Below are 57,671 nucleotides of genomic sequence, written 5' to 3' on the forward strand. Positions count from 1 at the left end.
CGCTGATTTCATCAGCTTTTACAGCCCTACTCAACTGTGCGGAGGTGGGACGACGAAATCGAATTCTAACGAATTACTGATTTCTGTCCCACTCTCTTTTTTATACCAAATAATCGGTCTCTTCACGGTAACTATAATAGTTTTCTTCAGATACAATCAAGTGATCCAATAGGGTTAAACCCATCACTTCACAGGCCTCTAAAACTCGTTGCGTTACTTCATCATCATTTTTACTGGGAAATACGGCACCAGATGGATGATTGTGAGCCAAGATGATAGAGGTTGCCATGTGCTTCAGTGCATAATGCAGGATTTCACGTGGCTCCGCAATACTTCGATTCACGGTTCCAATAAAAATGGTCTGTTGATGAATAATTTCATTCTGTGTATTCAAATAGAGGGCAACCAGGTGCTCCTGTTTCTTATGGCCGATTTCCTGTTGAATTTTATGGGCCAATTTCTGGCTGCTCATGATTTGTTCAGAACTCATCAATTCGTCTTTATGAATCCTTCGTCCAAACTCAATCACAGCCTGAAGTTCGATGGCCTTCACCCGGCCAATCCCAGAGATTTCCTGCAGCTCCTCTAGGGTTAATTGACTTAACTCCTTTAAACTATTAACGGAGCTCAAAAGCCCTTGTGCAATCTCATAAACGCTTTTTTGCTTATTGCCTGTCCTTAAGAGAATGGATAACAATTCTTGATGACTCAGCTTATCCACCCCTTCAGAAACCAAACGTTCTCTAGGAAGCAAAGATGGTTCAATAAATGATATGTCGTACATAATTTCCTCCTCACTTATTAATTCGTAATAAATGGAGAAAACGACAACCTTTCATTATTTACAGGCAATTTCTTGTTTCAAATCATCTAACACTAAGACTTCATCTTTATTAAAGCGGATCTGATAACCTGTTTGAACTTGTTCAAGCTCCTTTAAAAACTGTTGAATTTCACAGCGGATCAAGTACTCCTGACTCTGAGGAATGGCCTCTAAAGCTTGGTAGACTTGCTCTACTTCGTAGATTCCTTTCGTAATTAAACCATTTCGTGGAAAATCGTTTACTAAGAGATTATAGAAATGATGCAAGAGATGATAAATTCGCTCTTTTGTCACTATTCTACCTCCTTATCATACTCTTTCCCCTTTATTATATACTGATTTTCCCTCAATATTATGACAAGTTCCTTACATTATATTACCAATCTCTTACAATTTTACAAGAATTTCTCCTAGCTTCGCTTCCTACATAGAAAAAACCCTGGCATCTCTGCCATGGGCTTTATTTTCTTATAGTTGCATTTGATTATAAGACTTGCTGAATGAATCCAGGATGTCTTTTGGAGCCTTGTCATAGTCAACAGAGGTTTCCAAATTTCCTTTTACAATCGTACGGTAAGTCGCTGCAGCATCCTCACAGGTCACCAAGGTGATCTCATTAACGCCTTCACGATCTTGAATAACATCTACACGGTCCGGAGTCACTGTCTCAACAGACGAGATGACATAAGTATAGATTTTTTCTTTATCCGTGATGTAGATCTTCATACCCGCCTTGGCTTTCTCTAATGGTGAGAATAACATGGCATTTGCTCCAGTTAGGCCAAATACGTGGTGACTAGCAAGAGAATAATTGCCTTGTCCCATGACTTGGTTTTCCTTCATGGTCCCTGCTCCGTAGTAGAGGGCTACATTTTCAAGCCCCTTAAAGATCGGAAGGTTCATGTTTAATTCAGGAATCGAAATTCCCCCAATTACTGGTAGTTTTTGAGCTTGCCATTGGGCATTGATGACAGCTTCCGTCGAAAGTGACTGGACATGTTGGAAATCAAAGCTCGTCTTCACTTCTTTATTCTTATCAATGGTTTTTTTATCGACCTTGCTAACCTGATATTGGTTGGTATGCCAAACCATAATCATGTTTCGGATCGGAGCATTGAAAATCAAGAGAAGCGAGAGAATAATCAAAAGTGTTGCAACGATGTTGATAAGAGTATTGCGTAAACTCTTTTTCTTTTTTCTTTTGCGTGACATGCTGTCCCCTTATCTATTCGTTTTCTTCCACTACTTCTTCATCTTTTTCATCAGGCTGGACAGTTGTAAAGGTCACAATTTTCGCATCCTGATCCAGTCTCATGACTTTCACACCCTGAGTCGAACGACCCGTTTGAGAAATGTCAGCCACACCTGTCCGGATCATAACTCCGGTATCGGTAATGATCATCAGATCTTCATCCCCTTTAACGGTTAAAAGACCAGCTAACGGACCATTTTTCTCTGTAATATTGGCTGTTTTGATTCCTTTACCACCACGGCCCTTGGTTGGGTATTCGCCAGCTATCGTCCGCTTACCATACCCTTTTTCAGTAATGACCAATACTTCGTCCTGGTCGGTAATAACACTTGCCCCAACAACCTTGTCTCCATCACGGAGATTCACACCACGTACACCTGTAGCAGAACGTCCCATATTCCGAACTACTGCCTCATTAAAGCGGACTGAATATCCATATTTGGTACCGATAATGACGTCAGTATTGCCATCTGTAAGGAAGACATTGATCAATTCATCCTCGTCCCGTAGGTTCAGAGCTTTCAGACCGTTCTGACGGATATTTGAAAATTCTGCTACGTTAGTGCGCTTGACTACACCTTGTCGCGTCGTAAAGAAGAGATAAGACTCATCACTGCGATCTTGCTCCACATTGATAATGGTTTGAATCGATTCACCTTCGTCCAATTTTAAGAGGTTGACGATTGGTAATCCTTTAGCTGTCCGGCCATATTCTGGAATCTCATAACCTTTCAGACGATAGACACGCCCCTTATTGGTAAAGAAGAGCAAATGATCATGGGTGCTCGTAGAAACCAATTCACGAACAAAGTCATCATCTTTGACACCAGTTCCTTGGACCCCACGTCCACCACGTTTTTGTGCAGTAAATTCAGCTTGGTCCAAACGTTTGATGTATCCTTTATTAGAAAGGGTAATTAAGACATCTGTTTCTTCAATCAAGTCCTCATCTTCAAGAGAAAGAACTTCCCCTACCATCAACTCAGTTCGACGAGCATCGCCAAACTTGCGTTTGACTTCTTCTAATTCTTCCTTGATGATAGTCGCCACACGCTCTGGTTTAGCCAAAATATCAGCCAAATCAGCAATCAGGGCAACCAAGTCGTCATATTCACTCTGGATCTTGTCTCGTTCCAAACCGGTCAAACGACGAAGACGCATGTCCAAAATGGCTTGGCTTTGACGTTCAGAAAGCTTGAATTTAGCCATCAATTCAGCTTGTGCTTCAGCGTCTGTCTGGCTATTGCGGATAATCCGGATCACTTCATCGATATGATCCAAGGCAATGAGCAAACCTTCTAAGATATGGGCACGTGCTTCCGCTTTTTCTTTATCAAAGATGGTCCGGCGAGTTACCACTTCTTTCTGGTGCTCAATATAAGCACCTAAAATTTGACGAAGAGAAAGGATCTTTGGAACGCCATTTTGGATCGCCAACATATTGAAACCAAAATTGGTTTGCATTTGTGTCATCTTAAAGAGGTTGTTCAAAATAACGTTAGCCGAAGCATCTCGGCGAACCTCAATCACAAAACGAACCCCTTCACGGTTTGATTCATCACGTACAGCTGTAATCCCTTCGATCCGTTTTTCTTGCACCAAGCGAACGATGTGCTCGTGAACCTTGGTTTTATTGACCATATAAGGGAACTCAGTAACAACAATCCGTTCACGGCCACTCTTAGTTACTTCAATTTCTGTACGAGAACGAAGAACGATTGAGCCTTTTCCTGTTTCATAGGCTTTGTGGATACCTGATTTCCCCATGACCAAAGCACCTGTCGGAAAATCTGGACCAGGAAGAACTTCCATAAGTTCACGGGTCGTTACCTCAGGATTATCCATCATCAGCTTCACTGCGTCAATGGTTTCTCCCAGATTATGTGGAGGAATATTAGTAGCCATCCCAACGGCAATCCCTGTAGCACCATTGACGAGAAGGTTAGGGAAACGTGCAGGTAAGACCAAAGGTTCGCGTTCGCTGGCATCATAATTATCAGCGAAATCAACTGTATTTTTGTTGATATCCCGCAACATTTCAAGAGCGATCTTACTCATACGGGCTTCGGTATACCGTTGTGCAGCGGCACCATCACCGTCCATAGAACCAAAGTTTCCATGACCGTCCACTAACATGTAGCGATAACTCCACCATTGCGCCATCCGAACCATGGCTTCATAAATAGAGGAATCTCCGTGTGGGTGGTATTTACCCATAACATCCCCTGTAATACGGGCTGACTTCTTATGTGGTTTATCTGGTGTAACACCCAATTCATTCATTCCGTACAAAATACGACGGTGAACAGGTTTCAAACCATCACGAACATCAGGTAAGGCACGAGCAACGATAACACTCATGGCATAATCGATAAAACTCGTCTTCATTTCTGATGTTAAATTCACATCAATTAGATTCTTATCCTGCATTCAAAAAATGCCTCTCTTTACTTAATTCACCATACTATTATAACACATTTTAGCCTATTTTTCTTCTTAGGAACACTAAAGTAAAAACGTTTACATCAAGGATTCATACTGTATCAGATGACAAAGACTTTCAAAAGTGGTAGAATGAAGACGTATGAGAATCTATCTCAAAAAAAAATGAAGGAGACGTTTAGACTCATGACTTTGACTAAACAACACAAAAAAGTTATCCTTGTCGGTGACGGTGCTGTAGGTTCATCTTACGCTTTTGCACTTGTTAACCAAGGAATTGCACAAGAGCTTGGAATTATCGAAATTCCTCAATTGCACGAAAAAGCTGTCGGAGATGCGCTTGACCTTAGCCACGCCCTTGCCTTCACTTCACCTAAGAAGATCTATGCGGCTGAGTATGCTGACTGTGCGGACGCTGACCTTGTTGTAATTACTGCAGGTGCTCCTCAAAAACCAGGTGAAACTCGTCTTGATCTTGTTGGTAAAAACCTTGCGATCAATAAATCAATCGTAACACAAGTTGTTGAATCAGGATTTAACGGAATCTTCCTCGTAGCTGCTAACCCAGTTGACGTATTGACATACTCTACATGGAAATTCTCTGGATTCCCTAAAGAACGTGTTATCGGATCAGGTACTTCTCTTGACTCAGCTCGTTTCCGTCAAGCTTTGGCTGAAAAATTGGATGTGGACGCTCGTTCAGTACACGCCTACATCATGGGTGAACACGGTGACTCAGAATTCGCTGTATGGTCACACGCTAACATCGCTGGTGTAAACCTTGAAGAATTCCTTAAAGACACTCAAAACGTTCAAGAATCTGAATTGATTGAATTGTTCGAAGGTGTTCGTGACGCGGCTTACACCATCATCAACAAAAAAGGTGCTACATACTACGGTATCGCTGTTGCCCTTGCTCGTATCACTAAGGCTATTCTTGATGATGAAAATGCGGTTCTTCCACTTTCAGTATTCCAAGAAGGTCAATATGGAATCAATGATGTCTTTATCGGTCAACCAGCTGTTGTTGGAGCACACGGTATTGTACGTCCAGTAAACATTCCATTGAATGATGCAGAACTTCAAAAAATGCACGCTTCTGCTAAAGAATTGAAAGCAATTATTGATGAAGCATGGAAAAACCCTGAATTCCAAGAAGCATCAAAAAACTAATCTGATTGGAAAAGACTCTCAAATTTCGAGAGTCTTTTTTAATTGAACAAAAAATAAAAGGCTGAGAACACTCAACCTTTCCTTCTATCCACCCTGAGGGAATCGAACCCCCATCTCAAGAACCGGAATCTTACGTGATATCCATTACACTAAGGGTGGCAACTGTTATAGTATATCAAATTCTTGAGAATTTTACAAGTAAAAAAGAGAGTGGGACAGAAATCGGTAATTCGTTAGAATTCGATTTCGTCGTCTCACCTCCGCACAGTTGAGTAGGGCTATAAAAGCTGATGAAATCAGCGTAGTAGAGCCCACTCAACCACTGCGTCTTGCTCGACAATCCAAAAATAATTGAGAGGCTAGGACTTTTGTCCCAGCCTCTTTTGAATATTACAATTCGATATCGCCAAACAAGTCAGCCATTGAGAATCCAGTTTGAGTTTCTGGAAGATCAAAGTCGCGTTTTTCTTGTTTTGGACGACGTGGGCGAGATTGACGTTTTTCTTGTTTTTCGCCTTCTTCTTGAGCTGGACGTTCTTCAAGAGCTTTGATTGAAAGTGATACACGTTCATCTGCAGCATTTACTTCAAGAACTTTAACAGTTACTTCTTGTCCAACTTTAAGAACATCTTTTGGATTTTCAACACGTTTGTGTGAAATTTGTGAGATGTGTACAAGTCCGTCGATACCTGGCAATACCTCAACGAATGCACCGAAGTCAGTCAAACGTTTAACAGTTCCTTCGATAACATCACCAGCAGCCAATTTTTGTTCAACGCCATCCCAAGGTCCAGGGGTTGTAGCTTTCAATGAAAGTGATACACGACCTTCTTCTTCGTTCAAGTCAAGAACTTTCACTTGGATTTCTTCACCAACAGTTACAACTGATTTAGGTGATACGTTGCGTTCGTGTGATAATTCTGTCAAGTGAACCAATCCATCAACACCACCAAGGTCAATGAAGGCACCGAAGCTTGTGATACGTGCAACTTTACCAGTTACGACATCACCAACGTTCAATTTACCAAATACTTCTGCGCGTGCTGCAGCTGATTCAGCTTCAACAACTTCACGACGTGAAAGGATAAAGCGGTTTTCTTTTGGATCTACTTCTTTGATTTTAGCATCAAATTCTTGACCTACGAAACGTTCAGTGTTACGTACAAAACGAGTATCAAGCATTGAAGCTGGAATAAATCCACGAAGTCCTTCAAATTCTACTGAAAGTCCGCCCTTAACAGCGCGAGTTCCTTTAACAGTAACAACTTCTTCTTCACGTCCAACCAATTTGTCCCATGCTTTGCGAGCTTCCAAACGTTTTTTAGATACAAGGTAAGTTACTGTATCAGTATCTTTACCAACTACTTGACGAAGAACAAGCAATTCAAGTGTTTCACCTGGTTTTACCAAGTCGTTGATGTCAGCATCACGATCGTTTGTCAATTCGCGAAGAGTCAAGACACCTTCGACACCAGTTCCAGAGATTGCAACGTTAGCTTGGTTCGCGTCAACTGTCAATACTTCAGCAGTAACAACGTCACCTGGTTCAACTTGGCTAACACTGTTTAGCAAATCTTCAAATTCATTCATCTAAAAAATCCTCCAACAATCAAGTTTTCTAAAACTTGACATACTTATAATTATTTTTCCTAAGCAAGCACTCGCAATGAGATCATCTACAATCTTTAACGACTCATCCTATAAAGAAATAAAATACCTGGATAGATATTTTATCACTTATCTGATATTACCTAAGAACTGGGGTAGCTGGATTCGAACCAACGCATGAGGGAGTCAAAGTCCCTTGCCTTACCGCTTGGCTATACCCCATGAATGAAATGGAGAGAGAGGGATTCGAACCCCCGAACCCGAAGGAGCGGATTTACAGTCCGCCGCGTTTAGCCTCTTCGCTATCTCTCCATATAAATCAACAGGATCTATTATACCATTGATTTATTATGATTGCAAGCCCTTATTTATTCAAATTATAATTTTCTATCAAAATTTCAACGGCTTTTTCAAGTTTTTTGTAAAGAGAATCCACATTTCCATTTTTGATAATGGCAAATTGCCCACCCATGTCTGCAATTTCACCAATCGTTTTCTTGCCAATGGACAAAGTGAATCCATCAAAAGTGTCTTTTCCGACGGTTACTTTACTATCAACGATTTGAATCTCAATTTTCTTATCTTTTTTACTCATTTCAACCCTCTTTTCACTTTTTCTATTTTACAAAAATTCTCTTGATGACGCAAGAGAAAAGGGAGTGGGCAGAAAGAATTTAGTTAGAAATTCCTTCTTTCTCCCACCCCCGAAAAGGTCATTCGGCACTCTTTTGAGCCTAAAAGCGAATGAAGAGAAACTTTAGCTACTACGTCCTTCGTTAAGACTCGTTCTCATTGAAGCCTGGACACTTTTATCTCAGATGCTTTCGGTTTAATCGACTTTGACAATCCATCCTTCTGGCGCTTCGACATCGCCAAATTGGATACCGGTCAACTCGTCATAGAGCTTACGTGTGATAGGACCTACTTCTGTTTCAGAATAGAAGACATGGAAGTCATCACCGTGTTGAACACCTCCGATCGGAGAGATGACAGCTGCGGTACCACAAGCTCCTGCTTCTACAAAGCGATCCAGCTCATTAATAAAGACATCCCCTTCAATTGGTGTCATACCAAGACGGTGTTCTGCCAAGTAAAGCAAAGAGTACTTGGTGATCGATGGCAAAATAGACGGACTCAATGGCGTCACAAATTCGTTATTAGCAGTGATACCAAAGAAGTTTGCAGAACCAACTTCTTCAATCTTGGTGTGAGTCGCTGGATCGAGGTAAATCACGTCAGAGAAGTTACGATCATGCGCAATCTTACCTGGCAACATACTAGCTGCGTAGTTCCCACCAACTTTTGCAGCCCCTGTACCATGTGGTGCAGCACGGTCATACTCATCTTGAATCAAGAAGTTCGTTGGGACCAAACCACCTTTAAAATAGTTACCGACAGGCATGGCAAAGATGGTAAAGATATACTCATCTGCTGGATGCACACCAATAATATCACCAACCCCAATCAAAAGTGGACGAAGGTAAAGGGTAGCTCCTGTACCATATGGTGGAACATACTCTTCATTGGCTTTTACCACTGCCTTACAAGCATCTACAAACATGTCAACAGGTACTTGAGGCATCAGCAACCGATCTGCTGTGCGTTGCAAACGTTTAGCGTTTTGATCTGGACGGAACAATTGGACGCTTCCATCTTTTGTACGGTAGGCTTTCAACCCTTCAAAGGCTTGCTGACCGTAATGCAAACTTGGAGAAGATTCGGACAAATGCAAAGTCGCATCTTCTGTCAATTCCCCTTTTTCCCAAGCTCCATTGCGATAATATGCCAAATAGCGATAAGGTAATTTCATATATGAAAAGCCAAGGTTTTCCCAATCAAGTGATACTGTCATGATAATGCTCCTTTTAATTCTTTCTATTCCTAGTCGATCTGATGCAGGTCGATTCAGTTTCTCAATCTATGTACACTATTGTACACCATTTCATGAGAATTTCAAGCGAAATTTTCAATTTTCAGAAAATTTATTTTTAAAGAAAGTCAGTCCTAGAATGGACCGACGCTTTCTTTTATTTGATGGTAGCTGAAAAAACTTCTTGATCCGAAATGGTATCGTTGACAAAGGATCCATTGCTTGTTCTTTCAGAAATGCTTAATTGCGTCAAATCAATTTCTGTCACCTGCCCTGTTGTAGAAGTGATCTGAAGAATTTGATCTTGTTCTGCCACTTCATCTTGGCTCGTAAAGAGATCAAAATCTCCCTGGTCAGTGAAGACTGGACCTGCCTTGAAGACGCGGTGTGGTTTATTTTTCAACTCACGCAAGACCTGTAGTCCCCGTTTAGCCCGACTGGTCACAGGAATATCGTCTTGTAACATCCGTTTGAGACTACCTCGTTGAGTCAGAATGTACATGCTTGGAGTCGTTGACTTAAAGGCGGCAGCAACTTGATCTCCGTCTTTGAGGTTAATGGCTTTGACCCCTGCTGCTTTGGCTCCTACGACGGGGACCTCCTCAATATTGAAGCGCAACCCATAACCATTTTTAGTAATGATCATGATATCTTCCAGTACAACTGGTGCTACTGCTACAATACGGTCGTCTTGGTCTTTTAGCTTAGCATACTTAGTCGATTTAGAACGATAAGTCCGCCATGGGCTCAATTCTTTTCGTTCAAAACGCTTGATTTGTCCTTGTTGAGTTGCCGCAAAGTAGGTTACTCCCTCAAACTGATCCACAATCTCCGCAAAGAGAATTTCTTCCTCTTGCTCAAAATTGGTCAAGGTCTGACTGAGGTGCTCTCCGATATCCTTCCACTTGGTATCTGTCAATTCGTGAATTGGTCGATAAATGGCATTCCCCAAGTTGGTAAAGAGTAAGAGATGCTGAGTGGTCTTAGCAGGCTCTACAAAAATCAACTCGTCATCGTCTCGCTTACCGACTTCTTCCAGTGTTGAGGCATTGAAAGAACGAGGCGAGGTCCGTTTAATATAACCAGCACGGGTTACGCTGACAAAGGTTTCCTCTTCAACAATGAGACTGGCTGTATCAATCTCAATCGTCTTAGCAGTGTCTTGCAATTCACTGCGACGCTGATTCCCAAAGAGCTTCTTGACTTCACGCAACTCCTTCTTCATAAGGTTAAACATAGTCCGTTCATCCCCAATGATGGCTGCCAAGGTCGCGATTTGCTCCTTGAGACTAGCATGCTCTTCTTCCAAGGTGACAATATCCGTATTGGTCAAGCGGTACAATTGCAAGGTAACGATAGCTTCAGCTTGTTCTTCCGTGAAATCGTAGCTGACCTTGAGGTTTTCCTTAGCATCTGCCTTATTATCAGAAGCTCGGATCAAGGCAATGACTTCATCAAGGATAGAAATGACGCGGATCAAGCCCTCTACGATATGGAGGCGTCGTTCTGCCTTTTCCTTATCAAAGCGCGAGCGAGCGACAATGATATCCCGACGGTGTGCAATGTAGCTAGAGAGAATCGGTACAATCCCCACCTGACGTGGTGTGTAGTTGTCAATTGCCACCATATTGAAGTTGTAGTTGACCTGCAAATCCGTATACTTGAACAAGTAGTTCAAGATCAAATCTGCATTGGCATCTTTCTTCAACTCAATCGCAATGCGAAGACCATCTCGGTCAGACTCATCCCGAACTTCTGCGATACCAGCCACCTTGTTGTTAACACGGACATCGTCGATCTTCTTGACCAAAACAGCCTTGTTAATCTCATAAGGGATTTCGGTGACAACGATTTGCTGCTTACCGCCTTTGAGCTGCTCGATCTCTGTTTTAGAGCGGACAACCACCCGGCCCTTACCAGTTTCATAGGCTTTCTTGATCTCATCCCGTCCCTGGATAATGGCACCAGTTGGGAAATCAGGTCCAGGTAAAAACTCCATGAGTTTGTCTACCTTGGCAGATGGATGGTCGATCATGTAGACCACGGCATCAATGACTTCAGCAAGGTTATGTGGTGGAATATCAGTCGCGTAACCAGCCGAAATCCCTGTTGCCCCATTGACCAAGAGATTTGGAAAAGCGGCAGGCAAAACCGTTGGCTCTTTTTCTGTATCGTCAAAGTTCCAGGCAAATGGCACTGTATTCTTTTCGATATCTTGCAAAAGATAACCAGCAATTTCAGATAAACGCGCCTCGGTATAACGCATGGCTGCCGGTGGATCACCGTCCATGGAACCATTGTTTCCGTGCATTTCGACTAGAATCTCACGGTTCTTCCAGTCTTGAGACATACGAACCATGGCATCATAGATAGAACTGTCCCCGTGAGGGTGGAAATTCCCCATGATATTACCGACAGACTTGGCAGACTTGCGGTAGCCCTTGTCATGGGTATTACCATCCTTATTCATCGAATAAAGAATCCGCCGTTGAACTGGTTTCAAGCCATCCCGAATATCAGGAAGAGCCCGTTCTTGAATAATGTATTTGGAGTAGCGACCAAAGCGCTCCCCCATGATGTCCTCCAAGGACATATTTTGAATATTACTCATATAGGGTACAACGCCCGTAAAATACAAAGTGAAAATTAGAAATTTATCTTTTTCACACAGCACTCAGGGCGTGTTCAACTCCTTTCAAAGAATGTTGAGTAGTCTTTTACGAAAAAGGAATTCAGTCACACCAAGTAACCAAACGTTCCTTTCTGATGTTTAAAATAGATTTATTAATGATTAGAAAGTTTCTCTTTAGCATAAGAAGTCATTTTTTCTGCTACTTCCTTATCGTAAGTAAATCCCATCTTTTGGGCCAGAATTTGAGCTTCTCGATCGAATAGCCCCATGGTAGCAAATAAAGACTGAGTGATTTTATCGAAACTTGATAAATCAAGCAAAGCCGAGAACTCCTTCTCTCGCCCGGCTGGTAGATAATGGAAGAGGTACTTGTAGTTCTTTCCGATGTCAACTACTCCCTTATCGCTTGTCACCTGCCAAGCTAAGACCTTGAGCAATTCTTGCTGGCAAATGCCATAGAGGTGGTCGGTCGCATAGATAAGCTGATTTCTTCGAATGGCCTTAACAACATAAGCCGATACCCACCAAAATTCATTGCAGGATGCTGCAAATTCCTCTTCAGTAGGTGGAGCGGTCCAATAGCGCTTCGGACTAGAAATGTAAGAGTCAAACAAACCTTTGTCGTCTTTTATAACTTCAAAATTTGCTTCGCTGTCCACCCACTCTTGGATAGACTCCTTGGGACAGAGGGTCAAATCGATACGGTTGCCGTCTTCAAAGAGCATGAGATACAGACGACGATGTCCCAGGCGATTGTGCTGTTCGATGAGTCGATTTCCGTACTGATCCAACCATGATGAATCAGAAATTAGGTCTTCTAGATTCTCAACAATATAGACCACATCATAATCTTGAAACTCGTCTTTGGGTGCCCGAGGATTGGCTCGCGAACCGGATAAGGCCACTGCTTCCACTTGTAAGGACTCAGCTATCTGCAAAATCAGATTCATCATTTCTGTATCAGTTCTCATGTCGATTCCTTACCATTTCTACATCCCAGCTTATTTACTTTATAGTAGAAAGTGATTAAAATACCGTATTTTCTTCCAAGGTAAACTTAACATTGTCTTCAATCCATTGACGACGTGGTGCAGCCTTATCACCCATAAGGACGGAAACACGGCGTTCTGCACGCGCTAAATCATCAATGGTGACACGGATCAGGGTACGAGTTTCTGGATTCATGGTCGTTTCCCAAAGCTGATCTGCATTCATTTCCCCCAACCCTTTGTAACGTTGGAGGGTTGCTCCACGGCCAAAGGTCCGACGCAACTCTTCTAATTCGCTATCTGTCCAAGCATAGGCTACTTCTTCTTTCTTGCCTTTGCCTTTCGACATCTTATAAAGAGGAGGAAGGGCAATGTAGACATGCCCTGCTTCTACCAAAGGGCGCATATAGCGATAGAAGAAAGTTAGGAGCAAGGTTTGAATGTGGGCACCATCCGTATCCGCATCGGTCATGATAATGATCTTATCGTAGTTAGCATCCTCCACTGAGAAATCTGCCCCAACTCCAGCACCGATGGTGTAGATCATGGTGTTGATTTCCTCGTTTTTGAGGATATCACTCATATTGGCCTTCTCAGTATTGAGCACCTTCCCACGAAGGGGAAGAATCGCTTGGAACTTCCGATCCCGTCCTTGTTTGGCAGAACCGCCGGCTGAGTCTCCTTCGACTAGATAAAGTTCATTTTTCTTAGGATTTTTAGACTGGGCTGGTGTCAATTTACCAGACAAAAGTCCCTTGTCCTTTTTGCTCTTCTTGCCATTTCGGCTTTCATCCCGCGCTTTTCGAGCGGCTTCACGCGCATCCCGGGCCTTTATAGCCTTACGAATGAGATTAGAAGCCAATTCTCCATTTTCCATGAGGAAGAAGGTTAATTTATCAGAAACAATGCTATCGACGACTGGACGAGCCAAGGGACTTCCTAATTTGTCTTTGGTTTGTCCTTCAAACTGCAAATGAGCTTCTGGAACCAAGATCGAAAGAACAGCAGACAAACCTTCACGATAGTCTGATCCCTCTAGGTTCTTGTCTTTTTCTTTGAGGAGTCCTGTCTTTCTTGCATAGTCGTTCATAGCCTTGGTAATGGCTGTCTTCAGACCCGTCTCGTGGGTTCCCCCATCTTTTGTGCGGACATTATTAACGAAGGACAAGATGTTGTCAGAGTAACCATCATTGTATTGCATGGCCACTTCTACCTGAAAACCATCTGATTCGCCACTAAAGTAAAGAACAGGTGTCAAAGTTTCCTTGTCTTCGTTCAAGTACTCTACGAAATCTTGGACACCATTTTCATAATGAAAGGCCACATGGTTATCTTCTTCCTTGCGGAGATCGGTCAGCGTCAGCGTCACGTCCTTCAGCAAGAAGGCAGATTCTTTGATTCGCTCAGCAATGGTATTGAATTTGAAATCCGTCGTTGAAAAGATGGTTGGATCTGGCATGAAGGTGACCTTGGTCCCTGTCTTAGACTTGGGAGCAGAGCCAATCTTCTCGAGTGTTGTAACTGGTTTTCCCCCATCTTCAAAACGTTGCTTGTAGACAGCTCCATCACGCGTAATTTCTACCTCTAGCCAGCTAGAAAGGGCATTGACGACAGAAGATCCCACTCCGTGAAGACCTCCAGATGTCTTATAGCCTCCTTGACCAAACTTCCCTCCAGCATGGAGGACGGTAAAGATGACCTCAACGGTTGGTTTGCCCATAGCATGCATCCCGGTCGGCATTCCACGTCCCTGGTCTTCTACCGATAGAGAACCATCTTTATTAATCGTGACATCGATTTGTGATCCAAAGCCAGACAAGGCTTCATCGACCGCATTATCCACGATCTCCCAGACCATGTGATGCAAGCCATTTCCGTCGGTCGATCCGATATACATCCCTGGACGTTTACGGACCGCATCCAACCCTTCTAGTACCTGAATGGCATCGTCATTATAATTATTAATATTGATTTCCTTTTTTGCCACAAGGAACCTCCTGTTTGTTCATCTTTTCTATATTACAGTTTTTTAGGAAATTTTGCAAAATTTTTTCTCTCTATATGGAGATTTCTACATTCCAGTACAAAATGTTGGCTGGACACTTTCTTCAGATGTCACACTTGAACTCCAGAAATTGCTTTTTCTATCGATGGCTTTTTGATATAATGAGAGTATGATAAAAGAAATAAGTGTTTTAATTTTAGCCTATCTGTTAGGCTCCATTCCTTCGGGATTATGGATTGGGAAAATCTTTTTCCATATTAATTTACGGGAACATGGCTCGGGCAATACTGGAACGACCAATACCTTTCGGATTTTAGGGAAGAAAGCTGGGATCATCGTCTTTGCGATTGATTTCTTGAAAGGAACTTTGGCCGTTCTCCTTCCGACTTTCTTTGGAATTCAGGGGATCTCGCCAATGGTCTTTGGCCTCTTAGCTGTATTGGGGCACACTTTCCCAATTTTTGCTGGATTCAAGGGTGGAAAAGCAGTGGCGACGAGTGCAGGTGTCTTACTTGGTTTCTCGCCTATCCTGCTACTCATTTTAGCTGTTTATTTTGTAGCCAGCCTTTATTTAACCAGTATGATTTCGTTTTCGAGTGTTACCGTTGCGCTACTCGCCATTTTATCGGTCCTCCTTCTTCCTTTGACTGGATGGATCTTGCATAGCTATGATCCGCTTTTTACAGTCATTGTCTTGGCCCTAGCAACCTTGATCATTCTTCGTCACAAGGACAATATCCAACGGATCAAAGAGAAAAAAGAAAATCTCATCCCTTGGGGAAAGAACATCACCCATCAACAACCAAAAAACTAGAGCGCATACTCTAGTTTTTTTATGATTTGAACGGAAGTCATTTTACAATTCTCAAGCTCTGAAATCTGTATAAACTATAAAGCATCGACTAAGTCCATCAATATTTCCATTGGAGTTTTTCTCCTACGACCATTAACAGTTTCGATCATGTGATAAACTTTTAAACGATTGTCATTGCTAAAGACAAACTCAAAGCGAAATTGGCGTCCATTGGGTGCCACTGTATCAAATTTTGTTTTATATTTATCATGAACAGGGCTAACTGGAAATTTATTGAAGAGCAAGCGTCGTTTCTCTCCTGCTTCTTTCAGACAATTTTCTAGTTCCTGACAATAGTTGTAAAACAGCTGATAGAGGTCTTCTTCTGAAATTCTTCTTCTCCGAACCAATGATTTAAAATCCGAAAAATTTCTGCGCGGGATTTCAATGCTAAATGAAAATCCCTCCCGATTCATTCTTTCTAAAAATTCATCTCTTGAAATCATAGAACCACTCTTTCTTTTATCAATCTGTAGTGAACCCTTATTGTTTCTATACATCATCAATCCATAATGTAATCAAGCAGATCCATCAAAGTAAGTTTCTTACGACCATTGACTGTTTCAAATAGATTATAAACTCTTAGTTGTTGATTCTTTTTGAATACAAACTCAAAGCGAAACTCGCGACCATTGCATGCAGCGACATAAAATCCTGTCTGATACTTCCTCTTATTCACTACAGCTTGCATTTGCCGGTCTTCTACCTCTCTACAAAGTAAAAGAAAGATCTGATAGAGTTGCTCCTCAGAGAGCCTTTTTCTTCGAACCAATGACTTGAAGTTATTGTACGTCCACCATGGGATTTGGATGTTGAAGGAAAAACCTACCTGATTTACTTTATCGATAAATGCTCTTCTGGAGATCATACCAATTCCCTTTCTATTGGAACATCGTTTTCTCTATTATACCATCTTTTATCCATTCACAAAAAAGCATCCCAAAGTGGAATGCATTTTTCTGTTTCTTAATAGTATTCCCCTTGGCGGAAGTTCCAAGAGTTGAAATGATCGGATAAGTGCATCATGATCTTATCGATATCCAATCCCTTACGGATCACGACTGGACAAGTATTGACAGAACGGCTACCTGCTCCTTGCTCTGGGATGAGTTTACCTTCTGCATCCACCATAGAAACCATCACACCTTGTTCATAGCGCGTTTCAATTGTTTTGTCTGGTTGGATAGAAGCAACATAATCGTCGGCTTCGATGACCAAGTCCACAGCACCTTCGATGCGCTCACCGATTCCTTCGACCTTCCCGCGGTTCCCTTTACCGGATGGGTTGGCTGAAGAGGCGTAAACCATCTTGCCTTCTTTTTCCCACATTTCTTTGGCGATTTGCTCACCAGCTTTACCAAATTTGATGACAAAACATGAAGTTCCACGAACGTCTGTCATGAGTTCTTCACGTCCATCTCCGAAAGCTTGCAATTTTGCATAGGCATCTTCACGCCAAGGAAGGATACAACCAAGCAAGATATCTTCATCCCAATGTTTTTGGTAGAAGGCTTCGATTTCAGGATTCAATTGTGCAAGGGCACGAAGTTCATCCATACTTCCGCAGAGAACCACACCTGGTTTGTTGCGGTTGCGTTCTTTGGCTTCGAATTTACGTTCCAAGCCAGCCTTGTCACTGGTCATGATGATGTAGCCAACTTTGGTAGGGCAAACGATACAGCCACCCTCTCCTTTAAGAATGTCAAATCCTTCTTGTGAAAGTTGTCCGTCCCATTGAATGTGTTTTGTCATAAGTCTCTTTCCTTTTCTATTCTTTTTAGTATTGTATCAAAAAATAGTCTCAAATTCAATATATTTTCAGAAAATTCGTAATTCAGTATACAATTTTATCATTGCCAGTAAGCTGGCCGGTTCTTCTCATAAGCTGCAATCAAGTCTTCGTACTGAAGCGTAATCCCGATATCATCCAAGCCGTTGAGCAATTTGTGTTTCCAATCTTGATCGATCTCAAAGCGAAACTCTCCAACAGGCGAGATGATCTTCTGCTCTTCCAAATCCACCGTCACTGGATCTGCCGGCTTCAAACTTGCCAATTTTTGACGAACCTCTAGTGGTTGGACAATCGGCAGCATCCCATTATTAAGCTCATTATTGTAATGGATATCTCCGAAAGATCCAGCGATAACGACTTTAAAGCCATAATCAGCTAAAGCCCAGGCTGCGTGCTCCCGAGAGGAACCAGCCCCAAAATTGTCACCAGTGATCAAAATGGTTGCCTTGCGGTATTCTGGCTTGTTAAAGATAAAATCTGGATCCTCAGTATACTGGTCATCCAAATAGCGCCAAGCATACATGAGGTATTTCCCAAAACCTTTTTTATCAATCAACTTTAAGAATTGCTTGGGGAGGATTTGGTCGGTATCAATATTATCGTTCATCAAAGGAACTGTTGTTCCTGTATAAATGGTAAATTTCTCCATGCTTCCTCCTTTTACTCGACTTCCGGCATTTGCCGCACATCGACAAAGCGACCGGCGATTGCTGCTGCAGCGGCCATTGCTGGGCTACAGAGATGGGTTTTAGCCCCAAATCCTTGGCGGTCTTCAAAGTTCCGGTTGCTAGTAGAGGCACAATGGACCCCATCTGGAACCTTGTCTGGGTTCATTCCTAGACACATAGAGCATCCTGGATCACGCCATTCAAAGCCCGCATCCATAAAGATCTTGTCTAAACCTAATTTTTCGGCGGCTTGCTTAACCGGACGAGAGCCAGGTACCACAATAGCAGTTAAGTTGGGCGCAATTTTTTTGCCTTTCACAAACTTGGCTGCCAACTCCAAATCGCTGAGACGCGCATTGGTACAAGAACCGATAAAGATATAGCCTAATTCAATGTCTGCTGGTTTTTGGCCAGGTTCGAGATCCATATAATGATAAGCCCGTTCATCATTCATGTCTCGTATCTCTGGAAACGGAGTCTCAAAGTCCACTCCCATTGAAGGGTTGGTTCCCCAAGTCACCATCGGAGCAAGATCAGATACATCCATACGGATGACCTTATCATAAACGGCATCGTCATCACTAACCAGAGTCTTCCAATCAGCTACTGCGGCCTCAAAATCATCTGGCACACATTCACGTCCTCGGAGGTAGTCAAAGGTCGTCTCATCAGGATTCATGATCCCCATTTTGGATCCGAACTCGATCGACATGTTGCAGATGGTCATGCGTTCTTCCATGGTCAAGCGATCAATTGCTTCTCCCCGATACTCTACGACATAGCCAACTCCACAAGCAACACCGTAGCGCGCTATCAAAGCTAGGATGTAATCCTTTGAATAGATCCCTTTTTGTGGGGTTCCAGTGAATTCAACCAACATTTTCTTTGGTTTGACTTGCCAGATGGTTTGGGTGGCAAAGACATGCTCCACTTCACTGGTTCCAATCCCAAAGGCTATGGCACCAAAGGCTCCGTGGGTGGCGGTGTGGCTGTCTCCACAGACAATAAATTTTCCAGGCTGGGTCCGACCGGTTTCAGGGCCCACCATATGAACGATTCCTTGCTTGGCAGAACCATGGGCAGCATGATCAATCCCAAAGTCCACCACATTCTCAGCTAATTTATCAATCTGGGCTTTTGAAATCACATCTCGAATATCAAAAATATTGACCGTTGGAACATTGTGATCAAAGGTTCCAAAGGTTAAATCAGGTCGTCGGACCTTGCGTCCTGCGTCCCGTAATCCTTGAAAGGCTTGCGGACTCGTCACTTCGTGGATGTAGTGTTGGTCCACATACATGAGTTGGGGTTGCCCTTCCACTCCTGTAATCACGTGGCGGTCCCAAAGTTTATCAAAGATAGATTTTCCACTCATCGTCTTTCTCCATTTATCTTCTTGTTAGGAAATCCATTGAAGGATTAGAAAGAGGGCACCTGCTAAAAGAAGGCTACTGCCCCACCAGGTAGCTTGAAAATACCATTTCCGCACCTTGTGGTGAAAGAGATATCCACCTAGTAGAGCTCCGAATCAACCAAGCAGCCAGCTCTCAAGTAACAGGACCTTTTCAGGAATCCGCCACCTCTTTTGGATAGCTTTTCGTTTATCTAAACCATAGGTCAGAAATACGATACTATTCCAAATAGCAATAACAACTAAACAGCGATCTCTCCATGTCATCTTAGAGATTCTCAATAATGGCTGCAGTCATCTCTGCAGTAGAAGCCTGACCACCTAGATCCCGTGTCAAGATTCCTTGATTCAAGGTTTGATTGACAGCTTCTTCGATCATTTCTGCACCTGCTGTTTCTCCAAAACTGTCTCGGAGCATCATAGCAACGGACAGGATCATGGAAATCGGATTGGCAATGCCTTGACCAGCAATATCAGGTGCTGAACCATGAATTGGTTCGTACATACTTGGTCCTTGGTCAGAATGACTAGCAGATGGCATCACGCCTAGTGTTCCTGGAAGGACGCTCGATTCATCAGATAAGATATCTCCGAATAGATTCTCTGTCACTACAACATCAAAGCGGGCTGGATTGGTAATCATGATCATGGCCGCACTATCGACAAGCTGGTGCTCTAAAGTCACATCTGGAAATTCTTTGTCAACTTCTTCTGCCACTTGGCGCCACAATTTAGACGTTGCCAGAACATTTTGCTTATCGATACTGGTCACTTTCTTGCCACGTCCTTGTGCAATCTTGAAGGCTTGGCGCATAATCCGACGGATTTCTTCTGTACTGTAATCATTGATATCGCGCGCTGTATCTTCTTTCAAGATATGCTCTCCAAAATAAATCCCACCTGTCAATTCACGCACGACCACGAAGTCGACACCCTCGATACGCTCTGGTTTCAAAGGAGACAAGTGTTTCAAGGCGTCAAAAATCCGTACAGGACGAATATTGGCAAAGAGATTTAATTCCTTGCGAATAGCGAGCAGGCCTTGTTCTGGACGAACAGGAGCATTATCATACTCAGGACTTCCGATGGCTGCGAGAAGAATAGCATCCGCTCCTTTAGCTGCTTTTAGAGTATCTTGGGGAAGTGGGTGGCCAGCTGCATCAATCCCAGCACCCCCAAAAGGTTTGTCTTCTAGACTATAATCAAAGCCAATTTTGGTAGCAACGGCTGCGAGGACCTCTAGTCCAGCTGCCATGATCTCAGGGCCAATCCCATCTCCTGCAAGTGTTACAATTTTCTTTGTCATGTTTATTTCCTCTTAGGCTTGTGGAAGATCACGGTAGGAGACAGCTCGTCCCATCTCACCCGCATTCTCTTTTTGAACCAGCGTGTTAGCATTGATATAAGCGATGGCAGAGGCTTTCAATACGTCGAAGTCCAAACCAGAGGCATTGAAAATCGTATCTGTATCAACATTTTCCACGGATACCAAGACACGGGCTTGGGCATCGATCCCATCAGTCACTGCATCGATATTGTATGATGTCAAGCGAACAGTTTGGTTGAAGAATTTATCAATTGCATTAAAGATCGCTTCAACAGACCCTTGACCATTGGCAAGGAATTCAAGTACTTCCCCTTCTTCATTGCGGAGGCTAACCGCTGCTGTAATCGTTTCGTCTGCATTGGTGGTTAAGCGAAGATCGTTAAATTGGAATCCTTCTGGATTTTCCACTGCTGTACCGGCAACAAGGGCGCGGATATCGGCATCTGTGATTTCGTGTTTCTTGTCTGCCAGAGATTTGAACTTAGCAAACAATGGCTTGATGTCCTCTTCTGTGAAATCCAGTCCCAACTCATGCAGTTTTTCGACAAAGGCATGGCGACCAGACAATTTTCCAAGAGGGAGACTATTGCTCTTAACACCCACCAACTCAGGTGTGATGATTTCATAGGTAAGAGGATTTTTAAGGACCCCATCTTGGTGAATCCCAGACTCGTGTGAGAAGGCATTGCCACCAACAACCGCCTTGTTTTTAGGAATTGGAATACCAGAGTAACGAGAGACCAACTCAGAAGTGTTGATGGTTTCATTAAGGACAATCGGACTCTCCACTTGGAAATAGTCTTCGCGAATATTGAGAGCAACTGCTACTTCTTCAAGTGCCGCATTTCCGGCCCGCTCCCCGATGCCATTAATGGTTCCTTCGACACGACGGGCACCATTTTTAACAGCAGCGAGGCTATTCGCCACCGCCATACCTAGGTCATCATGGCAATGAGGTGAATAGATAATCTCGCGATCTGTCTTGACATGGTCAATCAAGTATTTGAAAATGGCACCGTACTCCGCTGGTGTCGTGAAACCGACTGTATCAGGAATGTTGATGTAGCTAGCACCAGCATCAACTGCAGTCTGTACGACTTGCAAGAGGAAATCCAATTCTGTCCGAGTTGCATCTTCGGGAGAGAATTCAACAATTTCAAATTTTGAGCGAGCGTAAGAAACGTGTTCTTTGATCGTTTCAAGGATTTCTTCCTTTGTCTTGTTGAGTTTAAACTCCCGGTGAATCGGACTGGTTGCGATAAAGACGTGAATTTGTGGATACTTAGCATCCTTCAAGGCTTCATAACAAGCATCAATATCTGATTTGACAGAACGGGCCAAACCTGTCACGGCTGTCTTGGTCAAGACCTTGGCAATCTCCTGCACAGCTGTGAAGGAATCAGGACTAGCTGCAGGAAAACCTGCTTCAATAGCAGAAATGCCCCACTTTTCCAATTGTTTAGCAACGGCAATCTTTTCTTTGATAGAAAAATTAACTCCTGGAGTCTGTTCGCCATCCCGAAGGCTGGTATCTAAAAATTCAACTTTACGCATAGGGTCTCCTCATTTCTATGTAGTGGATATAAAGAAAAACATCTCACTCGGTTAACCAAGCGAGATGTTTTTGCCCGCTTGGTAAGCCAAACAGGACTAATGCTTCTGCACTAGCCCTTATACCTCAACAACAAAGCAAATTGAATAAACTTAGCTGTTTTCATGTTTGACTTTCTCCTTTGTTCAATGTCTTGTCTAGTATTTTAGCATAGGGAAGAATCAATGTCAAGAATTTTCTACAATATTCTGAATTTTTTGAATAGAAACAAAATAGAGCTTTCAGTTCTAGTTAGATTGAGGATAAAGTCATCTTAGAAACTTCCCGTCATGAGAAAAGTGCTAGAAACACTATTGTTTCTAGCACTCGGAATTATTGAACCTAAGGAAATTTTTTAAGATGATTGTGAATTCAATTTGAATAGCCTCTTTCGCCCTACTTCTTCTGATACAAATCAAAAACGATCTTGTCATTATAGAGATCGATGGTATTGGCCTTGACATAGATTCCAAAGTCATTGTCAATTTCTGGCAATACAATGGTGATGGTAGACTGCTTGGGTGAGATCTGAACAAATTTTGGGATATTTTTATTTTTACTCAAGAGCTGCAAGACCATCCTTTGTGGAATTTGAAAGGTTCCAACTGAAAAATCCTTCACCGTCAAGAGAATATTCCCATTTTCCAATTTGGATGGTTGAAAGTAAATGTATAAGGGATAATCCTTCCCCAAGAGACTCAACTGCCCTTCTAATAGGATTTGCTGATTGTCTGCATAGACCTTGTAGTCGGACAGCTTATATTTTTTCAGAAGCGATTTGATGGTATCATTGAGTTGATCACGAGTCGTTGTCATAGTTCCAACTTTGACATCTTTGGTGCCAGCTGTTTGATGAAGCTGACTAACATCTTCTCTTGGCATCGCTAAGCGTCCTTGCACAACTATAGCGAAGGCTAAGAGAAGGCTGACCAAACCTAAAAATAACCATTTCCAAATATTGATTTTTTGAAGGAAGGGGACCTTCTCTTTGATGGGATTATTTTTGACTCCAAGTTTTCTTCGTGGCATTGATTTTCTCCAATATTGCTTGTTTCATCTTTTCATAGCCCGTATTGTTAGGGTGGAAACTATCCTCTTCATACAGGGCATCATTGATAACGGTTGTCTTCCCGTCACTGATTTCTGATACGCCCATTTTGCCATCAATTCCTTTATAGAGCAGATCATTGATCGGGACGAAATAGACTTGATCATATTGCGCGATGGTTTCTTCCGTCGTCTCATTCCAACGATCTACAGCCGTCTGGATACTAGTTAATTCAGGAAAATTCAGGTAAAGAGGATTGTAGATCCCCACTACATAAATGGGAAGATGGGGATTGTCCTTTCTGGCCTTTGTAATAATTTCTTTGAGGTTCGCTGTATAATTCTTGAGCGGCTTTTGGATATCTGACAGAGAAAAATCACTCAGATGATCGACAACAACTTTGCGCAGATCATTTCCCCCAACCGTTAAGGTCATGACACGCGCCTTTTTGAGATCCTTCTGAAGATCTGTTTGCTTCTTGAGACGATCTAAGATCTGAGCGCTTGTATTTCCAGCTACTCCATAGTTGACAGGCTGGTACTGGCCGTCATTTTCATTGGATAGGCTTTGGGCAAGGATGGGGACAAAGCCCCCTTGCTTGGTGCTATCCCCTACTCCTTCGGTCAGTGAATCCCCTAGAGCTACATAAGTATAGGTGATTTCTTTCGCAGCTGTTTTGGGCTTGGTCATGCGAGGAGATGCAGTTGGTAGCAAAGCACGAAATAGAAAGACAAAGACAAGAAGGCTGGTTAAAAAGAAAACCAAGCCTTGCATCATTTTTTTAAAATTCATATAAATACGATCGCTTATCCTTGAAAAATCACTTGTCCATCACAGATTGTATAAGCAACTTTCCCTTTTAATGTTTCGCCCACAAATGGTGAATTGCCCGCTTTTGAAGCGAAATGATCCGATACCAGACGATCTGCTTCTGGATCAAAGATAGTTAAATCTGCCGGTCCATCCACTGCAATATAGCCAGCATCAAAATCATAGAGACGTGCTGGATTATAGGACATCTTTTCAAGCAATTGCATCAGGCTTAAATGGCCAGCATGCACCAAGTAGGTCAAACCAAGAGAGAGCGAAGTTTCAAGCCCAGTCATTCCAGATGGTGCTTTGGTAATATCAGGAACATTCTTCTCATCTGCATGGTGAGGCGCGTGGTCAGTCGCAATCACGGAGATGACGCCTGACTTCAAGCCTTCAATCACTGCTAGACGGTCAGATTCTAAGCGAAGAGGTGGATTCATCTTAGCATTGCTTCCTTTAGTCAAGAGCAGACTTTCTGTTTTCGAAAAGTGTTGAGGTGCCACTTCTGCCGTCACATGAGCTCCTAATCCTTGGGCAAATTCCACCACCTTGACACTTTCTTCCTTGGAGAGGTGTTGGATATGGAGGTGAGCGCCTGTCGCATGGGCAATCATGGCATCCCGCGCAGCCATAGAATATTCGGCTACACCCGTCGCCCCACAGACATGGAAGTGTTCCTTGGCAATGTTCTCATTCAAACCAAGAATGCCATTCAACTCAGGGTCTTCTTCATGCAGACTAATAAAGGTTCCTAGACGCTTAGCTTCTTCCAATGCTTCACGGACAACCTTAGTGCTTTGAAGGGGAATCCCATCATCTGAAAATCCTACTGCACCAGCCTTAAGCAATCCTTCAAAATCTGTCAGGTGTTGACCGTCAAAGTTCTTGGTCACTGTCGCAACCGTATGAATGTGAAGATTTTCCTTGGCTGCAGAAGCTAAGACTTCCTCTAAGGTCGCAATATCTGAAATGGTCGGATTAGTATTGGCCATCATGACTACTCGAGTAAAACCACCAGCAGCTGCGGCTAAGGCACCCGTATGAATGTCTTCTTTATGGGTTTGACCGGGTTCACGGAAATGCACGTGCACATCGATCAAACCAGGAGCTACAACCAAACCAGTAGCATCAAGCACCTCTTCTCCATCCGTTGGGAGGTTTTCAGCGATCTCTACAATTTTCTTTCCTTCGATGCGAAGGTCACAGACTTGATCCAAACCGGTCTTAGGATCCATGACACGACCATTTTTAATGACAACCATTGCATTCTCCTTTATTCATAAAAATCAACATGCGACTCTAACAAGCGGTCGCCGTCATAGCGAAACATTGCTGAAAAGAAGGGTTTATCCTCCAACAACCACTCGACAAAGGTGTGGTCCCCTTCCCAGGTTGGTTTTGAGAGAACTTGATCATAAGGTACCCACTCCAAGGTCCCTTCGTTACACTCGATCAGTTCTCCCTCAAAATCTGTTACCTTGAAGACATAGGTGTACCAGTCCAAATCTGGAGTAAACTCCGGAAAGGTAATAATCCCTTTCAAGACTGGCTTAGCTCTAAGGCCGGTCTCCTCAAAAATCTCACGCGCAGCACACTCCTGTGGGGTTTCCCCGCGTTCTAATTTTCCACCAACCCCGATCCATTTGCCTTCATGGACATCATTGGGCTTTTTATTGCGATGCAACATGAGAAATTCTTTCCCATTGTCAATGTAACAAATCGTTGCTAATTGTGGCATTTCTTTCTCCTATCTTAACCAATCAATCGGCTCACGTCCCGCCTCTTTCAAAAATTGATTGGTTTTTGAAAAGGGTTGGGAACCAAAGAATCCTCGGTAGGCCGATAAAGGACTTGGGTGAGCTGATTCAAGGACTAAATGTCGATCGTTGGTAATCAGAGGCTTTTTCTTACGGGCATAAGATCCCCAGAGGATAAAGACAACTGGCTCCTCCAACTCATTGACCACCTTGATCACAGCATCTGTGAAAGGCTCCCAAATTTGACCAGCATGACCATTGGCCTGACCAGCTGGCACTGTCAAACAGGCATTGAGCAAGAGCACTCCTTGCTCTGCCCAAGAGGTCAGATCATGGGAACGCTTCTCTCCGATATCTGAGCGCAATTCTTTGAGAATATTTTGCAAAGAAGGCGGCTCTGGTACATGATCCGGAACAGAAAAACTTAAGCCCTGCGCTTGATCCGGTCCATGGTAGGGATCTTGGCCTAAGATCAAGACCTTGACCTGATCCATCTCTGTCGTCTGCAATGCCTTAAAGACCTTGTCACGCGGTGGATAAACCACTCCTTTGCTATAGACTTCATTCATAAAGTCATTGATCTGGTGAAAATACCCTTCTGGAAGATGGGATTTGATGGCTTCATGCCAGGGTGAATGCTGCATGGAAACTCTCCGCTATCCAATAAATTCTTACCTTCCATTATACCACATTTGGTGCAGATCTACTGGATAAAAAAGAGGCTGGACATTTTTGTCCAACCTTTATTACTGCCTGTCAAACAAGCCAGAGCTTTTATGTATTTTCTTTCTTGGTAAATCCTGCTAGACCGATCGAAGCGACTAGTAAAATTTGCGGTAAGAATTGGATGAGGTAGCGGGTCTTCCCACCTTCAAAGATGGTTAAGAAGAGCAAACCACCAAAGACTGCTAAGGAAAGGAAGTTAAAGTCATCTGTATCTCGACGTTTGAGATAAGCTCCAACCAAACCAGCCGATAGGACGATCCAGATCAGCTGCTTGACAAATTCATAATACTTGTACTGCGGTCGATCAATGCTGAGGAAATAGGTCCGCACCCATTTTGCCAAACCATTATTTTTAGTCAGAGGTGCATAGAGAGGATTGATAAAAGGCGTCTTCTCATACTCTACATCTCGGTACAGCCAGCCCAGGGTCCCTTCTGCTACTGTCAAAGATTGCTTGTAGTAGATATGCCCGATCAAACCGAACGGTCCGTACTCCTTGAGACGGCGTTTGATTTCTTTGATCACATTTTCTTTTTTAAAGAGGCCATTGTTGTAATCCGAGCGCTTATCCTCATCGATATAGGCTAGCAAGCCTTCTTTCATATCTTCTTGGTTGTGCCCCATATCTGTCAAGCCCAGATTGATAAACAAGAGCGGTCCTTTAGCCAACCCTTCTTGTTTCAAGATCGGTACAACTCTTTGATGATTGACCGCTGTATTCAATCCTGCAAAGACAAAGCCCGTCATCATCACGGTCACCGTAGCAATCTTGCCAAAGGCCTTCCAATTTCCTCTGAAGAAGAGCACAGCCCAAAAGGCAATCATGACAATAATCGTCGTTGGACGGATCAACATGTTCACGCCAGATAAGATTCCCAAACCAACAATCTTCTTCCAGGAGACTGCTTGATCTTTCTTCAAGAGATCCAAGGCCCACCATAACTGAAGAGCGATCAAAGGAAGTGGCGGAATGTCCGTATACATGGAATAGAAATACGGCGAGTAACAGATCAAGCTCACATAGAAGAGATAGACTAGATCAGCCGTTTTTTGATTGAAATGCTTCTTACATAGCTTATATAAGAGAACTGCACCCAGATTGACATAGAGGATATTGAGAGCCTGCATGACCCACAGACCGCTAGAGCCAAATAAGACATAGAAAAACTTCTCGTAAAGAAAGAGCGGAATGTTATTGGGATTGCGACTAAGGTAGTTGGTGATAGAGGATTGCTTAAGAAGATCAAAAGCCCCTTTGAAAACAACCGCAGCATCCCGACGGATAAAGAGCTCCGCACAGACCATGACGATCAACTGAAAGACAACCGCTCCAAGCAAGAAGCCTTTTTTGTGTCGGGTCAACCAAGCAAAGGCACTCTTTAGCCCATCGCGTTTCAACCAGGCTAGCAGAAATAGCAATCCAGCACCTAAAATGGCTAGCCATGAAATCTCTCTCAGATAGGTCACACTGATCAAAAACCAGTGGACCATCACTAGCAACATGACAACATGAAGCATCCCAAATAGAATACGTTTACTTTTCGATAACATAGGTCCATTATATCAAAAAAACAGCATTTCTGCTGTTTTGGGGTGGTACGAAATCATTCAGGTTGGGGAATAATCTTAATTATTTAGGGTCTTTCTTAAAATCAAACTCTATTTCCCGAGGCTCTGTGAATTCAAGGCCTCTATAAAAAAGAACAACCAACAAATATAAAATCAATCCCAAAAACAAGCCCATTTGAACAAAATATGCTAAAAACAGAACAATAGAGCTTAAACAAACAAGGGCAAACAATTGACGTTTTCTCATTTTTCGCATTCACCACACCTCGGTTCCATTTGCTGTTTTTTGAAGATACTCTGTAGGCTTTATCTGACCAACAAATACTAGTTCTGCTTCATTTTTCTTAACAAACCGTTTCAACTGCACATATCTAGCAATAGCGACCAGCCATAAAGTGATCATAACTGCAAATAGAAACAAAAAGACATTTATCGCCCCTTCTCTAACATTCAAATCAAGATTTGCTTTCCCAAAGAAAAGGTCCATGGGAAGGATCTTTCTAAATGTCCTTGCTAATAATAGGCCTAGTGGAACACCAATCAAAGAATAAATATTTGCTGGTGCTTTCTTTGAAAAAATTTGATCTTTAAACGAATGGTTGGTCTGGTACACTTTTCGGTACTTGTCGAAAGGGATTTTACTATTGCGTTTGACGATGAATTCTTCCCCTTGATCTGTCACCAACAAAAAGTACCCCCAGAGTGGCCTTTTCCCATTCAAACTGATATTAAAACATTGACCTCTTTTGATCATTGAAAATCCTCTCATTCAACCAAACATATATGAATGTGCTTTTTATTTCAGATAGGTCGGAACAATTCAACCTAACAAAGCTAGAATACATACTAACCCAAGATAAATTCCAACCGTTAGAATCATTCCGATTTTATAGAAACCGACTAAGCCGGCATATCGTTCGACAAAACCGATCTGTGGGTCGACTGGATTATAAAAAACTGTCATAGGAGACCCAATTGGGAATATCATCCGCAAATCCAGATTTTTGCCGGCTCCAAGAACATAGGTTCTATCGAAAACATTGGCCTGCCTAGATTTGGAAGAAGTCTCCCTAAAATAAGCGTAGGAAAAGGTCTTTTGGTATCTTTCACCCTCGACTTGATACTCCACCACAGGCAGAGAAATAAGCAGTTGATTTTTGTAATCAAAAGCAACTACTTCTCCCAGAACTTTTGCGGTTGATTCTGTTTTCACTTTTATTTCACGACGATACAAGGTGTAAAAGATAAGCAGCATGATCAAGAAAACAAGTGTCAGAATGCCCAACCTAAGCCAGAATGTTGTTACTGTCATTGATTTTTTACCCTTTCACATAAACTTGTTGGTTTCAAATCCCTTGAAAAAATTTTTACTCTCCTCTTTTCAACCAATTCTGTTGCTGTGCTTTTTCTGCAAGATCTTTTGCTTTATTGAGATCTAGTGAATTTGAATCTGATGGGGCATTAGATTCGATCTCTTCCTTCAATTCTTGTAAAGTTTGAACATCTTTCGGGGTTAAATTAGAGACTGTGCTAGATTCTTTTTCTGTCGAATTTTCTGGCACAGACTGGATCTCTCGATAGGTATTGATCACTTCAGTTCCTGCGTCTGTTGTCGGAAGAGGACGATAGAACATGAAGAAGCCAATAATGACAATCAGAAGAGCCGTAGCTGATACCAAAAAACCTTTCTGCAGATTCTCTGTAGTTATTTTAGTATCTTTAGTAGACAAGACTTTCCAGTCTGGATGTTCTTCCTCAGCTTCTTTTTTGGCGTTGAAAGCAGGGGTAACCAAGAATTGGTTCATCAAGGTCAGTGCCCCCAAGGCCATCAATAGAAATGGGATATGACGTGATTTACTAATGACCACTAAAATTCCTCCCGCAATAGCAATCAAACTAATGATGATATTGACGGTAAACCAGACCCGAGCCTGCTTCTTCATTTGCAAATAATGTTCTTTTGTCATCTTATTCTCCCTTAAAAATAGTTTTTCCTTCATCCATAAAAACAATTACTACTATCATACCGGATTTTACTTTGAGATTCAAGTTAACCACCAACTAGTGAAAATAGTATAAAAAAGAAGCGTTAGAAACGCTTCCGTCCTATTATTTATCTTGCCAAGTTTCTTGGTTTTCCTTGAAACGGTGCAACAACTCTAAACCTTCAGAAGTGATGTAACCTTGTTCTTCTGCCAAATGAATCAATTCTGTATAGTTAGACAAGGTTTCAAGTTGAACGCCAGCTTCCGCAAATTTCTTATCGGCTTTCTCCAATTGGTAGGTGAAGATAGCTACGACACCAAGAACGTCCGCCCCTTCACGCTTGGCAGCTGCGACAGCATCCAAGACAGATCCACCAGTAGAAATCAAATCTTCCACTACGACCATCTTTTGACCTTGTGGTACACGGCCTTCAATTTGATTACCAGCACCGTGGTCTTTTGGTTTGCTACGGATGTAGGCAAATGGCAAATTCATCTTGTCCGCAATAATAGCTCCGTGAGGAATCCCAGCAGTTGCTGTCCCTGCAATCACTTCTACTTCAGGGAAAGCTTCCTTAATTTTATCTACAAATCCATTTTCGATCAAGGTGCGAGTTTCTGGATAAGCGAGTGTTACACGGTTATCTGTATAAATTGGGGATTTGATCCCAGATGCCCAAGTAAAAGGTTCTTCTGGTTTCAAATAAACCGCTTCGATTTTCAAAAGATGGCTAGCAATATCTTTAGCTAATGACATGATGACTCCTTTTTACGATTTTAATCATATACGAATTAAATCATTTTTTGATTTAAACAACAACATTTCAGGTTAGTGAATAGTTTAGGAAAGATCCCATCGAACTTTCCGTAGAACGTCTAAGAAGCTGTGCTTCAAGACGTTCTTAACTATTCCACTGTCTCTTAATTTCATGGTAAGCGTCCCATGGGTTTTCTGCTTGGATGATTGGGCGTCCAACGACAATATAGTCAGATCCAATTTTATGAGCTTCTTGTGGCGTCATGACCCGTTTTTGGTCGCCGATTTCAGCTCCAGCAGGACGAATCCCTGGTGTTACACAGACAAAGTCTGATGAAGTGGCATCCTTGATCAAGGCTACTTCATGGGCTGAACAGACAACGCCATCCAAGCCTGCTTCTTGGGCCTTGCGAGCATAATTAACTACAGACTCTTGGACCGTTGTTTGGATGTTTTGGCAATCACGCATGTCTTCTTCACTAGTAGAAGTCAACTGGGTCACGGCTACCAATTTAGCTCCTTCACCAAGAGCTGCCTTGGCTTCGCGCATCATCTCTACACCACCGGCTGCGTGGACCGTCACCATATCTACTCCGAAGGTCCCCAGTACGGACATGGCTGATTTGACTGTATTTGGGATATCATGCAATTTTAAATCAAGGAAAATGCTGTGTCCAAGCCCTTTGAGGTAATGTACAATTTCAGGACCAACTGCATAGAAAAATTCCATTCCGATTTTTACAAATAATTTTTCGTCTTCTGGAAAATGCTCTAAAAAGTTTTTGACATCCTCGAAAGCTGGGAAGTCAAGGGCGATAATAGGACGTTCTTCACGCATGGATTACTCCTTTTTTTGATTGATCATTTTATCTACAAAAAAACCTTGCCCGAGGCAAGGTTACACGAAAATTAGGTAGGAACAACTACCATGATTCACCGTCTAGACCTTAGGAGCCTCTCTGGACTGCTTTAAAGGTTTTTATTTATTGTAGTACGATATTTGGGAAAAGTCAAGGATTTACAGTAGATTTTCCCGTACATGTTTTCGGAAGTTCTCAAGGGTGTCAATACCATAGCGATCCATGACCTGTGGCAGATCTTCTATGATGGTTGGACATGCATAAGGATCAGTGAAATTAGCGGTTCCAACTCCAATTGCAGAGGCACCAGCAATCATCATTTCAATGGCTGCTTCTGCTGAATCGACGCCTCCCATTCCGATAACCGGAAGTTTAGTGGATTGGGCAACCTGACGGATAAGTTTTAAAGCAACTGGGAAAACGGCTGGACCCGACATGCCTCCGGTTCCATTAGCAATGATAGGCTTACCAGTCTTGAGGTCAAAGCGCATCCCAACCAAGGTATTGATCATGGTCAAGCCAGTCGCCCCTGCATCCTCTGCTGCTTTTGCGACCTGCGTGATGTCTGCCACACTAGGCGTTAACTTGACATAGACAGGGACTGAGGACGCTTCTACCGCTGCTTTCACAGCCGCATAGGCCAACTCAGGAACCTGCCCGATTAAGAGACCATTGTTGCCATGGTCTACGTTTGGACAAGAGATATTGAGCTCAATGGCCTTGACATTTGGCGCTTGCGAGATCTTGCCTGATACCGTCGCATACTCTTCGTTGGAGAAGCCAGCTACATTGGCAATAATTGGAAGCTCTGGATAATGTTGGGCCAACCAAGGAAGTTTTTCTGCTAAGACCACATCTACGCCTGGATTTTGGAGCCCAATAGCATTGAGCATGCCTGCAGGCGTCTCGGCGACACGTGGCGTTGGATTACCAAAACGAGCCTCAGCAGTTGTTGCCTTGATCATGATGGATCCAAGCAAGTCTAAGTCATAGTATTTGGCATATTCTTGACCAAAGCCAAAACAGCCAGAAGCCGGAATGATTGGGTTTTTCAAGTCTAATCCTGGTAAGGATACAGCTAATCGATTACTTGTCATACTTTCCTCCCTACATCACAATCGTACCGGTTTCAAAGACCGGTCCGTCTTCACACACGCGCTTATTGGCTGCTTGGCTTTCATTTTCTAAATGCACCACACAGGCATAGCAAGCACCCATCCCACAGGCCATACGCGATTCCATGGAAATATAGGCGCGAGGATGGTCATGGAATTTGGTATTGACATATTTGAGCATACCAGGGGCTCCACAAGAATAGATAGCGTCAAACTCCTGGTCCATCTGATCAATGACCGTAGAGACATAGCCCTTAGTGCCATAAGTCCCATCATCTGTCGTTACAGTGACATGAGCAACCTTAGAAAGCTCTTCTTCCAAAATAACGGCTTCTTTGGTCGCAAAGCCGACAACCACTTCAACTTCCACCCCTTGCTCATGGAGTTGTTTGGCCACTTGGACCAAAGGAGGAACACCGATCCCACCTCCAATAATCAAGGCTTTCTGACCTTGGCCGAGATTGGTGAGATCAAAGCCATTTCCCTGCGGCCCCATGACACTGAGTTTGCTACCAATTGGCAATTGGGAAAAGATAGCTGTCCCCCCACCTTCGATGCGGTAGATCAAGCGACACGTCTGTGTCTCAAGATCAATCTCAGAAATTGAAATCGGACGGCGAAGGAGCTTGGCCCCATCAGGGACGCGGATATGAAGGAATTGACCTGGCAGCATCTGCGCCACCATTTCCCCCTTTAAGATCATAGAATAGATGCGGGGAGCGATCTCTTCTTGAGCGACTAGCTCCATCTCCTCCATCATGATTTTTCCAAAGCGTTTTTTACAACTGTCACTGACCATTGGTTTCCTCTTCTTTCTTCCAGCAAAAAAGACCTCGCAAAAGCAAGGTCCCACAAATGATCAGCTAGACTCCGTCCGCTGATCTTTTTTCTGTCTTTCCTTGCAGGCCTCTCTGGACCTCTTAAAGGTTAAATTTGTCTCATTATATCGCGCTCCTTCTCGCTTGTCAAGTAGAAATCGGTGACTTAGGAAGCTTTCTTGGGATCAAAATTTTCTGGAATCGGCTTGATGTATTGCATAGCGATTCGGTTTTCTGGCTTGCGATCGACCAAGTAGAGAACCAACAAGAAGATCCATTCCAGGGGCTTCATTAGATAGTAAATGACATCCATAGCCCATTTCTTCTTGATATGTTTGGCAAAGGGATAGCCATAGCGGTCGTAATTGCGACGCAAGAAGCGATGGAATCGTGGCGTCTTTTCTTCTAACACCTGCTCAAAGGCATTGGCAATACAAAGCTGGCGATTGACAACAACTGGATGGCCGTGGCGGACACCCATCCGCTGGGGCTTGACAACTTTTTCATGCCCACCAGCCGCAACCGTACAGAGATAATGCTCATCAATGATGAGATTCTGAGGAGGGATCTTCTGTGAGAAGGCCCAGTCAGCTGTATTGGTCCAGGCCTTGATCATAGAATCCGGTTGCTGCCCAAAGAGCATGAGAACGAGGACAACGAGAGCAAGGGTTGGAAGGGCAACAAGAACTGCAAGCCATGGCCAGTTGCGCGACTTGTTTAAGAGCTGATGGAGCCATTGAAGTAGACGATTCTCATAGCTTATCTCTGTTCGATCTTCCTGCCAATCCTTGATGCGAACCCATAAGAGATGGATGGAATAGATCAGTAAGAAAAAGGTGTGAAAACTTGCTACCTGCAGTTGATTATCAAAAACTAAAAGAAGAACCACTCCTCCTAGAATACCACTGATGCAGAAGACATTTGCTAACGGCGAAAGTGAATTCGCATCCCGGTAGGAATAGATAATCAAGGCTAGTAAAGTAAGAGCTGCCAGTGTGAAGAAGGTCGGATAGGCGCCAGACCAGATCAGGGCATGCTTCTGAGAATTGATCAAGGGCTCATTCCATTCGTAAAAGGTCATATCCTTGACAATGAAAATAAAAATCGCTTCTAGAAAGCAGCCAAAGAGTCCAAACCAAAGAACAATTGTAGGCTGTTGTTTTTTCTTTTTGATAGGCTTAGGACTCGGTGATTCAATTGTGAATGCGTCATCTTCTCTTGCCTCTTCTCCTTCCTTTGGCCCTCTCTCTTCAAACAGATCCGGATCTTTGGGAGCTTCTTCCTCTGCTTCTTTGAACTGGATGCTGGACCACCGCCCAATCCCATAGATAATGACAAAAATATTGGGAACAAAGAGGGCTACGGTTAGACCGTAGGGCAAGAGCTTCATCGTAAATGAAATGATCTCCCAAACACTAAATTGGATGAATGGATCCGATAGAGCATAGATCGACTGACTAATGACCAAATAGATGTAAAAGACCAATAGAATCAGTGCATTGGTCACAAAATTGATCTGCAACAGACCTGCTGTGAAATGGGTTTCCAATTCCTTATCCTTTTTCTTATACCAGGAAACTAGTTTTTTCATAAGATCTCCTCAATCAATTTTTTACCATTCTATCAATCAGATCTTATCTTAAGCAAGGCAAAACTGTATTTTCCCATCAAAATCAGTCCCCAGATGGAGATTTTGTTCCCAATTTTCTATTTTTTAAATATTTGATCTAGCCTACTTCCTATTACCTCCCTCAGCCTGCATTATACTCTGATACAGTCCTTGAAAGACCACATTTTACGGGAAAAACGCGCTTTTTTATGTTAAAATAAAAGCATGAGAATACAACAATTACAATACATTATCAAAATCGTCGAAACCGGCTCTATGAATGAGGCCGCTAAACAACTCTTCATCACGCAACCTAGCCTTTCCAATGCCGTCAAGGACTTGGAAAATGAGATGGGGATTGAAATCTTTATTCGGAATCCTAAAGGGATCACTTTGACCCGCGATGGGATGGAGTTCCTCTCTTATGCCCGCCAGGTGGTGGAGCAGATTGACCTCTTGTCCGAGCGTTATAAAAATCCTGTGGGTTCTCGTGAGCTTTTCAGCGTCTCTTCACAGCACTACGCCTTCGTGGTTGAGGCCTTCGTTTCACTATTGAAGAAAAGCGACATGGAAAAATACGAGCTCTTCCTACGGGAGACGCGGACTTGGGAGATCATCGATGACGTCAAGAATTTCCGAAGCGAAGTTGGAGTTCTCTTTTTGAATAGCTACAACCGGGATGTCCTCTCTAAGATGCTGGATGATAATCACCTGATTGCCACCCACCTCTTTACAGCGCAACCTCATATCTTTGTCAGCAAGACCAATCCTCTTGCCAAGAAAGAGATCGTCCACTTGTCTGATCTGGAAGATTTCCCATACCTTAGCTATGACCAAGGGACCCACAATTCCTTCTACTTCTCAGAAGAGATCCTCTCTCAAGAGCATCATAAGAAATCCATCGTCGTCAGTGACCGGGCGACCCTCTTTAATCTCTTGATTGGTCTGGATGGCTACACCATTGCGACCGGGATTCTCAACAGCAATCTCAACGGAAATAACATTGTCTCCATTCCCCTTGATATCGAAGACCCAATCGAGCTGGTCTACATCAAACATGAAAAAACAGCCCTCTCAAAAATGGGAGAAAAATTCATCGAGTACTTGCTTGAGGAAGTGAAGTTTGATAAGTAAAAAAATATCTGAGTGATCCATGTTCACTCAGATATTTTTTATTGTCTTAATTGTGAAAATACTTCCCCAATTTTTCCTTCAATAACTAGGTCTGCTTGCTTGTCTTGTGGGATACTGGTTTTATTGATGACAACCAGCTTCTTCCCTCGGAAATACTGAATCAAACTGGCTGCTGGGTAGACCACAAGAGAGGTTCCACCGATAATCAGCAGATCAGCCTCTTGAATGGCTTGAGCAGCTTGGCTAAAGACGTCCATATCCAGAGGTTCCTCATAAAGAGTCACATCAGGTTTGACCACCTTGCCACAGTCCAAACAGTGTGGAACCGGGCCTTCTAAAGCTAGAAAGGCCTCCAAATCATAAAATCGCTGGCAACCCGTACAGTAATTGCGGTCGGCACTGCCATGGAGCTTCAAAACTTTTTTAGAACCAGCCATTTCATGTAGACTATCAATATTTTGTGTCACCACTGCCTTGAGCTTACCGGTCTCCTCAAGCCGAGCCAGATACCGATAGGCTGCATTGGGCTTGGCATCTGGGTAGAGCAAGTACTTCTTGTAAAAATCGAAAAAGTCCTCTGGATAGCGCTCAAACATGGTATGGGAGACCAATTGCTCGGCTGTCAAATGCCGCCCTACCTGAACACTATAGACACCGTCTGAGCTTCGAAAATCTGGAATATTTGACTCCGTGGAAACTCCTGCCCCTCCGAAAAACACAATCCGTTGACTCTGATCAATCATCTCCTGTAGTTGAGCAATCTTATCCATCTACTTCTCCTTTAGTAGTTCTTCCATGACAGCATTGGCCTGATCAAAATAAAAGTTAACTTGATCATAATGGATGCCTGTATAGCTTGCAAGGTCAATCAAATTCTTCATAAAATCCTGAGAAGAGAAACCCGTCGTCCGATGGAGCTCTTCCTCATCAAAGGGCTTGATCAAGTGGGCCAGGGGGTTGCGAACTGATTTTTCTAACTCCCGCAATTGTTGGGCTTCAACTTTGACGCTATCTGGAAAATCCAACTGCACAATCAACTCCGTCAAACTGGACGAATTGACCACACTTTCGCTGTGGAATTGCTGCAGGATATGGTTGTCGGACGCATGCAGGCTCTCAAACTTCCAACGGTCATAACTGGATTCTTTAGAGTTATGGATATAGTTGGTAATATCAGGAATTTTCAACTGAATCAATCGCATAAAGATCCGATAGATAGCTGGGCTAACGGCACGAACAAAGTCAATAATCTGCTCATTTCGCAACTTCGCCTCTAAGTCATAAAGGTAGTTGGCCAACTGTTCATCTTCTGGATCTTCATGCCAAAAAAGCTGAAAACCAGTCGCTTCTAGCAACTCGGTTCTCAACTTTTGATTCATGACAGGTTGGATATTAAGCTCTCGACGCTCCGCCATTAACTGTAGTAAGCTCACCAACAAATCCGGTACTTCTTCCTGCTGCTTGATAGAGCGCAGAGCCCGGCTGTAGTGATAATTTTGGAGATCGTAGAGCCATTCATCATGAAAGAATTTTGCCATTAGTCTGCAATCAAGGTCTCAAGACCAACTTTCATCATGTCTGTGAAAGTATTTTGACGTTCTTCAGCACTTGTATCCTCATCTGGATTGACCAAACTGTCTGAAATAGTCATGATAGCAAGCGCATCAACATGGTGTTGAGCAGCAAGATAGTAAAGAGCTGCTGCTTCCATTTCTACAGCTTTCACACCCCATTTACCAAGCTCGATGTTCTTTTCACCGTAGTTTGAGTAGAAAACATCTGATGACAAAACATTACCAACGTGAGTGGTCATACCAAGATCTTTGGCAATATGGTAAGCCTTGTCTAAAAGATCAAAGCTAGCGATTTGTGGGAAATCGTATTGAGGCCAGTCGTTACGGATGATGTTTGAGTTGGTTGCAGCAGCTTGTGCCAAGACCAATTCACGGACGTGGACATCGCCATTCAAAGAACCAGCTGTACCCACACGGATCAATTTCTTCACGCCGTAGTCCACGATCAACTCACGCGCATAGATGGAGATGGATGGCATCCCCATTCCAGTACCCATGACAGATACACGGTGACCCTTGTAGGTACCGGTGTAACCAAACATGTTACGGACTTCGTTGAAGCAGACAGCGTCTTCAAGGAAATTCTCAGCAATAAATTTCGCACGAAGAGGATCCCCAGGAAGAAGAATTTTATCAGCAATTTCACCCTGCTTAGCAGCAATATGGATAGACATAGTTTATGATACAAAGAGCGACCAGAAAGCGACTGAAAATTAGGAATCTGACGAGAAATCCTGATTTCTCAGTCAGATTATCTATTTTCCGAGCTTTCCGCTCGTGTTCAAATTAGAACACATGCTCTACCTTTCTTTTTTATTTTTTTAGAATAGGCGTTAAAGAGGCAAAGTAAAAATAGGAAACTGACGACGCATCGCAGATGCTAGACAGTTTATCTTTTTTACACAGTTCTCCGCCCGTATTCAGTTCAGCGAATACGGTTAACCCATCCTTTCTTTTTTTATTGAATAATTAGGAGAGCTTTCCGCTCGTGTTCAAATTAGAACACATGCTCTACCTTTCTTTTTTATTTATTTTGTTAATGAATCCAAAAACGCAAAGAGTTTGGCATTCATTTCTCGATAATCGTAAGCACGAATGGCTTCAGGTTTTTGAACAAAGGTCAATTTTTGACTTTGTTCTTCCAAAACTTCTTCACCGTCAGCAGCAATCAAGAGATCGACTGCTTCTGGATCAAATTCCAAGTGGGCTTGGAAGGCATAATGTTTCGGACTAAAGCGAATCATCTGACGTGGACACCCTTGACTGGTTGCAAGAACGACAGCATCTTCTGTCAATCCTGGCATATCACCATGCCAGTGACCAGTTTCAAGAGTTGCTCCAAACTCACCGACATGCGGATCTGTGAGTCCTTCAGGCGTCAAGGTCACAGGATAAACCCCAATCTCACGTTCTGGACTGTGCTCATACTTCGCTCCATAGGCGACAGACAGGAGCTGGGCACCAAGACAGACCCCAACAATATAACGATCAGCCTTGATGGCTTTTTGAATCAGCTCAATCTCTGCCTGAGGATCGTAGTATGGAAAAGTTTCCCGATCTTCATCTGGCGATTGAGGTCCTCCCATGATGATCAAAAAGTCGATCTCATCCACTGTCTCTGGTAAGACTTCATTCTCATAGACTTTGGTCGTGGTTACCTGATGGCCACGCTCCTGCGCCCATTTTAGATAAGCGCCCGGCACTTCAAAGGTTTCATGCAGTACAAAATGTACCTTCATCGTTTCTTCTCCCATCTCTTTCGAATCACGTAAGACAGACCAGCCGCAAGTACCAGCGGGATTGTCAAACTCAAAGACTGCCCTGTAAATCCAAGGCTCAGCGCAATGGCTGTCAGAGGAGCTTCTAGGGTCGTCCCTAAAAAGACTGTAGCTCCAAGTAACATCCCTATAGCTGGATCCAGATGAATCCCAAGGACTGTCAAAAGCAAGGTCACTAGATAGCCAGATCCAATCCCTAAGGCAAATGATGGTGTCAAGGTACCCCCATAAGCACCATTGCGCAAGAGAAGGTAAACCAGAAGTCCCTTCACTGCTAGAGTCAGTGGAAGATAAGGAATCGACTGGCTAGACAAGAGGGCTTGTGCTAGTACCTGGCCATTTCCCATAAAGATAGGAAAAAAGGCTACTAGGCTCCCCAGCACTAGAAAGGCTAGAGGAAGAGCCCAAAGAATCGTCCTATCCTTCCGCCGTTTGTGACTAGCCCGCTTGGCGAGGAAAGCAAAGACCAGAGCCAAGGGAGTGACCAAGAAAGCAATCACAATAGCCTGTAAAAAACTGCTAGCCGACCATGAGACAGCGGACAGTTGATAAATGGCCTCCTGACCAACGATGGACTGAGCGACCCAGGTGGCCAGATAAGTACTGGTCAAAATCAGTAGAAAGTACTGCCAACTGAAGGCGAGCCCTAAGGTCTCAAAGACAAACAAGCTACTGGCAAAGGGGACCTGATAGACCGCAGCCAAACCGGCTCCAGCCCCACAGGCGATCAAGACTTTTCGCTCTTTGAGAGCTAGTGAGAATCCCTTCGCCAAGCGACCAGCTAGAAGAGCCCCGACCTCACGTGGGGCTCCTTCTTTTCCGACCGATGCGCCTGCTCCAACAATTGCCACCTGCATCCCTGAATGAAGGAGGTGGGCTAAGGGCGCTGGTTCCCTGTCTCCAGCTAAGTCAATTTGCTTGCGAATAGACAGGATCTGATAACGCCTTTGCAGGACATACCAGAAGCCAGCTGCCAAGCACCCAGTCACACACAAAACCAGAAATCTACGGAGACCTCCTGCTGCTTGAAATTGCTGGAGCAAATCCGACTTATCTTGACCAAAGGCCAGCCCTTGCACCCCTTCTAGTAGATAATGACAGGCAATTCCGACCAGACCTGTCCCAATCCCTAATGATAAGGTGGCTAGAAGCAACCTCAGCCCGTAGGGCAGACTTTGGAGTCGTACTTTCATTGGATTAGAGTTCAGCAAGAATCGCTTTTAGCAATCCTTTGAAGTCGCCTTTGACGCGCTCTGTCACTTCTACTACTTCTTCGTGGTTGAGCTCTTCTTGGAAACCAGCCGCAAAGTTGGTAATACATGAAATACCAAGAACCTTCAAGCCAGAATGCGCTGCAACGATGACTTCAGGAACGGTTGACATACCGACAGCATCTGCACCAAGCGTCTTGTAAGCACGGATTTCAGCTGGAGTTTCGTATGTTGGCCCAGTCACACCGATATAAACCCCATCATCCAATTTGATACCCAATTTGTCTGCTACTTTATGAGCAGTCTCACGATATTCTGGAGTGTAGGCTTTTGACATATCTGGGAAACGTGGACCAAAGTCATCCAAGTTTTCACCGATCAATGGGTTTTGACCAGTCATATTAATGTGGTCTGTGATGGCCATCAAAGTACCAGGACCAAAGCCGATACCACCGGCAGCGTTGGTAACAAGAACCCCTTCACAGCCCAAAACTTTCATGACACGAACTGGGAAAGTCACTACTTCTAGTGGGTTTCCTTCGTAGAAATGGAAACGTCCTTGAAGGGCCAAAACCTTACGTCCAGCAAGATCACCGTAGACCAATTTACCAGCGTGTCCGACTACTGTTGAACGACCCCAGTTTGGAATTTCAGAGTAGTCAACTACGACTGGATTTTCGATTTCTTCAGCCAGTTCTCCAAGACCTGATCCAAGGATCAAGCCAAACTCAGGCGCTTCCATTCCTTTGCCTTTCAAAAAAGCAGCTGTATCATTGATTTTTGCTAATAATGTCATTGCATATCTCCTTTATGATTTCCTTAAAAATTGGCCAATTTTGTCAAATGTATTGGCATTGCGAATGGTCAACAAACGGTAATCCGGCATCTTGAGGACTTGTCTGTGGTAAGCGGTCTTTGTATAGGTCTCTTCTGAGTATTTGCCCCAGTAGATCCCTAGATTCCCACGATGGATGATTTCATCACCGAGCGAAAAAGAAGAGACCAGCTCCCAGACAGCATCCTGATCGAGGCCTTCTGTGTAAAAGAGAACATCCTTGCGGGCCAGATCCTCCTGCCACCAGGCTGGTAGAGCAGCGAGTTCTTGCGCATAGTCCTCAGCTGAAAAGAGAGAAAAAGACTGGATAAAGGGGTAGTGATCACGAAAGAAATGTCCCAGCAAATCTACCAATTCTTCTTTAAAACCTGCTGATTCAAAGAAGATATTGCCACTATTGATGTAGGTCTCTACCCCATCCAGCCCGATCGTTTGAAGCTCCTCTCGAAGTTCTGCCATCACGACCTTGTTTTTCCCGCCAACATTGATCCCTCTTACGAGGAGAGCGAAGCGTGTCATCTTAGTTCAATTTGTCTAAGAAGCTTTCACCGATCATGGCTTTTTCAACACCAAAGTTATCTGCAATTGTCGCAGAGATATCAGAGAAATGTCCGACTGGAATCACACCATTGCCCTTGAAGGATGGGCTATAAGCCAAGAATGGAATGTATTCACGCGTATGGTCTGTACCAGCATAGGTTGGGTCATTCCCGTGGTCTGCAGTGATCATCAAGAGGTCATCTTCACGCATCGCTGCAATGATTTCTGGCAAGCGTTCGTCAAATTCATGCAAGCAATCGCGGTAGCCGTGAGCATTGCGACGGTGACCGTAAAGAGCATCAAAGTCTACCAAGTTGGTAAATGAGAAGCCTTCTTGGAACTCAGGAAGTCCCATGGTCTTAATCAAGGTATCCATACCGTGGCTATTTGATTTGTTGTGGCCCATATCGTGGTTGATACCAGCTCCGTTGAAGATATCGTTGATCTTACCAACTGCATAAGTATCGATACCCGCTTCGTTCAACTTGTCCAAAACAGTTGGCGCAAATGGTGAAACAGCCAAGTCACGACGGTTGGCTGTACGTGTAAAGTTTCCAGGTTCTCCAACATAAGGGCGGGCAATGATTCGACCAAGAAGAGCTGGACGTTCCAAAGTGATGGAACGAGCGTATTCACAGATACGGTAGAGTTCATCCAAAGGAATGATGTCTTCGTGAGCTGCAATTTGAAGGACAGGATCTGCTGATGTATAAATGATCAATTCACCAGTTTCCATTTGACGTGGTCCAAAGTCATCGATGACCGCTGTACCAGAATAAGGTTTGTTGGCTTCACGGATGACCTTACGTCCTGAGAATTCTTCAATTTTAGTCAAGATTTCTTCAGGGAAACCATTCCAGAAAGTATCAAAAGGTTCTGTAATGTTGAGCCCCATGATTTCCCAGTGACCAGTCATGGTGTCTTTCCCAAGAGAGACTTCTTGCAATTTTGTCGCATACCCAGTTGGGTTGCTTTCAGCTGGCACAGTCTTCAATGGTACTTCACGAGGAATATTCCCAAGACCGATTTTCGCCATGTTTGGTACATTCAAACCGACTGTTTTAGAGATGTGGCCTAAAGTATCAGATGCTCCATCTGGAACTCCTGCATTGACAAAGTTATTGGCATCTGGTGCAGCACCGATCCCAACTGAATCCAGCACAACTAAGTGCATGCGTTTAAATTTTGACATATACTGCCTCTTTCCTTTATTAAACTAGCTATATTATACCATATCCCTATAAGAAGAGAGCCGTGTTAGATCCGAGGCTGGGACAAAAGTCCTAGCCTCTCAATTATTTTTGGATTGTCGAGCAAGACGCAGTGGTTGAGTGGGCTCTACTACGCTGATTTCATCAGCTTTTACAGCCCTACTCAACTGTGCGGAGGTGGGACAACGAAATCGAATTCTAACGAATGACCGATTTCTGTCCCACTCTCTATTTTTCAATGATGACAGGGCCATCTGGTGTCCCTACAATCACTTTTGAAATCATGTTCAAGAATAAACCGTGCTCTACGACGCCTACGGTGTGATCCAATTCATTGGCTAGAGCTTCTGCATCCTCGATTACCTTGAGATCCAAGTCAATGATAAAGTTACCTTGGTCGGTGACAAAACGTTGGTCATCCGCGAGACGGAAAGCAGGATGGTAACCTTTTTGCTCAAAGTGACGGAAGAGATTTTCAGCCCCGTATTGCACTACTTCCACTGGAAGTTTGAATGCCCCAAGAGTTGCGACTTGTTTGGATTCATCCACGATCCAAATGCAATCTTTTGAATTGGTTGCGACGATCTTTTCCATGAGGAGAGCACCACCGCCACCTTTGATCCCATTCAATTGAGGATCCACTTCATCTGCGCCATCCACTGTCACATCGACCACTTTGACATCGTCGATAGCCTTGAGCGGGATGCCTAAACTTTCAGCCTGATCATAGGTCACACTCGAAGTTGTGACAGCTGTGATCTGCAAGCCTTCTTCTTTGATGCGACGACCCAATTCAGCCACAAAATAATAAGCAGTTGACCCTGTACCGAGACCGACAATCATGCCGTCTTTGACAAACTCAGCCGCTTTAATTCCTACCTGTTCTTTTAGGTTTACCATCATAGACCTCCTTTTATATTCTATTACAGTATAGCATATTCTGTAAGAGATTTCACTAATTAATTGAAAACCTTTCCAAGTTATAGTTCTAAAAGCAAAACCTTGCCCGTCCGCTGACTTTACGATAGAACATATTATGTTGTTATATTCTTTAAAATTTGTTATACTTAATTAAATTAATAACTATTAATAAACGGGTGAGAACTATGAAAAAGATTATTTACATTCTTACAATATTTTCTGCACTATTATTTTTATTTGCTTGTTCAAAAAACTCCTCAGAACCAAAATCATTTGAAGATTATATCTCCACTACAGATTTCACTGACTTTAAATATGATTCAGAAAATGACATTTATATTGTTAGCATTGATTTAAATAGCTCTATCAGTGATGAAAATGCAATTCAAAACTTTAATGATTCAATTTACGATGTTATCCATGCTGATTCAAAACCAGATAAAGATGTTGTTTTTAGGGCTTGGGATGGTAGTATAGCCGCCTCATTAGTTTATTTTAAAAAGGATAAATTTAATTCATTAGCTGATGAAGTTTTCAATTCAACCAGTACATATTTAAAAGCTGATGGATGGCAAACAATATCAAAATTCGGGCAATACCAGGAATCAAATGATCATTCTGATGATTCAACAACTGAAAATTTATTATTTAATCTTGCTATGATTAGTAAATAAAATAAGCAATTTAGAATGCTTAGCAAGTGTTTTTAACAAAATAAGAACAATTTAATCTTATCAATTATTTAAGTTATTTATGAAACTTTCCGCCGTGAGTAAAGTGCCTAGATCAATTAAGTTCTAGGCACACGGAATTATTGAGACCTTAGGCTCAATAATTAGTCATGGAACTTCGAAGAAGTTCGCTGACGTCCGAACTCACATAAGGAAAGTTTTTTTAATGACTTTTCTTCAATTAAGTTCTCTTAATATTTTTTAATAGATAAAAGTTTACTTTTCAAAAGTTTTAAAACCTTGCCCGTCTGCTGACTTTACGATAGAATAGAGATGAATCTACAGGAAAAGAGAAATGACATGATTACTAAAGAATTTGATACCATCGCTGCCATCTCGACTCCTCTCGGTGAGGGGGCGATCGGGATTGTCCGCTTGAGCGGGACAGACAGCTTTGCCATTGCGCAAAAGATCTTCAAAGGGAAAGATTTAAGCAAGGTAGCGAGCCACACGCTCAACTACGGCCATATCGTAGATCCAGATAAGAACGAGATTCTTGACGAAGTCATGGTGGGAGCCATGCGCTCGCCGAAGACCTTCACCCGTGAAGACATCATCGAGATCAATACCCACGGCGGGATTGCTGTGACTAACGAAATCTTGCAATTGGTCATCCGTGAAGGAGCTCGTTTGGCTGAACCTGGTGAATTTACCAAGCGGGCCTTTCTGAACGGTCGGGTCGATTTAACCCAGGCAGAAGCCGTCATGGATATTATCCGCGCCAAGACCGACAAGGCTATGAACATCGCCGTGAAGCAACTAGATGGTTCCCTGTCTGACCTCATCAACAACACGCGCCAAGAGATCCTCAATACCCTAGCCCAGGTCGAAGTCAATATCGACTATCCTGAGTACGATGATGTCGAAGAAGCAACGACTGAGATCATCCGTGAAAAGACAACAGAATTTGAAGCCCTCTTGACCAACCTCCTCAAGACCGCCCGTCGCGGTAAGATCTTGCGTGAAGGGATCTCTACTGCTATCATCGGCCGCCCAAACGTCGGCAAGTCGAGCCTCCTCAATAATCTTCTTCGTGAAGAAAAAGCCATCGTGACCGATATCGAAGGAACCACCCGTGACGTTATCGAGGAATACGTCAACATCAATGGGGTTCCCCTCAAACTAGTCGATACAGCTGGTATCCGGGAAACCGAAGACATAGTTGAGCAGATTGGTGTCGAACGGTCGAAAAAAGCCCTCAAGGAAGCTGATCTAGTCCTCCTCGTCCTCAATGCTAGCGAACCCTTAACCGATCAAGATCGCCAACTCCTTGAAATCTCACAAGATAGCAACCGCATCATTCTCCTCAATAAGGTCGACCTCCCAGAGAAGATCGAAATCGACCAACTGCCGGAAGATCATATCAAAATTTCCGTTCTGAAAAATCAAAACATCGATCAAATTGAAGAACGGATCAACGCCCTCTTCTTCGAAAATGCTGGGCTGGTTGAGCAAGATGCGACGTATCTTTCTAATGCTCGTCACATCTCCCTCATCGAAAAAGCTGTTGAAAGCCTGCAAGCGGTCAACGAAGGCTTGGCCCTCGGTATGCCGGTAGACCTGCTTCAAGTCGACCTCACCCGCACCTGGGAAATTCTCGGAGAAATCACAGGGGATGCTGCTCCAGATGAGCTCATCACCCAACTCTTCAGCCAGTTCTGTCTTGGAAAATAAATCCATTTTAAGATCATATACTCTTAGAAACTTTTCTCACTGCGGATACTCTCAAATATTTCTTTCAAAATAACTTTTATTTTACAGCTATAGGATCACCCAGTTTATTCAAAACTAGAAAAACAATGTGTCCAAAATAACAAAAATGCGTATGTGTGCACACATACGCATTTTTTGTTCTTATTTTGCTTGTTCTAATCGCTCAACGGTTTGATAAGCTTGGTAGATCAGGAAGAGCCCTGTAGCATTCAAGACTGGAATCGCAATCGGCAACTCGGTCACGATTTGTGAGAAGGGTGAATTGCCAACAAAATGGAGTCCAAACCCAGCTACTAAGTATCCCCAGCCTGCTAGACGTAAATCCTTGCGTCCTCTGCTTGCTTGGACAATTAGGAAGAGCCCCAGCATGACAAGACCTGTGTAGACCCAGTGAGACATGGGCGCATTGGCCACACGACCGAGAATCCCTGACACCGTGTAAGAGAAACCTTCCGGCAGATCCTGACGGATATAGGCAAAGTCCTCGACGATCTGGAAACCAAGACCAGAGGCAATCGCCAAGAGGAAGATCGACTTGATGCGACGGACACTGAACAAATAGAGGACAAAGAAGATTGGAATCAACTTAAAGGGTTCCTCAAAGAGCGGCGCAGCGATGGCACTCTCGTACTGGTTCCAAAAGTCGCTATTTGGAGCGATCGCTTGAATCATGTCATGGAAATAGGTATTGGCAAAGCTAGACAACCAACCGGCAACAAAGCCCCCTCCTAATAAAGAAAAGAGAACCGGTACCCAAGACAACTTCCACTTCTTAGCAAAATGAAAGAGAGCCCAAACAGCAGGAAGCGCATAGACCAAAAGGATCAGGGTAGAAAGTCCCACAATCCCGTACTGACTACCAGACATCCAGCCTTCCGTCAGCGACTGGGTCTCATAGGCTAGGCCGATCGCTAGCAAGAGTAAATAGAGAAACAAAATCGATTTGCGTTTCATAAAAGACCTTTCTATTGTGAAATGAAAAAGGCTGGGATACCAGTCTTTTTCGTGTAGTATCATTGTAACAGGATCAGCTTAAAAAAACAATAAATGTGGATTAGTGAGAAAAATATAAAACGTAGATGGCGACAAATGGTTGACTAAATTTAGTTACTTAATCACCAACGCTCCATTTTCCTCCGTCGCCAAGAGCTTCTCATCTTTATCATATATTTTAAGTTTTATACTGCTTGGTGTGTTTTGAGTTGCATTGTATTGCTTTACTATTTCTTCTTTTAAATCAAAAAGCGTCTTACAATAATCTTTTGGATTTATATTTGCTAAAGATAGCATATTTTCTGATACAGAGAAGACAAGGATCACATACTCTTCATTATAATACACTTTCGCCATCTCAATTTCGCCATTGATTTGATTTTGAAGCATATAAGCAAATACTACATTAGGTTTTTCATTTCCAACCAATGAGGTAGGGGCTTGATTCATTCCTTTGACCACTGATTCTTTACTTTCCTTTGTAGAATCTTTTACATTCTGTTCAGTAGACTGCTCTTTTTTGTCTTCATTCTTCACTTCTTTTTGCGCGCACGATGACAGAAATAGCGAGAGAATGGTCATTGTTGCAAACATAGTTTTTTTCATAGATTTTCTCCTTTTATTTTTACAAGTAGAAAACGACCTGTAATTGACCAAAATTGCATAAGCTTCCTGTAAAAGATGTTCCAAACCTTTAATTTTATAACCTTATAACTAATTAGATCTTTAATAGTTTAAAAAATTATTATCTAATATTATTTTAGCATAATCACTCTTACTTCAGTACTGCAAGAATCTGACGAATCAAATCTGGATCCCCGTCTGGCAATGTCACAGTTTCAGCATGATCCAAGATCCCTTGGGTAAATTGCGTCATAAACTCTTCACTATTAAGCTCATCCGCAGACTGTTGCCAATGACTCGGAACAGGATAGATCGTTACCGTTCCATCACCGTTGGATGCATAAGTGATATTTCCTTCAGCTGAATATGAACCAAACAGATGACGCACATCTTTTGGATAATCAACGCCTAAGCCACCATTATAAATCTTTGTTCCAGCTGCACTATTTGAAATATTTAACTCTGATGGCACGTTCTTGATCACATAAGCCCAGACACGAGCAGCTTCAACCTGAGTAGCAGTGTAGCCTGGATAATCATTCTGGTCTGCCTTCTTCGAAGACTTGACCTCACCATCCGAGCGAGTATTCCACTTCTTGGCCTTACTCGTCTTTGTCGTACTACTGCTATCGTCCGTATCAGCTTGCTCCCGATCTTTCGGTTGCTCTTTCTTGCGATAGTAGAAATTATCATCATCACCATAAGCAGGTGACTGACCAGCCCAGATCCGATCCTTGGACTTATCCGAAGCATCGTCTTTGCCTGCTTTCTGACCTTTTGGAAGGAGCAAGAGACCGTAGCCTCCAACACCCGACTTGGCACTAACCGTCATCTCAGCGATCTGGTCCTTCTGCTTAAAGCTCGATGCATCAAGCTCGACATCCTCGCTGACCAAGCCCTTGTCATCAAAGACCAGCTCATTACCACGACCATCGATCCAAGTCCCCTTGATACTCGAGTAGTCCTTAGCCTTAATGGCTTTCAAATCCATACCAGACTGTTTCTTTTCCGAAGTGCTGGTCTGCTTGGTATCCGAACTCTTAGGCGACACCGTCCTCTGAGGACGACCACACGAAGCCAAGACCAAAGCAGAAAGCACAATTACCAAACCTTTTTTCATATCAATCTCCCTTCACATACCTACTATTTTAGAAAAATAAGAAAGGTGAGTCAAAGAAAAAGTGAAGGTGAGAATCAATTAATGACCTAAAAGTCTGTAAAATTATTATTTAATTTTCTCAAGAAAAAGAAGCTCAATGTAACGAGCTTCTATACCATCATCTTTTATTTTTCTTATTTTGGGATCATTCGAAACAACACAGCTCTAAAACAGCGTTTACCTTTTTCCTTTGTAGGTTTTTGTTTTGGGACCATTCGAAACAACACAGCTCTAAAACTGTCTGGAAAGTAGTCGTAGTCGCTGTTGGGTTTTGGGACCATTCGAAACAATACAGCTCTAAAACAATAGTGGTTAGGGAGTTAGCTCAAAAGGTGTTTTGGGACCATTCGAAACAACACAGCTCTAAAACTCAAAAGTCTTTAGAGATCAAGTCGGTCGCGTTTTGGGACCATTCGAAACAACACAGCTCTAAAACGAAATATGTGTTTTATGTGTTGACGGAATAGTTTTGGGACCATTCGAAACAACACAGCTCTAAAACATGACAATCTCGAAACACAACTAGAGATAGGTTTTGGGACCATTCGAAACAACACAGCTCTAAAACTATGATAGGTTGCTGGGTAACTCAACGGTTGTTTTGGGACCATTCGAAACAACACAGCTCTAAAACAAGTACCCTACACCTTTATTAAATCATGCTGTTTTGGGACCATTCGAAACAACACAGCTCTAAAACGTGAGTTCCATGCTTTCTTCAAGGGTTGATGTTTTGGGACCATTCGAAACAACACAGCTCTAAAACGGCTGTGCTGTCCGCGGTAGCTTGACCGACGTTTTGGGACCATTCGAAACAACACAGCTCTAAAACAATGAACACAGGCGTAACGTCTAATATCGGGTTTTGGGACCATTCGAAACAACACAGCTCTAAAACAATCTTTAAACCCCGGAGTTTGGAACAAAAGTTTTGGGACCATTCGAAACAACACAGCTCTAAAACTTGTGGACGGTGATTACTAATCCATCTTGTGTTTTGGGACCATTCGAAACAACACAGCTCTAAAACGGCTTGAACTATTGAACCAAATTTGGACAGGTTTTGGGACCATTCGAAACAACACAGCTCTAAAACAGACGCTGCAACTAATTTGATCGATTCACTGTTTTGGGACCATTCGAAACAACACAGCTCTAAAACACCAAAACGAAGAATGCAAACAATACATTGGTTTTGGGACCATTCGAAACAACACAGCTCTAAAACCTGCTCCTGTAAGCATACCCATCAGCCAATGTTTTGGGACCATTCGAAACAACACAGCTCTAAAACAAATGTTCGCTTGTGTGTCATAATTTCAATGTTTTGGGACCATTCGAAACAACACAGCTCTAAAACACTAATCGATAGTATTCATCTATTACCATTGTTTTGGGACCATTCGAAACAACACAGCTCTAAAACGATTGGTCTGGATTGTCGCTTGCGCTTCCTGTTTTGGGACCATTCGAAACAACACAGCTCTAAAACATACGTAGTATTGTCATCTGGGATCACAGGGTTTTGGGACCATTCGAAACAACACAGCTCTAAAACAGACCGAATTTCTTTCCTCGTAGATTATCGGTTTTGGGACCATTCGAAACAACACAGCTCTAAAACGAATAGTTTGATTCATTTTGAAAAGAAAGTGTTTTGGGACCATTCGAAACAACACAGCTCTAAAACGAATGGTGTTACCAACTTTACGAATGACTAGTTTTGGGACCATTCGAAACAACACAGCTCTAAAACAGACATCTTCACAGTCAATGACTCAAGTCAGTTTTGGGACCATTCGAAACAACACAGCTCTAAAACAAAGAGTAAGTCCGATTGATTTCAGATCTTGTTTTGGGACCATTCGAAACAACACAGCTCTAAAACATAACTTCCGTAGCGATTAAATGACTAGGCGTTTTGGGACCATTCGAAACAACACAGCTCTAAAACGATAGATTGCAAGCTGTGAGTGATAGCCAAGTTTTGGGACCATTCGAAACAACACAGCTCTAAAACAAGAAACGCATCTCTTCGATGATTTCTTTAGTTTTGGGACCATTCGAAACAACACAGCTCTAAAACAACGGTGCTGTTTTAAATGTTATTCGCATTGTTTTGGGACCATTCGAAACAACACAGCTCTAAAACGATTTTCTTTCAATTATCTCCCAAGAATCTGGTTTTGGGACCATTCGAAACAACACAGCTCTAAAACAATGGTAGTGTTCAAGGTATTGACCTTAGTGTTTTGGGACCATTCGAAACAACACAGCTCTAAAACAAGCGCGTAGCTAGTGTATCAGTCAGACCAGTTTTGGGACCATTCGAAACAACACAGCTCTAAAACGTACCCCATTTACGTATTGAGAAAGAGCACGTTTTGGGACCATTCGAAACAACACAGCTCTAAAACGTATGTTTACCAACTTAACGAGCAAGGCGAGTTTTGGGACCATTCGAAACAACACAGCTCTAAAACGACTGGTTCGACGTGATCGTGGTCGATGAGGTTTTGGGACCATTCGAAACAACACAGCTCTAAAACAATAGAATAACTTTGTCACATTGTTCCATAGTTTTGGGACCATTCGAAACAACACAGCTCTAAAACGTAAAGCCCAAAGCCATTTCTCAAGTGGAAGTTTTGGGACCATTCGAAACAACACAGCTCTAAAACAGGGAAGTTTCAAGGAGTTTGGATCCTAGAGTTTTGGGACCATTCGAAACAACACAGCTCTAAAACGAGGTGTAACAGGATTATCTAGGATCCAAAGTTTTGGGACCATTCGAAACAACACAGCTCTAAAACACAAGCTGTACATAACTGTATGAAGTAGCTGTTTTGGGACCATTCGAAACAACACAGCTCTAAAACATTCTGACCTGTCTGATCCTAGAATGTTATGTTTTGGGACCATTCGAAACAACACAGCTCTAAAACATTCTGACCTGTCTGATCCTAGAATGTTATGTTTTGGGACCATTCGAAACAACACAGCTCTAAAACAGCACCAGCTAAAGCTCCTGAGGCAGTACTGTTTTGGGACCATTCGAAACAACACAGCTCTAAAACACTACAGCATCTTCAGGATTTTTAACATCAGTTTTGGGACCATTCGAAACAACACAGCTCTAAAACCTCGTAGAATGATTTTTCTTTCGAAATTTCGTAATCGCGCTATTCGTCCTAGCTAGACTTCAGTCCGTCTGAATCCCGTTATTACTGCTATTATAGCATATTTTCAGCATTTAAGAAATAATCTTTATCTAGTATAAATTGCGGAAAATTGTAGACTTGCCTTGGTTCTAAAAATAAGACAGATAATTGATTTAATCCAATATATTCTATTAAACTTTCAATTTCTTTCTCTGATAAGTAAGCAGCTACATTTATAAAAACAAGGAGTCTCTTTTTTGATAGATATTTGAAAACCTGTACAATTTCCATGCACTTTTCAAATACAGTATCGCTTATTGTTTCTACTTTAACACCTAATGCTTCGATCAACTCTAGGATAGTGATTTCATCATATTCTAGATCCAATTCATTTTCTAAACACTCATAAGCTAATAATTCAGTGATCGTCACAACTAATTTCTCTATCATTGACTTCACTTCTGGTTTTTCATTCAATTGATTTTCTAAATCCGCATGTATCAATTTTAGCATGGAAGTTGAATTTAAATTATAGCCTAAAATATCAGTTATTACCAGAAGTTCGGATTCTTTTAATGATATCAGACGAGAGTCAAATATCTTTAAATCACTATCACCATTGTATTGATAAAATTGCTTCACAAGGTCTGAAAATACTTGCTGATCTTCAAGGGCTAAGAAGGTAGCATTTGTTATTGTTATTGCCTCATCTAATATAGGGAAATTAATCTTCATCTGAAAATTCCTCTCCTAAAAATACTAAACGTGAATCTGAATTTGCTACACTTGTATCTCTTTCACCGCATAAATATATCATACGGGAAAACTGTTTTTCCGTAACTGTCAGCAATGTAATACTCCCTTTTTTAGGGTTATGGTTTTTTAATCGTTCAATCATTGCATTATTTGCTGAATTATTTAGCAACAACTTGCTATAAATGGAAAACTGATGCATTATAAATCCTTCATCAATCAGAAATTGCCTAAATTTACGGTAGGCTTTCTTCTCCTCTGCTGTTTCAACTGGCATATCAAACATTAAAATCATTCGCATATATCGATAACTCATATCCTAAACTCAGGAACTCCTTTCTCAGGATTATTTAATGACTGAATGACTTTCTTCGTATAATCACTGACAATATTCGTTAAGTACATTTCTTTATCATTATATTGAAAAGTATCTGAAAATATCGAGAATAATTCTCTTTTGATCTTTACAAATTCTGAGCCTCTATTTTCATATACAATACGATCAATAATTGGCCGAAACGGCTCCATAATATCACTTGCAAGGTTAAATTGATTAAACTGATTCGCATGCTTCAATCCTAACTGAGTCATACATCCTGATAACGCAATCTCACGCGCAAACATACTTAATAATAAAGTATAACCATAATCTAATGCAGCATTGATATCATTATCCAGTTCACGACTAAAATCATTCCCAAATAAGGTATTAAAATATATTCGTGCAGCATGTCCTTCTCGATTATTTGGATCAAAAATTTCTAACCCGTCATATAACTTTATGATAGATTGTGATTTTTCAAAAAAACTACAACATCCTAAATATATTGCTTGATTCAATATCTTTTGAGAAATGATGCTTGTCCACACAAAACCTTTAGTTTCTTCATTCCAAGAAATCTGTTTAGATAATTGTAAACTTGAATCATGGCGTCCATAATAAGGCATTAAATGGGCAGTTGGAAGTCTTTTATCATCACAAAAGACCACTAACACATTCTCATCAATAAGCCGTTTTACAAGCATGGTCGACAAAACTATATCAGTTGTTTCAAGAATTAAGATATCAATCTCGGACAGATGGATTAGTTCCGTCCGAGATGCATCTTTAAAAATTAAATGATTGTTTTTATAGGTTAATTTAGAATGAGTGTTTACTACTACTGTACGCCAGCCCATTACTCTGCTCCTAATTTGCTCAGGTCGATCCGAGTTTCATAAAGTCCTGTGATAGATTGATGGATGAGGGTAGCTTTAAGAATTTCCGTAACAGTTAAGTAGCGTTTTCTTTCAATATCTTTTCCAAAGAATTTAAAGACTGCAGGGGCACCAAATGCAGTGAAGGTCAACAGATTGATAAATGAATTTGCAATCTCTTCCATATTAGTTTGTTCATTATCTATATATAAATTTTTAATTTTCTCTAGATTGGACTCTGCAAGTACATATTTTTGTGAAAACTCAGATACAAAATTTAATAAATCATTAAATTCACTATGATGTTGCTTGATATATTCCAAATGTTCTGGTTCGTCTTTTTTCTGAATTCTTTTAGCATGGTAAAGTAAGGTTATTAAATACGATGGAAGCACCATTTCATTTCCTTTTTGAAGTTCTTTGGCACTTGCCAGCATCCGTCTCCGCCCATTTTCAAGCTCAAACAAACTATACTTAGGTAACCGTATGATATTTTCTTCAACAACATTTTGATACCCTTTACCTTCAAGGAAAGCAACTGGATTTGCCTCAAATTTAACTCTTTCCATAATAGTGATGCCAATTAAAGACTTAACAGTTTTTAATTTTTTTGATTTTCCTTTTTCTACATCAGCAATTAATAGAATCGAATAAGCAATAACAGGGCTATCAAAACCACCATATCTCGTAGTATCTAATTGAATATTCTTAGTTTTTCTTGGAATTAGCTTATCAGAATTCCCTTTAGGTAATATAGATTCTTTAGAGAATCCTCCAGTTTGCTCCTCAGTTTTTTTAACAATATTCACTTGTGGACAAGAAAGTACTTTACGGACAATAGCAAAATCACGCTTTTTATTCCAAGCAATCTCGCCAGTATCTTTAGAGTATTCAACGTTTCCTCTCTGTATGATAGTGCCATCCGCATAATATACTTTATCTTTAAAGAAATTTAATAAATTTGAATAGAAGAAATACTTTTCTGTTGCTTTTTCAATTTCTTTAGGATCTTTGGTTCTTGAAATGTATCTCTTAAGATCGTACTTTTGGTAGTCACCATAGACAAATTCAGGCTCTAGTTTAGGATATTTCTTAAGAATAGCCTTAGCTACCACTGCATTTAAGTATGCATCATGTGCATGGTGGTAGTCATTGATTTCCCGTACCTTATATAATCCAAATTCTTTACGGAAGTTGGAAACTAGATTTGATTTCAAAGTGATGATTTTAACGCTACGAAGCTTTTGGTTTTTCTCATTCACTTCTGCATTGAAGCGATCATCTAAAATCTGTGCAACATGTTTTGTGATTTGTCGTGTTTCAACTAGTTGGCGTTTGATAAAACCAACTTTATCACGTTCATCTAATCCACCTCGTTCAGCCTTGGTTAAATTATTGAATTTACGTTCTGAAATCAATTTAGAATCTAATAATTGTTGCCAAAAACCTTTCATCTTTTCAACTATTTCAAGACTTGGAACATTATCGGATTTACCACGATTATCTTTTGAACTAGTTAAAACACGATTATCAAGAGAATCATCCTTTATAAAGGCCTGTGGAATGATGTGGTCAATATCATAGTTGCTCAATTGGTTGATATCAAGAGCTTCTCCAGTATACATATCTTTCCCATTTTGTAGATAGTAAAGGAAGAGACGGTCGTTTTGAAGTTGAATATTATCCGTTGGATGTTCTTTTAGAATATTACTTCCGAGTTCAGAAATAGCATCTGAGAGTGTCTTCAAGCGTTGTTGTGACTTACTTTTTCCTTTATTAGTAGTCTGATTTTCACGCGCCATTTCAATTACGACAGACTCCGGAGCATGGCCCATAACCTTGACAAGTTCATCAACAATTTTAATACTTTGTAAAATTCCCTTTTTAATGGCAGGACTTCCTGGAAGTTCTTGGACAACTTGCTTCACATCATTGGTCTCACCAACGACTTGTGCTTTTTGGATAGTTTCTTTGAAAGAAAGTCCATCATCATTAATTAACTGCATAAAGTTACGATTGCTGTAACCATCATCAATCAGATAATCAAGAATCGTTTTGCTGGTTTTTTTATCACGGATACCGTTAATCAGTTTAGCAGAAAGTTTTCCCCAACCAGTATAATGCCGACGAGTTAGTGCTTTGATCACTTTTTCATCAAAGATAGAATCATACTGATTAAGGCGTTGTTTAATCATCTCTCGATCTTCAAAGATTGTGAGAGTATGGACGATATTTTCAAAAATCTCTTCATTTTTAGGGTCATCCATAAACTCTTTATCTTTGATAATCTTGAGCAAATCATGATAAGTAGAAAGACTAGAGTTAAAATGTTTTTCAATTCCTTTTAGTTCGATTCCATCATAGCCATCAACATTGTGTAGATAATGAATGATGTCTTTTTCAGTTACTTTTCTTTTCTCTTTGAATAATTGATTGACAATTTGCTTCTTCTGTCCACTATCAAGAAATTGATAGTCTTTCATCCCTTCAGCAATGTATTTCACCTTTGTCAACTCATTATAAACTGTAAAAGTTTCATACAGAAGACTATGCTTAGGCAGAACTTTTTCTTCTGGCAAATACAGGTCATAGTTAGTCATTCTGTGGATGAAGTCTTCAGCAGAACTTGATTTATCAACCATC

Annotated in this window: 53 protein-coding genes, 3 tRNA genes, 1 pseudogene and 1 CRISPR repeat array (1 of these 58 running past the window's edge); of the genes and pseudogenes, 5 read left to right on the forward strand and 52 right to left on the reverse strand. The window is 42.2% G+C overall.

What is annotated here, in order from left to right; genetic code table 11:
- Window positions 1-100: 100 nt before the first annotated feature.
- The 4 genes from radC to gyrA all read right to left on the reverse strand — a co-directional run bounded on the left by radC (window position 101) and on the right by gyrA (window position 4,505).
- A complete protein-coding gene (radC, locus tag NFR56_RS06590) occupies window positions 101-784 on the reverse strand; it encodes a RadC family protein (RefSeq protein ID WP_070846282.1) in 684 nt (227 codons plus the stop codon).
- Window positions 785-838: 54 nt separating this feature from the next.
- Window positions 839-1,117, reverse strand: a complete 279-nt coding sequence (locus tag NFR56_RS06595) for a hypothetical protein (RefSeq protein ID WP_003003299.1) — start codon at window positions 1,115-1,117, stop codon at window positions 839-841.
- 174 nt (window positions 1,118-1,291) lie between these two features.
- The gene (locus NFR56_RS06600; protein ID WP_014713268.1) at window positions 1,292-2,035 is read right to left on the reverse strand and encodes a class A sortase; all 744 of its coding nucleotides are present in this window, start codon (window positions 2,033-2,035) and stop codon (window positions 1,292-1,294) included.
- Window positions 2,036-2,048: 13 nt separating this feature from the next.
- Window positions 2,049-4,505, reverse strand: coding sequence for a DNA gyrase subunit A (gene gyrA / locus NFR56_RS06605; RefSeq protein ID WP_134974476.1), 2,457 nt, complete (start codon window positions 4,503-4,505; stop codon window positions 2,049-2,051).
- A gap of 198 nt (window positions 4,506-4,703) precedes the next feature.
- On the opposite strand from gyrA, the gene NFR56_RS06610 reads away from it, so the two are divergent.
- The gene (locus NFR56_RS06610) at window positions 4,704-5,690 is read left to right on the forward strand and encodes an L-lactate dehydrogenase (protein ID WP_037607876.1); all 987 of its coding nucleotides are present in this window, start codon (window positions 4,704-4,706) and stop codon (window positions 5,688-5,690) included.
- 87 nt (window positions 5,691-5,777) lie between these two features.
- Here NFR56_RS06610 and NFR56_RS06615 read toward each other — a convergent pair.
- The 9 genes from NFR56_RS06615 to parE all read right to left on the reverse strand — a co-directional run bounded on the left by NFR56_RS06615 (window position 5,778) and on the right by parE (window position 14,776).
- A tRNA-Arg gene (locus NFR56_RS06615) sits at window positions 5,778-5,849 on the reverse strand.
- 231 nt (window positions 5,850-6,080) lie between these two features.
- Window positions 6,081-7,280, reverse strand: a complete 1,200-nt coding sequence (rpsA, locus tag NFR56_RS06620; RefSeq protein ID WP_003011990.1) for a 30S ribosomal protein S1 — start codon at window positions 7,278-7,280, stop codon at window positions 6,081-6,083.
- 168 nt (window positions 7,281-7,448) lie between these two features.
- Window positions 7,449-7,520, reverse strand: a tRNA-Gln gene (locus tag NFR56_RS06625).
- Between the two features lie 9 nt (window positions 7,521-7,529).
- A tRNA-Tyr gene (locus NFR56_RS06630) sits at window positions 7,530-7,610 on the reverse strand.
- Window positions 7,611-7,662: 52 nt separating this feature from the next.
- Entirely contained in the window at window positions 7,663-7,893 is a 231-nt protein-coding gene (locus NFR56_RS06635) for a DUF2969 domain-containing protein (RefSeq protein ID WP_021153135.1), read from the reverse strand.
- A gap of 234 nt (window positions 7,894-8,127) precedes the next feature.
- A complete protein-coding gene (locus NFR56_RS06640; protein WP_021153134.1) occupies window positions 8,128-9,150 on the reverse strand; it encodes a branched-chain amino acid aminotransferase in 1,023 nt (340 codons plus the stop codon).
- 175 nt (window positions 9,151-9,325) lie between these two features.
- Window positions 9,326-11,779, reverse strand: coding sequence for a DNA topoisomerase IV subunit A (parC, locus tag NFR56_RS06645; RefSeq protein WP_031576994.1), 2,454 nt, complete (start codon window positions 11,777-11,779; stop codon window positions 9,326-9,328).
- Window positions 11,780-11,952: 173 nt separating this feature from the next.
- Window positions 11,953-12,771 (reverse strand): aminoglycoside 6-adenylyltransferase, encoded by an 819-nt coding sequence (locus NFR56_RS06650; RefSeq protein ID WP_251458197.1) that lies wholly within the window; start codon window positions 12,769-12,771, stop codon window positions 11,953-11,955.
- A gap of 55 nt (window positions 12,772-12,826) precedes the next feature.
- Entirely contained in the window at window positions 12,827-14,776 is a 1,950-nt protein-coding gene (gene parE / locus NFR56_RS06655) for a DNA topoisomerase IV subunit B (RefSeq protein ID WP_003007156.1), read from the reverse strand.
- A gap of 187 nt (window positions 14,777-14,963) precedes the next feature.
- Between parE and plsY the strand changes: the two genes are divergently transcribed.
- Window positions 14,964-15,608 carry a glycerol-3-phosphate 1-O-acyltransferase PlsY gene (gene plsY / locus NFR56_RS06660; protein ID WP_049473029.1) on the forward strand — a complete coding sequence of 215 codons (645 nt, stop codon included), beginning with the start codon at window positions 14,964-14,966 and terminating at the stop codon, window positions 15,606-15,608.
- Between the two features lie 74 nt (window positions 15,609-15,682).
- Here plsY and NFR56_RS06665 read toward each other — a convergent pair whose 3' ends face one another.
- From NFR56_RS06665 to NFR56_RS06775, 23 genes and pseudogenes are all read right to left on the reverse strand, one after another.
- Window positions 15,683-16,093 carry a hypothetical protein gene (locus NFR56_RS06665; protein WP_049522554.1) on the reverse strand — a complete coding sequence of 137 codons (411 nt, stop codon included), beginning with the start codon at window positions 16,091-16,093 and terminating at the stop codon, window positions 15,683-15,685.
- Window positions 16,094-16,149: 56 nt separating this feature from the next.
- Window positions 16,150-16,515: a hypothetical protein gene (locus NFR56_RS06670; RefSeq protein WP_251458199.1), complete on the reverse strand. Its 366-nt coding sequence runs from the start codon at window positions 16,513-16,515 to the stop codon at window positions 16,150-16,152.
- Between the two features lie 98 nt (window positions 16,516-16,613).
- Window positions 16,614-17,399, reverse strand: coding sequence for an L-threonylcarbamoyladenylate synthase (locus tag NFR56_RS06675; RefSeq protein ID WP_251458201.1), 786 nt, complete (start codon window positions 17,397-17,399; stop codon window positions 16,614-16,616).
- Between the two features lie 98 nt (window positions 17,400-17,497).
- Complete coding sequence (leuD, locus tag NFR56_RS06680) at window positions 17,498-18,088, reverse strand: 3-isopropylmalate dehydratase small subunit (protein ID WP_251458204.1); 591 nt, start codon at window positions 18,086-18,088, stop codon at window positions 17,498-17,500.
- An 11-nt stretch (window positions 18,089-18,099) separates the two neighbouring features.
- Complete coding sequence (gene leuC, locus NFR56_RS06685; RefSeq protein ID WP_023917999.1) at window positions 18,100-19,482, reverse strand: 3-isopropylmalate dehydratase large subunit; 1,383 nt, start codon at window positions 19,480-19,482, stop codon at window positions 18,100-18,102.
- 24 nt (window positions 19,483-19,506) lie between these two features.
- Window positions 19,507-19,785, reverse strand: a pseudogene (locus NFR56_RS06690) (DUF1294 domain-containing protein).
- 1 nt (window position 19,786) lies between these two features.
- A complete protein-coding gene (leuB, locus tag NFR56_RS06695) occupies window positions 19,787-20,824 on the reverse strand; it encodes a 3-isopropylmalate dehydrogenase (protein WP_251458207.1) in 1,038 nt (345 codons plus the stop codon).
- A 12-nt stretch (window positions 20,825-20,836) separates the two neighbouring features.
- Entirely contained in the window at window positions 20,837-22,399 is a 1,563-nt protein-coding gene (locus NFR56_RS06700) for a 2-isopropylmalate synthase (RefSeq protein ID WP_251458209.1), read from the reverse strand.
- Window positions 22,400-22,832: 433 nt separating this feature from the next.
- Entirely contained in the window at window positions 22,833-23,465 is a 633-nt protein-coding gene (locus NFR56_RS06705; protein WP_134974481.1) for a YpmS family protein, read from the reverse strand.
- The gene (locus NFR56_RS06710; protein WP_129824799.1) at window positions 23,434-24,276 is read right to left on the reverse strand and encodes an SGNH/GDSL hydrolase family protein; all 843 of its coding nucleotides are present in this window, start codon (window positions 24,274-24,276) and stop codon (window positions 23,434-23,436) included. Before NFR56_RS06710 ends, NFR56_RS06705 begins: the two co-directional genes overlap by 32 nt.
- A gap of 14 nt (window positions 24,277-24,290) precedes the next feature.
- On the reverse strand, window positions 24,291-25,559 hold the full coding sequence (locus tag NFR56_RS06715; RefSeq protein ID WP_134974482.1) for a dihydroorotase: 1,269 nt from the start codon (window positions 25,557-25,559) through the stop codon (window positions 24,291-24,293).
- Between the two features lie 11 nt (window positions 25,560-25,570).
- Window positions 25,571-26,035 carry an NUDIX hydrolase gene (locus NFR56_RS06720; RefSeq protein WP_003003493.1) on the reverse strand — a complete coding sequence of 155 codons (465 nt, stop codon included), beginning with the start codon at window positions 26,033-26,035 and terminating at the stop codon, window positions 25,571-25,573.
- Between the two features lie 9 nt (window positions 26,036-26,044).
- Window positions 26,045-26,698, reverse strand: a complete 654-nt coding sequence (locus NFR56_RS06725; protein WP_134974483.1) for a uracil-DNA glycosylase — start codon at window positions 26,696-26,698, stop codon at window positions 26,045-26,047.
- Window positions 26,699-26,828: 130 nt separating this feature from the next.
- Window positions 26,829-28,331, reverse strand: a complete 1,503-nt coding sequence (locus NFR56_RS06730) for a glycosyltransferase-like membrane protein (RefSeq protein ID WP_251458211.1) — start codon at window positions 28,329-28,331, stop codon at window positions 26,829-26,831.
- 79 nt (window positions 28,332-28,410) lie between these two features.
- A complete protein-coding gene (locus NFR56_RS06735) occupies window positions 28,411-28,605 on the reverse strand; it encodes a hypothetical protein (RefSeq protein ID WP_134974484.1) in 195 nt (64 codons plus the stop codon).
- A complete protein-coding gene (locus tag NFR56_RS06740) occupies window positions 28,606-29,103 on the reverse strand; it encodes a hypothetical protein (protein WP_223324760.1) in 498 nt (165 codons plus the stop codon).
- A 66-nt stretch (window positions 29,104-29,169) separates the two neighbouring features.
- Window positions 29,170-29,661, reverse strand: a complete 492-nt coding sequence (locus NFR56_RS06745; protein WP_134974486.1) for a DUF3592 domain-containing protein — start codon at window positions 29,659-29,661, stop codon at window positions 29,170-29,172.
- Window positions 29,662-29,716: 55 nt separating this feature from the next.
- Window positions 29,717-30,316: a hypothetical protein gene (locus NFR56_RS06750; protein WP_134974487.1), complete on the reverse strand. Its 600-nt coding sequence runs from the start codon at window positions 30,314-30,316 to the stop codon at window positions 29,717-29,719.
- A gap of 142 nt (window positions 30,317-30,458) precedes the next feature.
- On the reverse strand, window positions 30,459-31,091 hold the full coding sequence (gene pyrE / locus NFR56_RS06755; RefSeq protein WP_023917983.1) for an orotate phosphoribosyltransferase: 633 nt from the start codon (window positions 31,089-31,091) through the stop codon (window positions 30,459-30,461).
- Window positions 31,092-31,236: 145 nt separating this feature from the next.
- Window positions 31,237-31,929, reverse strand: coding sequence for an orotidine-5'-phosphate decarboxylase (gene pyrF, locus NFR56_RS06760; protein ID WP_013903499.1), 693 nt, complete (start codon window positions 31,927-31,929; stop codon window positions 31,237-31,239).
- Window positions 31,930-32,109: 180 nt separating this feature from the next.
- Complete coding sequence (locus NFR56_RS06765; protein WP_134974488.1) at window positions 32,110-33,048, reverse strand: dihydroorotate dehydrogenase; 939 nt, start codon at window positions 33,046-33,048, stop codon at window positions 32,110-32,112.
- A 10-nt stretch (window positions 33,049-33,058) separates the two neighbouring features.
- Window positions 33,059-33,865 carry a dihydroorotate dehydrogenase electron transfer subunit gene (locus tag NFR56_RS06770; RefSeq protein ID WP_251458213.1) on the reverse strand — a complete coding sequence of 269 codons (807 nt, stop codon included), beginning with the start codon at window positions 33,863-33,865 and terminating at the stop codon, window positions 33,059-33,061.
- Between the two features lie 185 nt (window positions 33,866-34,050).
- Complete coding sequence (locus NFR56_RS06775) at window positions 34,051-35,475, reverse strand: DUF6688 domain-containing protein (RefSeq protein ID WP_251458215.1); 1,425 nt, start codon at window positions 35,473-35,475, stop codon at window positions 34,051-34,053.
- A gap of 243 nt (window positions 35,476-35,718) precedes the next feature.
- Between NFR56_RS06775 and NFR56_RS06780 the strand changes: the two genes are divergently transcribed.
- A complete protein-coding gene (locus NFR56_RS06780) occupies window positions 35,719-36,627 on the forward strand; it encodes a LysR family transcriptional regulator (RefSeq protein ID WP_003003594.1) in 909 nt (302 codons plus the stop codon).
- A gap of 38 nt (window positions 36,628-36,665) precedes the next feature.
- Here NFR56_RS06780 and NFR56_RS06785 read toward each other — a convergent pair whose 3' ends face one another.
- The 9 genes from NFR56_RS06785 to rpiA form a co-directional block, all read right to left on the reverse strand.
- Entirely contained in the window at window positions 36,666-37,397 is a 732-nt protein-coding gene (locus NFR56_RS06785; protein ID WP_251458217.1) for an NAD-dependent protein deacylase, read from the reverse strand.
- Entirely contained in the window at window positions 37,398-38,165 is a 768-nt protein-coding gene (locus tag NFR56_RS06790) for a Gbs1250 family HEPN protein (protein WP_251458220.1), read from the reverse strand.
- Window positions 38,165-38,875: a purine-nucleoside phosphorylase gene (gene deoD, locus NFR56_RS06795; RefSeq protein WP_251458223.1), complete on the reverse strand. Its 711-nt coding sequence runs from the start codon at window positions 38,873-38,875 to the stop codon at window positions 38,165-38,167. Before deoD ends, NFR56_RS06790 begins: the two co-directional genes overlap by 1 nt.
- 354 nt (window positions 38,876-39,229) lie before the next feature.
- Entirely contained in the window at window positions 39,230-39,940 is a 711-nt protein-coding gene (locus NFR56_RS06800) for a type 1 glutamine amidotransferase (protein ID WP_151191505.1), read from the reverse strand.
- Window positions 39,937-41,172, reverse strand: a complete 1,236-nt coding sequence (locus tag NFR56_RS06805) for a chloride channel protein (protein ID WP_251458226.1) — start codon at window positions 41,170-41,172, stop codon at window positions 39,937-39,939. The genes NFR56_RS06800 and NFR56_RS06805 overlap by 4 nt, the downstream gene beginning before the upstream one ends.
- 4 nt (window positions 41,173-41,176) lie before the next feature.
- Window positions 41,177-41,986: a purine-nucleoside phosphorylase gene (locus NFR56_RS06810; protein ID WP_251458229.1), complete on the reverse strand. Its 810-nt coding sequence runs from the start codon at window positions 41,984-41,986 to the stop codon at window positions 41,177-41,179.
- 12 nt (window positions 41,987-41,998) lie between these two features.
- A complete protein-coding gene (locus NFR56_RS06815; RefSeq protein ID WP_251458231.1) occupies window positions 41,999-42,544 on the reverse strand; it encodes a DUF1697 domain-containing protein in 546 nt (181 codons plus the stop codon).
- A 1-nt stretch (window position 42,545) separates the two neighbouring features.
- Complete coding sequence (locus NFR56_RS06820; protein ID WP_049506518.1) at window positions 42,546-43,757, reverse strand: phosphopentomutase; 1,212 nt, start codon at window positions 43,755-43,757, stop codon at window positions 42,546-42,548.
- A 247-nt stretch (window positions 43,758-44,004) separates the two neighbouring features.
- Complete coding sequence (gene rpiA / locus NFR56_RS06825) at window positions 44,005-44,676, reverse strand: ribose-5-phosphate isomerase RpiA (RefSeq protein ID WP_251458234.1); 672 nt, start codon at window positions 44,674-44,676, stop codon at window positions 44,005-44,007.
- Window positions 44,677-44,882: 206 nt separating this feature from the next.
- On the opposite strand from rpiA, the gene NFR56_RS06830 reads away from it, so the two are divergent.
- Together NFR56_RS06830 and mnmE are read left to right on the forward strand one after the other, a co-directional pair.
- Window positions 44,883-45,371, forward strand: a complete 489-nt coding sequence (locus NFR56_RS06830) for a sporulation protein (RefSeq protein ID WP_251458237.1) — start codon at window positions 44,883-44,885, stop codon at window positions 45,369-45,371.
- 357 nt (window positions 45,372-45,728) lie between these two features.
- Window positions 45,729-47,102 carry a tRNA uridine-5-carboxymethylaminomethyl(34) synthesis GTPase MnmE gene (gene mnmE / locus NFR56_RS06835; protein WP_251458241.1) on the forward strand — a complete coding sequence of 458 codons (1,374 nt, stop codon included), beginning with the start codon at window positions 45,729-45,731 and terminating at the stop codon, window positions 47,100-47,102.
- A 180-nt stretch (window positions 47,103-47,282) separates the two neighbouring features.
- On the opposite strand, the gene NFR56_RS06840 is transcribed toward mnmE, so the two are convergent.
- The 7 genes from NFR56_RS06840 to cas9 all read right to left on the reverse strand — a co-directional run.
- Window positions 47,283-48,095, reverse strand: a complete 813-nt coding sequence (locus tag NFR56_RS06840; RefSeq protein ID WP_251458258.1) for a PrsW family glutamic-type intramembrane protease — start codon at window positions 48,093-48,095, stop codon at window positions 47,283-47,285.
- A 153-nt stretch (window positions 48,096-48,248) separates the two neighbouring features.
- Window positions 48,249-48,740, reverse strand: a complete 492-nt coding sequence (locus tag NFR56_RS06845; RefSeq protein ID WP_251458260.1) for a hypothetical protein — start codon at window positions 48,738-48,740, stop codon at window positions 48,249-48,251.
- A 169-nt stretch (window positions 48,741-48,909) separates the two neighbouring features.
- Window positions 48,910-49,878: a YdeJ family lipoprotein gene (locus NFR56_RS06850; RefSeq protein ID WP_251458263.1), complete on the reverse strand. Its 969-nt coding sequence runs from the start codon at window positions 49,876-49,878 to the stop codon at window positions 48,910-48,912.
- Between the two features lie 175 nt (window positions 49,879-50,053).
- Window positions 50,054-53,060: direct repeats of the CRISPR family, unit length 36 nt; unit sequence GTTTTGGGACCATTCGAAACAACACAGCTCTAAAAC.
- A 90-nt stretch (window positions 53,061-53,150) separates the two neighbouring features.
- Window positions 53,151-53,813, reverse strand: coding sequence for a type II-A CRISPR-associated protein Csn2 (gene csn2, locus NFR56_RS06855; RefSeq protein WP_251458266.1), 663 nt, complete (start codon window positions 53,811-53,813; stop codon window positions 53,151-53,153).
- Window positions 53,803-54,147, reverse strand: a complete 345-nt coding sequence (gene cas2, locus NFR56_RS06860; RefSeq protein WP_065427741.1) for a CRISPR-associated endonuclease Cas2 — start codon at window positions 54,145-54,147, stop codon at window positions 53,803-53,805. The genes csn2 and cas2 overlap by 11 nt, the downstream gene beginning before the upstream one ends.
- On the reverse strand, window positions 54,144-55,010 hold the full coding sequence (gene cas1 / locus NFR56_RS06865; RefSeq protein WP_251458269.1) for a type II CRISPR-associated endonuclease Cas1: 867 nt from the start codon (window positions 55,008-55,010) through the stop codon (window positions 54,144-54,146). The genes cas2 and cas1 overlap by 4 nt, the downstream gene beginning before the upstream one ends.
- Window positions 55,010-57,671 carry the 3' portion of a type II CRISPR RNA-guided endonuclease Cas9 gene (gene cas9 / locus NFR56_RS06870; RefSeq protein WP_251458273.1) on the reverse strand. 1,439 nt of this gene lie beyond the right edge of the window, so 2,662 of the gene's 4,101 nt are visible here — the last part of the coding sequence; its start codon lies beyond the right edge, outside the window; it ends in the stop codon at window positions 55,010-55,012. Before cas9 ends, cas1 begins: the two co-directional genes overlap by 1 nt.

The organism is Streptococcus caecimuris, from assembly GCF_943193075.1.
GTDB classification, from domain to species: domain Bacteria; phylum Bacillota; class Bacilli; order Lactobacillales; family Streptococcaceae; genus Streptococcus; species Streptococcus caecimuris.

Bases quoted from the DNA above. Each gene is read 5' to 3' on its own strand.
- NFR56_RS06830 (WP_251458237.1), top strand. From the start codon at position 44,883: ATGAAAAAGATTATTTACATTCTTACAATATTTTCTGCACTATTATTT.
- NFR56_RS06840 (WP_251458258.1), bottom strand. From the start codon at position 48,095: ATGAAACGCAAATCGATTTTGTTTCTCTATTTACTCTTGCTAGCGATC.
- NFR56_RS06710 (WP_129824799.1), bottom strand. From the start codon at position 24,276: ATGAATTTTAAAAAAATGATGCAAGGCTTGGTTTTCTTTTTAACCAGC.
- NFR56_RS06715 (WP_134974482.1), bottom strand. From the start codon at position 25,559: ATGGTTGTCATTAAAAATGGTCGTGTCATGGATCCTAAGACCGGTTTG.
- NFR56_RS06810 (WP_251458229.1), bottom strand. From the start codon at position 41,986: ATGACATTATTAGCAAAAATCAATGATACAGCTGCTTTTTTGAAAGGC.
- NFR56_RS06730 (WP_251458211.1), bottom strand. From the start codon at position 28,331: ATGTTATCGAAAAGTAAACGTATTCTATTTGGGATGCTTCATGTTGTC.
- NFR56_RS06720 (WP_003003493.1), bottom strand. From the start codon at position 26,035: ATGCCACAATTAGCAACGATTTGTTACATTGACAATGGGAAAGAATTT.
- NFR56_RS06770 (WP_251458213.1), bottom strand. From the start codon at position 33,865: ATGGTCAGTGACAGTTGTAAAAAACGCTTTGGAAAAATCATGATGGAG.
- NFR56_RS06780 (WP_003003594.1), top strand. From the start codon at position 35,719: ATGAGAATACAACAATTACAATACATTATCAAAATCGTCGAAACCGGC.
- NFR56_RS06735 (WP_134974484.1), bottom strand. From the start codon at position 28,605: ATGCGAAAAATGAGAAAACGTCAATTGTTTGCCCTTGTTTGTTTAAGC.
- csn2 (WP_251458266.1), bottom strand. From the start codon at position 53,813: ATGAAGATTAATTTCCCTATATTAGATGAGGCAATAACAATAACAAAT.
- NFR56_RS06750 (WP_134974487.1), bottom strand. From the start codon at position 30,316: ATGACAAAAGAACATTATTTGCAAATGAAGAAGCAGGCTCGGGTCTGG.
- cas1 (WP_251458269.1), bottom strand. From the start codon at position 55,010: ATGGGCTGGCGTACAGTAGTAGTAAACACTCATTCTAAATTAACCTAT.
- NFR56_RS06600 (WP_014713268.1), bottom strand. From the start codon at position 2,035: ATGTCACGCAAAAGAAAAAAGAAAAAGAGTTTACGCAATACTCTTATC.
- NFR56_RS06765 (WP_134974488.1), bottom strand. From the start codon at position 33,048: ATGACAAGTAATCGATTAGCTGTATCCTTACCAGGATTAGACTTGAAA.
- parC (WP_031576994.1), bottom strand. From the start codon at position 11,779: ATGAGTAATATTCAAAATATGTCCTTGGAGGACATCATGGGGGAGCGC.
- rpiA (WP_251458234.1), bottom strand. From the start codon at position 44,676: ATGGTAAACCTAAAAGAACAGGTAGGAATTAAAGCGGCTGAGTTTGTC.
- NFR56_RS06675 (WP_251458201.1), bottom strand. From the start codon at position 17,399: ATGACAAAACACATTCAATGGGACGGACAACTTTCACAAGAAGGATTT.
- NFR56_RS06845 (WP_251458260.1), bottom strand. From the start codon at position 48,740: ATGAAAAAAACTATGTTTGCAACAATGACCATTCTCTCGCTATTTCTG.
- NFR56_RS06805 (WP_251458226.1), bottom strand. From the start codon at position 41,172: ATGAAAGTACGACTCCAAAGTCTGCCCTACGGGCTGAGGTTGCTTCTA.
- NFR56_RS06650 (WP_251458197.1), bottom strand. From the start codon at position 12,771: ATGAGAACTGATACAGAAATGATGAATCTGATTTTGCAGATAGCTGAG.
- NFR56_RS06820 (WP_049506518.1), bottom strand. From the start codon at position 43,757: ATGTCAAAATTTAAACGCATGCACTTAGTTGTGCTGGATTCAGTTGGG.
- cas2 (WP_065427741.1), bottom strand. From the start codon at position 54,147: ATGAGTTATCGATATATGCGAATGATTTTAATGTTTGATATGCCAGTT.
- NFR56_RS06800 (WP_151191505.1), bottom strand. From the start codon at position 39,940: ATGAAGGTACATTTTGTACTGCATGAAACCTTTGAAGTGCCGGGCGCT.
- NFR56_RS06670 (WP_251458199.1), bottom strand. From the start codon at position 16,515: ATGATCTCCAGAAGAGCATTTATCGATAAAGTAAATCAGGTAGGTTTT.
- NFR56_RS06725 (WP_134974483.1), bottom strand. From the start codon at position 26,698: ATGCAGCATTCACCCTGGCATGAAGCCATCAAATCCCATCTTCCAGAA.
- NFR56_RS06635 (WP_021153135.1), bottom strand. From the start codon at position 7,893: ATGAGTAAAAAAGATAAGAAAATTGAGATTCAAATCGTTGATAGTAAA.
- pyrF (WP_013903499.1), bottom strand. From the start codon at position 31,929: ATGCGTGAAGAACGTCCTATTATCGCCCTTGACTTCCCAGCTTTCGAG.
- NFR56_RS06785 (WP_251458217.1), bottom strand. From the start codon at position 37,397: ATGGATAAGATTGCTCAACTACAGGAGATGATTGATCAGAGTCAACGG.
- NFR56_RS06790 (WP_251458220.1), bottom strand. From the start codon at position 38,165: ATGGCAAAATTCTTTCATGATGAATGGCTCTACGATCTCCAAAATTAT.
- NFR56_RS06850 (WP_251458263.1), bottom strand. From the start codon at position 49,878: ATGAAAAAAGGTTTGGTAATTGTGCTTTCTGCTTTGGTCTTGGCTTCG.
- radC (WP_070846282.1), bottom strand. From the start codon at position 784: ATGTACGACATATCATTTATTGAACCATCTTTGCTTCCTAGAGAACGT.
- leuB (WP_251458207.1), bottom strand. From the start codon at position 20,824: ATGACAAAGAAAATTGTAACACTTGCAGGAGATGGGATTGGCCCTGAG.
- NFR56_RS06700 (WP_251458209.1), bottom strand. From the start codon at position 22,399: ATGCGTAAAGTTGAATTTTTAGATACCAGCCTTCGGGATGGCGAACAG.
- NFR56_RS06775 (WP_251458215.1), bottom strand. From the start codon at position 35,475: ATGAAAAAACTAGTTTCCTGGTATAAGAAAAAGGATAAGGAATTGGAA.
- plsY (WP_049473029.1), top strand. From the start codon at position 14,964: ATGATAAAAGAAATAAGTGTTTTAATTTTAGCCTATCTGTTAGGCTCC.
- NFR56_RS06815 (WP_251458231.1), bottom strand. From the start codon at position 42,544: ATGACACGCTTCGCTCTCCTCGTAAGAGGGATCAATGTTGGCGGGAAA.
- NFR56_RS06665 (WP_049522554.1), bottom strand. From the start codon at position 16,093: ATGATTTCAAGAGATGAATTTTTAGAAAGAATGAATCGGGAGGGATTT.
- NFR56_RS06610 (WP_037607876.1), top strand. From the start codon at position 4,704: ATGACTTTGACTAAACAACACAAAAAAGTTATCCTTGTCGGTGACGGT.
- deoD (WP_251458223.1), bottom strand. From the start codon at position 38,875: ATGTCTATCCATATTGCTGCTAAGCAGGGTGAAATTGCTGATAAAATT.
- rpsA (WP_003011990.1), bottom strand. From the start codon at position 7,280: ATGAATGAATTTGAAGATTTGCTAAACAGTGTTAGCCAAGTTGAACCA.
- NFR56_RS06740 (WP_223324760.1), bottom strand. From the start codon at position 29,103: ATGATCAAAAGAGGTCAATGTTTTAATATCAGTTTGAATGGGAAAAGG.
- gyrA (WP_134974476.1), bottom strand. From the start codon at position 4,505: ATGCAGGATAAGAATCTAATTGATGTGAATTTAACATCAGAAATGAAG.
- leuC (WP_023917999.1), bottom strand. From the start codon at position 19,482: ATGAGTGGAAAATCTATCTTTGATAAACTTTGGGACCGCCACGTGATT.
- NFR56_RS06705 (WP_134974481.1), bottom strand. From the start codon at position 23,465: ATGCCACGAAGAAAACTTGGAGTCAAAAATAATCCCATCAAAGAGAAG.
- leuD (WP_251458204.1), bottom strand. From the start codon at position 18,088: ATGGAGAAATTTACCATTTATACAGGAACAACAGTTCCTTTGATGAAC.
- NFR56_RS06745 (WP_134974486.1), bottom strand. From the start codon at position 29,661: ATGACAGTAACAACATTCTGGCTTAGGTTGGGCATTCTGACACTTGTT.
- NFR56_RS06640 (WP_021153134.1), bottom strand. From the start codon at position 9,150: ATGACAGTATCACTTGATTGGGAAAACCTTGGCTTTTCATATATGAAA.
- pyrE (WP_023917983.1), bottom strand. From the start codon at position 31,091: ATGTCATTAGCTAAAGATATTGCTAGCCATCTTTTGAAAATCGAAGCG.
- mnmE (WP_251458241.1), top strand. From the start codon at position 45,729: ATGATTACTAAAGAATTTGATACCATCGCTGCCATCTCGACTCCTCTC.